Source organism: Shinella zoogloeoides (assembly GCF_003574625.1).
Lineage (GTDB): Bacteria > Pseudomonadota > Alphaproteobacteria > Rhizobiales > Rhizobiaceae > Shinella > Shinella zoogloeoides_A.
The window spans coordinates 339,390-392,454 of sequence record NZ_QNUJ01000004.1; the positions used below are offsets into that span (position 1 = coordinate 339,390).

60 protein-coding genes, 6 tRNA genes and 1 pseudogene (1 of these 67 running past the window's edge) are annotated in these 53,065 nt (G+C 63.8%); 33 read left to right on the forward strand and 34 right to left on the reverse strand.

Annotated features, from left to right (window positions below):
- Positions 1–339 carry the start of a flagellar biosynthetic protein FliO gene (locus tag DSD28_RS09965; protein ID WP_119256229.1) on the reverse strand. 639 nt of this gene lie to the left of the window's left edge, so only the first 339 of its 978 coding nucleotides appear in the window; its start codon is at positions 337–339; its stop codon lies beyond the left edge, outside the window.
- A 295-nt stretch (positions 340–634) separates the two neighbouring features.
- Here DSD28_RS09965 and cckA point away from each other — a divergent pair, with 295 nt between their 5' ends.
- Entirely contained in the window at positions 635–3,244 is a 2,610-nt protein-coding gene (gene cckA, locus DSD28_RS09970) for a cell cycle histidine kinase CckA (protein ID WP_119256230.1), read from the forward strand.
- Between the two features lie 164 nt (positions 3,245–3,408).
- Here the strand turns inward: cckA and DSD28_RS09975 are convergent, their stop codons facing one another.
- Together DSD28_RS09975 and DSD28_RS09980 are read right to left on the reverse strand one after the other, a co-directional pair.
- The gene (locus tag DSD28_RS09975) at positions 3,409–4,335 is read right to left on the reverse strand and encodes a pseudouridine-5'-phosphate glycosidase (protein WP_119256231.1); all 927 of its coding nucleotides are present in this window, start codon (positions 4,333–4,335) and stop codon (positions 3,409–3,411) included.
- A 58-nt stretch (positions 4,336–4,393) separates the two neighbouring features.
- On the reverse strand, positions 4,394–5,341 hold the full coding sequence (locus tag DSD28_RS09980; RefSeq protein ID WP_119256232.1) for a carbohydrate kinase family protein: 948 nt from the start codon (positions 5,339–5,341) through the stop codon (positions 4,394–4,396).
- 231 nt (positions 5,342–5,572) lie between these two features.
- Here DSD28_RS09980 and recA point away from each other — a divergent pair, with 231 nt between their 5' ends.
- The 3 genes from recA to DSD28_RS09995 all read left to right on the forward strand — a co-directional run bounded on the left by recA (position 5,573) and on the right by DSD28_RS09995 (position 11,017).
- Positions 5,573–6,658: a recombinase RecA gene (recA, locus tag DSD28_RS09985; RefSeq protein ID WP_119256233.1), complete on the forward strand. Its 1,086-nt coding sequence runs from the start codon at positions 5,573–5,575 to the stop codon at positions 6,656–6,658.
- Between the two features lie 359 nt (positions 6,659–7,017).
- Positions 7,018–9,678, forward strand: coding sequence for an alanine--tRNA ligase (alaS, locus tag DSD28_RS09990; RefSeq protein ID WP_119256234.1), 2,661 nt, complete (start codon positions 7,018–7,020; stop codon positions 9,676–9,678).
- 109 nt (positions 9,679–9,787) lie between these two features.
- Complete coding sequence (locus DSD28_RS09995) at positions 9,788–11,017, forward strand: GGDEF domain-containing protein (RefSeq protein ID WP_162911335.1); 1,230 nt, start codon at positions 9,788–9,790, stop codon at positions 11,015–11,017.
- 2 nt (positions 11,018–11,019) lie between these two features.
- Here DSD28_RS09995 and DSD28_RS10000 read toward each other — a convergent pair whose 3' ends face one another.
- Positions 11,020–12,693 (reverse strand): SulP family inorganic anion transporter, encoded by a 1,674-nt coding sequence (locus DSD28_RS10000; RefSeq protein WP_119256236.1) that lies wholly within the window; start codon positions 12,691–12,693, stop codon positions 11,020–11,022.
- A gap of 180 nt (positions 12,694–12,873) precedes the next feature.
- Here DSD28_RS10000 and DSD28_RS10005 point away from each other — a divergent pair, with 180 nt between their 5' ends.
- Positions 12,874–13,737 carry an AraC family transcriptional regulator gene (locus DSD28_RS10005; RefSeq protein WP_119256237.1) on the forward strand — a complete coding sequence of 288 codons (864 nt, stop codon included), beginning with the start codon at positions 12,874–12,876 and terminating at the stop codon, positions 13,735–13,737.
- Positions 13,738–13,776: 39 nt separating this feature from the next.
- On the opposite strand, the gene DSD28_RS10010 is transcribed toward DSD28_RS10005, so the two are convergent.
- The 6 genes from DSD28_RS10010 to DSD28_RS10035 all read right to left on the reverse strand — a co-directional run bounded on the left by DSD28_RS10010 (position 13,777) and on the right by DSD28_RS10035 (position 20,470).
- On the reverse strand, positions 13,777–14,580 hold the full coding sequence (locus tag DSD28_RS10010) for an endonuclease/exonuclease/phosphatase family protein (protein ID WP_119256238.1): 804 nt from the start codon (positions 14,578–14,580) through the stop codon (positions 13,777–13,779).
- A 26-nt stretch (positions 14,581–14,606) separates the two neighbouring features.
- Complete coding sequence (gene sthA, locus DSD28_RS10015) at positions 14,607–16,013, reverse strand: Si-specific NAD(P)(+) transhydrogenase (RefSeq protein WP_119256239.1); 1,407 nt, start codon at positions 16,011–16,013, stop codon at positions 14,607–14,609.
- A 160-nt stretch (positions 16,014–16,173) separates the two neighbouring features.
- Entirely contained in the window at positions 16,174–16,968 is a 795-nt protein-coding gene (radC, locus tag DSD28_RS10020) for a RadC family protein (RefSeq protein WP_432430853.1), read from the reverse strand.
- Positions 16,969–17,014: 46 nt separating this feature from the next.
- Positions 17,015–17,842, reverse strand: coding sequence for a type I methionyl aminopeptidase (gene map, locus DSD28_RS10025; protein ID WP_119256241.1), 828 nt, complete (start codon positions 17,840–17,842; stop codon positions 17,015–17,017).
- Positions 17,843–17,873: 31 nt separating this feature from the next.
- On the reverse strand, positions 17,874–18,593 hold the full coding sequence (gene sfsA, locus DSD28_RS10030) for a DNA/RNA nuclease SfsA (RefSeq protein WP_119256242.1): 720 nt from the start codon (positions 18,591–18,593) through the stop codon (positions 17,874–17,876).
- A gap of 20 nt (positions 18,594–18,613) precedes the next feature.
- The gene (locus DSD28_RS10035) at positions 18,614–20,470 is read right to left on the reverse strand and encodes a PHA/PHB synthase family protein (RefSeq protein ID WP_119256243.1); all 1,857 of its coding nucleotides are present in this window, start codon (positions 20,468–20,470) and stop codon (positions 18,614–18,616) included.
- A 125-nt stretch (positions 20,471–20,595) separates the two neighbouring features.
- Between DSD28_RS10035 and DSD28_RS10040 the strand changes: the two genes are divergently transcribed.
- The 4 genes from DSD28_RS10040 (at position 20,596) to recJ (ending at position 25,727) form a co-directional block, all read left to right on the forward strand.
- Entirely contained in the window at positions 20,596–20,934 is a 339-nt protein-coding gene (locus DSD28_RS10040; protein ID WP_119256244.1) for an SHOCT domain-containing protein, read from the forward strand.
- Positions 20,935–21,108: 174 nt separating this feature from the next.
- Complete coding sequence (locus DSD28_RS10045; protein WP_119256245.1) at positions 21,109–22,326, forward strand: LL-diaminopimelate aminotransferase; 1,218 nt, start codon at positions 21,109–21,111, stop codon at positions 22,324–22,326.
- Positions 22,327–22,383: 57 nt separating this feature from the next.
- Positions 22,384–23,706 carry a homoserine dehydrogenase gene (locus DSD28_RS10050; RefSeq protein WP_119256401.1) on the forward strand — a complete coding sequence of 441 codons (1,323 nt, stop codon included), beginning with the start codon at positions 22,384–22,386 and terminating at the stop codon, positions 23,704–23,706.
- Positions 23,707–23,924: 218 nt separating this feature from the next.
- The gene (gene recJ / locus DSD28_RS10055) at positions 23,925–25,727 is read left to right on the forward strand and encodes a single-stranded-DNA-specific exonuclease RecJ (RefSeq protein WP_162911349.1); all 1,803 of its coding nucleotides are present in this window, start codon (positions 23,925–23,927) and stop codon (positions 25,725–25,727) included.
- Positions 25,728–25,763: 36 nt separating this feature from the next.
- Here the strand turns inward: recJ and DSD28_RS10060 are convergent.
- The 5 genes from DSD28_RS10060 to DSD28_RS10080 form a co-directional block, all read right to left on the reverse strand.
- Positions 25,764–25,838: transfer RNA gene (locus DSD28_RS10060), tRNA-Glu, on the reverse strand.
- Positions 25,839–25,980: 142 nt separating this feature from the next.
- A tRNA-Glu gene (locus tag DSD28_RS10065) sits at positions 25,981–26,055 on the reverse strand.
- Positions 26,056–26,187: 132 nt separating this feature from the next.
- A tRNA-Glu gene (locus tag DSD28_RS10070) sits at positions 26,188–26,262 on the reverse strand.
- 140 nt (positions 26,263–26,402) lie between these two features.
- Positions 26,403–27,680: a YcbK family protein gene (locus tag DSD28_RS10075; RefSeq protein ID WP_119256247.1), complete on the reverse strand. Its 1,278-nt coding sequence runs from the start codon at positions 27,678–27,680 to the stop codon at positions 26,403–26,405.
- Positions 27,681–27,976: 296 nt separating this feature from the next.
- The gene (locus tag DSD28_RS10080) at positions 27,977–28,417 is read right to left on the reverse strand and encodes a VOC family protein (protein ID WP_119256248.1); all 441 of its coding nucleotides are present in this window, start codon (positions 28,415–28,417) and stop codon (positions 27,977–27,979) included.
- 193 nt (positions 28,418–28,610) lie between these two features.
- Between DSD28_RS10080 and DSD28_RS10085 the strand changes: the two genes are divergently transcribed.
- The 5 genes from DSD28_RS10085 to DSD28_RS10105 all read left to right on the forward strand — a co-directional run bounded on the left by DSD28_RS10085 (position 28,611) and on the right by DSD28_RS10105 (position 30,635).
- Complete coding sequence (locus tag DSD28_RS10085) at positions 28,611–29,189, forward strand: cold-shock protein (protein WP_119256249.1); 579 nt, start codon at positions 28,611–28,613, stop codon at positions 29,187–29,189.
- Positions 29,190–29,239: 50 nt separating this feature from the next.
- Positions 29,240–29,683, forward strand: a complete 444-nt coding sequence (locus DSD28_RS10090) for a DUF192 domain-containing protein (protein ID WP_119256250.1) — start codon at positions 29,240–29,242, stop codon at positions 29,681–29,683.
- Between the two features lie 102 nt (positions 29,684–29,785).
- A tRNA-Pro gene (locus tag DSD28_RS10095) sits at positions 29,786–29,862 on the forward strand.
- A 381-nt stretch (positions 29,863–30,243) separates the two neighbouring features.
- Positions 30,244–30,549, forward strand: a complete 306-nt coding sequence (locus DSD28_RS10100; RefSeq protein ID WP_119256251.1) for an ETC complex I subunit — start codon at positions 30,244–30,246, stop codon at positions 30,547–30,549.
- Positions 30,550–30,558: 9 nt separating this feature from the next.
- Positions 30,559–30,635, forward strand: a tRNA-Arg gene (locus DSD28_RS10105).
- A 61-nt stretch (positions 30,636–30,696) separates the two neighbouring features.
- Here DSD28_RS10105 and DSD28_RS10110 read toward each other — a convergent pair.
- From DSD28_RS10110 to DSD28_RS26235, 8 genes and pseudogenes are all read right to left on the reverse strand, one after another.
- Positions 30,697–31,731 carry a tyrosine-type recombinase/integrase gene (locus DSD28_RS10110; RefSeq protein WP_245424798.1) on the reverse strand — a complete coding sequence of 345 codons (1,035 nt, stop codon included), beginning with the start codon at positions 31,729–31,731 and terminating at the stop codon, positions 30,697–30,699.
- Positions 31,731–31,907, reverse strand: a complete 177-nt coding sequence (locus DSD28_RS25860; protein ID WP_162911337.1) for a hypothetical protein — start codon at positions 31,905–31,907, stop codon at positions 31,731–31,733. The genes DSD28_RS10110 and DSD28_RS25860 overlap by 1 nt, the downstream gene beginning before the upstream one ends.
- Positions 31,904–32,122 carry a hypothetical protein gene (locus DSD28_RS10115; RefSeq protein WP_119256252.1) on the reverse strand — a complete coding sequence of 73 codons (219 nt, stop codon included), beginning with the start codon at positions 32,120–32,122 and terminating at the stop codon, positions 31,904–31,906. Before DSD28_RS10115 ends, DSD28_RS25860 begins: the two co-directional genes overlap by 4 nt.
- Positions 32,123–32,402: 280 nt before the next feature.
- Positions 32,403–32,651 (reverse strand): MarR family winged helix-turn-helix transcriptional regulator, encoded by a 249-nt coding sequence (locus DSD28_RS10120; RefSeq protein WP_119256253.1) that lies wholly within the window; start codon positions 32,649–32,651, stop codon positions 32,403–32,405.
- On the reverse strand, positions 32,648–32,989 hold the full coding sequence (locus DSD28_RS10125) for a hypothetical protein (protein ID WP_119256254.1): 342 nt from the start codon (positions 32,987–32,989) through the stop codon (positions 32,648–32,650). The genes DSD28_RS10120 and DSD28_RS10125 overlap by 4 nt, the downstream gene beginning before the upstream one ends.
- The gene (locus DSD28_RS10130; RefSeq protein WP_119256255.1) at positions 32,976–33,449 is read right to left on the reverse strand and encodes a hypothetical protein; all 474 of its coding nucleotides are present in this window, start codon (positions 33,447–33,449) and stop codon (positions 32,976–32,978) included. Before DSD28_RS10130 ends, DSD28_RS10125 begins: the two co-directional genes overlap by 14 nt.
- Positions 33,446–33,613 carry a hypothetical protein gene (locus tag DSD28_RS25865; RefSeq protein WP_162911338.1) on the reverse strand — a complete coding sequence of 56 codons (168 nt, stop codon included), beginning with the start codon at positions 33,611–33,613 and terminating at the stop codon, positions 33,446–33,448. Before DSD28_RS25865 ends, DSD28_RS10130 begins: the two co-directional genes overlap by 4 nt.
- Positions 33,603–33,812 (reverse strand): annotated as a pseudogene (locus DSD28_RS26235) (hypothetical protein); the annotation flags it as partial. The gene DSD28_RS25865 and the pseudogene DSD28_RS26235, both read right to left, overlap by 11 nt.
- Before the next feature lie 359 nt (positions 33,813–34,171).
- On the opposite strand from DSD28_RS26235, the gene DSD28_RS25870 reads away from it, so the two are divergent.
- The 3 genes from DSD28_RS25870 to DSD28_RS10145 are packed head-to-tail and all read left to right on the forward strand — an operon-like array spanning position 34,172 to position 35,288.
- Entirely contained in the window at positions 34,172–34,372 is a 201-nt protein-coding gene (locus DSD28_RS25870; RefSeq protein ID WP_162911308.1) for a hypothetical protein, read from the forward strand.
- A complete protein-coding gene (locus tag DSD28_RS10140) occupies positions 34,369–34,632 on the forward strand; it encodes a hypothetical protein (RefSeq protein WP_162911339.1) in 264 nt (87 codons plus the stop codon). The genes DSD28_RS25870 and DSD28_RS10140 overlap by 4 nt, the downstream gene beginning before the upstream one ends.
- Positions 34,629–35,288: a methyltransferase gene (locus DSD28_RS10145; RefSeq protein WP_119256257.1), complete on the forward strand. Its 660-nt coding sequence runs from the start codon at positions 34,629–34,631 to the stop codon at positions 35,286–35,288. Before DSD28_RS10140 ends, DSD28_RS10145 begins: the two co-directional genes overlap by 4 nt.
- A 56-nt stretch (positions 35,289–35,344) precedes the next feature.
- Here DSD28_RS10145 and DSD28_RS10150 read toward each other — a convergent pair whose 3' ends face one another.
- Positions 35,345–35,647: a DUF982 domain-containing protein gene (locus DSD28_RS10150; protein ID WP_119256258.1), complete on the reverse strand. Its 303-nt coding sequence runs from the start codon at positions 35,645–35,647 to the stop codon at positions 35,345–35,347.
- A gap of 137 nt (positions 35,648–35,784) precedes the next feature.
- Between DSD28_RS10150 and DSD28_RS10155 the strand changes: the two genes are divergently transcribed.
- The 9 genes from DSD28_RS10155 to DSD28_RS10195 all read left to right on the forward strand — a co-directional run bounded on the left by DSD28_RS10155 (position 35,785) and on the right by DSD28_RS10195 (position 40,424).
- Positions 35,785–36,156 carry a DUF1064 domain-containing protein gene (locus DSD28_RS10155; RefSeq protein ID WP_119256259.1) on the forward strand — a complete coding sequence of 124 codons (372 nt, stop codon included), beginning with the start codon at positions 35,785–35,787 and terminating at the stop codon, positions 36,154–36,156.
- A complete protein-coding gene (locus DSD28_RS26240) occupies positions 36,153–37,007 on the forward strand; it encodes a YdaU family protein (RefSeq protein WP_245424799.1) in 855 nt (284 codons plus the stop codon). Before DSD28_RS10155 ends, DSD28_RS26240 begins: the two co-directional genes overlap by 4 nt.
- Positions 36,949–37,554, forward strand: coding sequence for a hypothetical protein (locus tag DSD28_RS10165; protein ID WP_162911340.1), 606 nt, complete (start codon positions 36,949–36,951; stop codon positions 37,552–37,554). The genes DSD28_RS26240 and DSD28_RS10165 overlap by 59 nt, the downstream gene beginning before the upstream one ends.
- Positions 37,551–38,021 (forward strand): helix-turn-helix domain-containing protein, encoded by a 471-nt coding sequence (locus DSD28_RS10170; protein WP_119256261.1) that lies wholly within the window; start codon positions 37,551–37,553, stop codon positions 38,019–38,021. Before DSD28_RS10165 ends, DSD28_RS10170 begins: the two co-directional genes overlap by 4 nt.
- A 176-nt stretch (positions 38,022–38,197) precedes the next feature.
- Positions 38,198–38,383 (forward strand): hypothetical protein, encoded by a 186-nt coding sequence (locus tag DSD28_RS10175; RefSeq protein WP_119256262.1) that lies wholly within the window; start codon positions 38,198–38,200, stop codon positions 38,381–38,383.
- Positions 38,384–38,406: 23 nt separating this feature from the next.
- Positions 38,407–39,054: a hypothetical protein gene (locus DSD28_RS10180; protein WP_245424800.1), complete on the forward strand. Its 648-nt coding sequence runs from the start codon at positions 38,407–38,409 to the stop codon at positions 39,052–39,054.
- Between the two features lie 125 nt (positions 39,055–39,179).
- Positions 39,180–39,257 (forward strand) — tRNA-Met (locus tag DSD28_RS10185).
- Between the two features lie 613 nt (positions 39,258–39,870).
- Positions 39,871–40,074: a hypothetical protein gene (locus DSD28_RS10190; RefSeq protein ID WP_119256264.1), complete on the forward strand. Its 204-nt coding sequence runs from the start codon at positions 39,871–39,873 to the stop codon at positions 40,072–40,074.
- Between the two features lie 29 nt (positions 40,075–40,103).
- A complete protein-coding gene (locus DSD28_RS10195) occupies positions 40,104–40,424 on the forward strand; it encodes a hypothetical protein (protein WP_119256265.1) in 321 nt (106 codons plus the stop codon).
- 53 nt (positions 40,425–40,477) lie between these two features.
- Here the strand turns inward: DSD28_RS10195 and DSD28_RS10200 are convergent, their stop codons facing one another.
- Both DSD28_RS10200 and DSD28_RS10205 read right to left on the reverse strand, forming a co-directional pair.
- A complete protein-coding gene (locus DSD28_RS10200; protein ID WP_119256266.1) occupies positions 40,478–40,681 on the reverse strand; it encodes a hypothetical protein in 204 nt (67 codons plus the stop codon).
- A gap of 227 nt (positions 40,682–40,908) precedes the next feature.
- Entirely contained in the window at positions 40,909–41,598 is a 690-nt protein-coding gene (locus DSD28_RS10205; protein ID WP_119256267.1) for a DUF4145 domain-containing protein, read from the reverse strand.
- 321 nt (positions 41,599–41,919) lie between these two features.
- Between DSD28_RS10205 and DSD28_RS10210 the strand changes: the two genes are divergently transcribed.
- The 3 genes from DSD28_RS10210 to DSD28_RS10220 all read left to right on the forward strand — a co-directional run bounded on the left by DSD28_RS10210 (position 41,920) and on the right by DSD28_RS10220 (position 42,845).
- Complete coding sequence (locus tag DSD28_RS10210) at positions 41,920–42,168, forward strand: hypothetical protein (protein ID WP_245424801.1); 249 nt, start codon at positions 41,920–41,922, stop codon at positions 42,166–42,168.
- Entirely contained in the window at positions 42,165–42,425 is a 261-nt protein-coding gene (locus tag DSD28_RS10215; protein WP_119256268.1) for a hypothetical protein, read from the forward strand. Before DSD28_RS10210 ends, DSD28_RS10215 begins: the two co-directional genes overlap by 4 nt.
- 129 nt (positions 42,426–42,554) lie before the next feature.
- A complete protein-coding gene (locus tag DSD28_RS10220) occupies positions 42,555–42,845 on the forward strand; it encodes a hypothetical protein (RefSeq protein ID WP_119256269.1) in 291 nt (96 codons plus the stop codon).
- A gap of 54 nt (positions 42,846–42,899) precedes the next feature.
- On the opposite strand, the gene DSD28_RS26485 is transcribed toward DSD28_RS10220, so the two are convergent.
- Entirely contained in the window at positions 42,900–43,151 is a 252-nt protein-coding gene (locus DSD28_RS26485) for a DUF982 domain-containing protein (RefSeq protein ID WP_119256270.1), read from the reverse strand.
- A 356-nt stretch (positions 43,152–43,507) separates the two neighbouring features.
- On the opposite strand from DSD28_RS26485, the gene DSD28_RS26490 reads away from it, so the two are divergent.
- Positions 43,508–43,738 carry a BON domain-containing protein gene (locus DSD28_RS26490; protein WP_119256271.1) on the forward strand — a complete coding sequence of 77 codons (231 nt, stop codon included), beginning with the start codon at positions 43,508–43,510 and terminating at the stop codon, positions 43,736–43,738.
- Between the two features lie 147 nt (positions 43,739–43,885).
- Here DSD28_RS26490 and DSD28_RS10235 read toward each other — a convergent pair whose 3' ends face one another.
- The 3 genes from DSD28_RS10235 to DSD28_RS10250 form a co-directional block, all read right to left on the reverse strand.
- Positions 43,886–44,068, reverse strand: a complete 183-nt coding sequence (locus DSD28_RS10235) for a hypothetical protein (RefSeq protein ID WP_119256272.1) — start codon at positions 44,066–44,068, stop codon at positions 43,886–43,888.
- A 42-nt stretch (positions 44,069–44,110) separates the two neighbouring features.
- On the reverse strand, positions 44,111–44,779 hold the full coding sequence (locus DSD28_RS10240; protein ID WP_119256273.1) for an SOS response-associated peptidase: 669 nt from the start codon (positions 44,777–44,779) through the stop codon (positions 44,111–44,113).
- A 237-nt stretch (positions 44,780–45,016) separates the two neighbouring features.
- Positions 45,017–45,418 (reverse strand): hypothetical protein, encoded by a 402-nt coding sequence (locus DSD28_RS10250; protein ID WP_119256275.1) that lies wholly within the window; start codon positions 45,416–45,418, stop codon positions 45,017–45,019.
- Positions 45,419–45,816: 398 nt separating this feature from the next.
- Here DSD28_RS10250 and DSD28_RS10255 point away from each other — a divergent pair, with 398 nt between their 5' ends.
- Entirely contained in the window at positions 45,817–46,308 is a 492-nt protein-coding gene (locus DSD28_RS10255) for a hypothetical protein (protein ID WP_119256276.1), read from the forward strand.
- A gap of 18 nt (positions 46,309–46,326) precedes the next feature.
- Here DSD28_RS10255 and DSD28_RS10260 read toward each other — a convergent pair whose 3' ends face one another.
- The 4 genes from DSD28_RS10260 to DSD28_RS10275 form a co-directional block, all read right to left on the reverse strand.
- Positions 46,327–47,478, reverse strand: a complete 1,152-nt coding sequence (locus DSD28_RS10260; protein WP_119256277.1) for a ceramide glucosyltransferase — start codon at positions 47,476–47,478, stop codon at positions 46,327–46,329.
- Positions 47,479–47,591: 113 nt separating this feature from the next.
- A complete protein-coding gene (locus DSD28_RS10265; protein WP_119256278.1) occupies positions 47,592–48,995 on the reverse strand; it encodes a bifunctional serine/threonine-protein kinase/universal stress protein in 1,404 nt (467 codons plus the stop codon).
- Positions 48,996–49,736: a metallophosphoesterase family protein gene (locus DSD28_RS10270; RefSeq protein ID WP_119256279.1), complete on the reverse strand. Its 741-nt coding sequence runs from the start codon at positions 49,734–49,736 to the stop codon at positions 48,996–48,998. It abuts the gene before it with no gap.
- A gap of 100 nt (positions 49,737–49,836) precedes the next feature.
- Positions 49,837–51,078 (reverse strand): NAD(P)/FAD-dependent oxidoreductase, encoded by a 1,242-nt coding sequence (locus DSD28_RS10275; RefSeq protein WP_119256404.1) that lies wholly within the window; start codon positions 51,076–51,078, stop codon positions 49,837–49,839.
- 143 nt (positions 51,079–51,221) lie between these two features.
- Between DSD28_RS10275 and DSD28_RS10280 the strand changes: the two genes are divergently transcribed.
- Positions 51,222–52,115, forward strand: coding sequence for a VOC family protein (locus DSD28_RS10280; RefSeq protein ID WP_119256280.1), 894 nt, complete (start codon positions 51,222–51,224; stop codon positions 52,113–52,115).
- Between the two features lies 1 nt (position 52,116).
- On the forward strand, positions 52,117–52,956 hold the full coding sequence (kdsA, locus tag DSD28_RS10285) for a 3-deoxy-8-phosphooctulonate synthase (RefSeq protein ID WP_119256281.1): 840 nt from the start codon (positions 52,117–52,119) through the stop codon (positions 52,954–52,956).
- Positions 52,957–53,065: the final 109 nt, after the last annotated feature.

Below are 53,065 nucleotides of genomic sequence, written 5' to 3' on the forward strand. Positions count from 1 at the left end.
GCGCAGGGCCTTCTCGACCGGCTTTTCAGCGGCCGGGGCCGCTTCGGCAGCGGCGGAGACGATGCGGGATTCGATGACGATATCCGTCGGGCCGCCGATCATGACGAGATGCTCGACATCGTCGCGGCGCACCAGCACGAGGCGGCGGCGCGTGTCGATCGCAGCGGCGTCCAAGACGGCAAGGCGCGGCGTCCGGTTGCGCCCGCCGCGAATGAACGGCGAGGAGGGCCGGCCGCGGATGATCCACAGCACCAGCGCGAGGCAGAGGAGGCCGAGCAGCACCACCGCCGCGGCAATGGCGAATTTCATGCCGTTCTCTGCTAGGATCTCCTGGGGCATGGCGCAGTCACTCCTCGGTGGACGGGTTGCTTCGTCAAACTGACAGCATTTGACGGCTTTTTACGGGCTCGTACAAGCGCGGCACGCCGCTTGTCCAGCACCTATTGCCGTCGTCATCGCCGCCCAACTATGGCAGCATGCGGAAATTGCGAGGGTAAGACCTCGAATATTCCCTGTGAATTCGCCGCCTTGCTTCCCTCGGGCGGCTTTTTGCGCTTCCCTCGGGCGGATAAACATGATTCTGGCATCGGGTCCGGCCACAGCGCAAGGCCGGACAGTTGCAGACGAGGGATTGATGACGACGATGAAGCGGCCGGGCGAGGACAATGTGCCGATCGTGGACCGCGGCCTGCGGCCGGCGGTGGTGCTGCGCATCGTGCTGCTCGCGGTCGTCCTGGCGGCGTCCGCCGGGGCCTTCATCCTCTTCAAGAACCAGCTCGACAACGAGATCGTGCTCGGCGTCCTCGGCGTGCTCGCCATGGCCGGCATCTTCTTCGTCGTTTCCGCGCTGATCGGCTTCATCGAGATCATGCCGCAGGCGAACGGTTCGGACGGGCTTGCGCGCGCCTTCGTCGATTCGCATCCGGACGGCACGGTCGTTACCGACCGCAAAGGCCGCATCGTCTATGCCAACGCCGCCTATGGCGCGCTGACGGGGGCGAAGGGCGAGGCGGAGGTGCAGCCGCTGGAAACGCTGCTGTCGCGCAACCGCGACGCCACCGAGGCCGTATACCGCCTGACGAACGGCCTGCACGAGGGCAAGGAAGGGGCGGAGGAATTCCGCGTCCAGAAGGCGCTCAACCCGTCTTCCGCCAACGGTTCGGGTGCCCATTGGTATCGCCTCAAGGCGCGCGTGCTGCCGAATTCCGGCAATGCCCGCCAGCCGCTCTATATCTGGCAGATTTCCGACATCACCTCCGAGCGCGACGATCAGGAGCGCTTCTTCAAGGAATTGCAGAACGCCATCGATTATCTCGACCACGCGCCGGCCGGCTTCTTCTCCGCCGGCCGCAAGGGCGAGATCGTCTATCTCAACGCCACGCTCGCCGAATGGCTCGGCATCGACCTGACGAAGTTCCATCCGGGCTCGCTTTCCATCGCCGACGTGGTGGCGGGCGAGGGGCTAGCGCTCATCCAGTCCGTGCAGGCCGAGCCGGGCCTCAAGCGCACGGAGACGCTGGACCTCGATCTGCGCAAGACCAACGGCCAGAGCCTGCCGGTGCGCATCGTGCACCGCGTCTCCTCCATGCGCGATGGCGCGCCGGGCGAGAGCCGCACCATCGTGCTGGCGCGCGAAGAGGGGAGCCAGAACGACCAGTCCGCCTCCATCGCCTCGATGCGCTTCACGCGCTTCTTCAACAACACGCCGATGGCCATCGCCTCGGTGGACGGCGACGGGCGCATCCTGCGCACCAACGCGCCGTTCCTGAAACTCTTCTCCGGCGTCGTCTCGCGCGACGATATCGACCGCGGCGCCAAGCTCGAGACCATCGTGCACGAGACGGACCGCCTGCGCCTGCAATCGGCGCTCGATGCGGCAAGGGACCGGCAGGGCGACATTCCGCCGCTCGATTCGCTGCATCCCGGCGACGACGGTCGGCATTTCCGCTTCTATGTGAACGCCGTCATCGACCAGAGCGACGAGGCGCCGGAAGAGGCCGCCATCGTCTACGCCGTCGAGATCACCGAGCAGAAGGCGCTCGAGACGCAGATGGCGCAGACGCAGAAGATGAATGCGGTCGGCACGCTTGCCGGCGGCATCGCGCACGACTTCAACAACGTGCTGACGGCGATCCTGCTGTCCTCCGACCATCTGCTTCTTTCCGCGCGCCCGTCCGATGCGAGCTTCGCCGATCTCATGGAGATCAAGCGCAACGCCAACCGCGCCGCCGTGCTGGTGCGCCAGCTTCTCGCCTTCTCGCGCAAGCAGACGATGCGGCCGACCGTCCTGAACCTCACGGACGTCATCGGCGACCTGCGCATGCTCGTCGACCGGATGACCGGCACGAACGTCAAGATCGACGTCGAATACGGCCGGGACCTGTGGCCGGTGAAGACGGATCTCGGCCAGTTCGAACAGGTATTGATCAACCTTGCCGTCAATGCGCGCGATGCCATGCCGGGAGGCGGCACGATCACCTTCCGCACGCGCAATGTCGAGGCCGAGGAGGCCGCAGCGCGGAACCTGCGCGACCTGCCGCCCGGCGATTATGTGGAAGTCGAGGTCGCCGACCAGGGCACCGGCATTCCGCCCGAGATCATCGACAAGATCTTCGAGCCCTTCTTCACCACCAAGGAAGTCGGCAAGGGCACCGGCCTCGGCCTGTCGATGGTCTATGGCATCGTCAAGCAGTCCGGCGGCTACATCTATCTCGATTCCGAAGTCGGCAAGGGCACGACCTTCCGCATCCTCATGCCGCGCCATACCGAAGAGGCCGTGCCGGCCGCCGAGACCGCCGCGACCGCGCAGGCCGGCGAGCAGCAGCCCGCGGCCGTCGCGCAGGCGCCGGAAAAGGAACCGCGCGACCTCACCGGCGGCTCGGCCGTCGTCCTTCTCGTCGAGGACGAGGAGGCGGTGCGCCGCGGCGGCAAGCGCATGCTGGAAACGCGCGGCTATACGGTGCACGAGGCCGGTTCCGGCGTCGAGGCGCTCGACATCATGGAAGAGCTGAACGGCGCGGTCGACATCGTCGTTTCCGACGTCGTCATGCCCGAGATGGACGGCCCGTCGCTGTTGCGCGAACTGCGCAAATCCTATCCGGACATGAAGTTCATCTTCGTCTCCGGCTACGCCGAGGACGCCTTCGCCCGCAACCTGCCCGCCGACGCCAAGTTCGGCTTCCTACCGAAGCCGTTCTCGCTGAAGCAGCTCGCCGAAGCTGTCAGGGAAATGCTGGACGCATAAACAAACGCCCTTCGCGGGTGGATAGGGATTCTTGCCCCACTCGTCATCCTCGGCCTCGTGCCGAGGATCTGCCAACGTATCGAAAAATGTGGCGTTGGAGATGCCCCGGACAGGGCCGAGCATGACGGAAGGAGAGGTTTCGGACCTTCCTTCCGTCTTCGTCATCAATCGACCAGCGCTACGGCGATTTCCGCCGCCAGCCGCGCATTGTTTTCCACCAGCGCGATGTTCGTCTTCAGGCTGCGGCCGTCCGTCAGGTGGAAGAGGTTGTCGAGCAGGTACGGCGTCACGGCCTTGCCGGCGATCTCGTCGCGTTCGGCATTGTCGATTGCGCGGGCGATGTAGATTTCCATTTCGTCGCGCGGGATCTCGTCGGCGGCCGGTACGGGATTGGCGATCAGCATGCCGCCGTCGATGCCGAGCTGGTCGCGCACCTTCTGGAAGTTGGCGATGGCCGCGGGGCTGTTCAGCGTCAGCGGGCTGTTGAGGCCCGAATCGCGCGACCAGAAGGCCGGGAAGGTCGGGCTGTCATAGGTCACGACCGGCACGCCGCGCGTTTCCAGAACCTCCAGCGTCTTCGGAATGTCGAGAATCGCCTTGGCGCCGGCGCAGACGACGATGACGCCGGTGCGGCCCAACTCTTCCAGGTCGGCGGAGATGTCGAAGGTTTCTTCCGCGCCGCGGTGGACGCCGCCGATGCCGCCGGTGGCGAAGACCTTGATGCCGGCGCGCGCCGCGCCGATCATGGTGGCGGCGACGGTGGTGGCGCCGGTGCGGCGCTCGGCGATCGCGAAGGCGATGTCGGCGCGCGAGACCTTCAGGGCACCCTTGGTCTGCGAGAGCGCTTCGAGTTCGGCGTCTTCGAGGCCGATATGCAGCACGCCGTCGATGACGGCGATGGTGGCGGGCACGGCGCCCTGTTCACGGATGATGCGCTCGACGCTGCGGGCCATGTCGAGATTGCCCGGATAGGGCATGCCGTGCGTGATGATCGTCGATTCGAGGGCGACGATGGGCGCGCCGCGTTCCTTCGCGGCGGCCACTTCGGCCGAGTAGCGCATGGGCAGGAGAGGGGATACGGGTCTGGTCATGCTGTTTTCCTTGAGAGTCCTGGGAGGAATCTTGCTCTGGATTTCGAGCAAAAAAGTCTCATGACAGGATTTCAGCCTCCGGCACAAGAGAAAGTGCGCCCGAAAGGGTGGCCTGCGACATTTCTTCGGCCACCGCCAGAGGCGAGCGCACGGTGATCGCCGCTGCCGCGACGCCGTGGCGCAGCGCCTCGCCGACCGTCGCGCCGCCCGTCCATGCGCTGAGGAAGCCGGAGGCGAGCGAATCGCCGGCGCCGGTCACGTCGCCGAGAGCCGGGATATCCGGCGGAATGACGAGGGCCGCGCCTTTTTCGTCGAAGGCAATCACGCCCTTGCCGCCGCGCGTGACGACGCCTGCGGAAAGCCCGGCGGCGCGCAGCGCCTTCGGCCAGTCGGCGGGGTTTTCCGGTGTCTCGCCCGTCAGCGTGCGGGCTTCCGCCTCGTTCATGAAGAGGAAGGCGAGGGCGGAAAGGCTGTCCTGGAACCGCACCACCTTGGCCGGGGAAATGGCGATGCCGGCGACCGGAACGCCCGACGCCTTGGCTGCCTCGACCATGGCGGCGAGCGTCTCGCCCGGCAGGTTGGCATCGGTGAGGATGAGCGCGGCCGTGTCGATCGCCTCGCGCATCGCGCGCTGCTGAAGGCGGCGCGGCGAGAACAGCCGGTAGAGCTCCATGTCGGCCAGCGCGATGACGAGGTTGCCGTCGCGCTCGATGATGGCGGTGTAGCTCGGCGTCGCGCGATCGAGGAAGATGAAGGGCGTATCCTCCACGCCGGCCACGGCCGCGGCGGCGGCAACGATGTCGCCGTCGGAATCGCCGCCGCGCGGCGAAACGAGCCGCACCTTGTGGCCGAGCCGGGAAAGGTTGCGCGCCGCATTGAAGGCACCGCCGCCCGCTTCCACGAACCAGGCGCCCGGATTGCTTGCGCCCGGCACCGTTTCGCCGGCGATGCGTCCGCGCCTGTCCACATGGGCGCCGCCCATCACCAGTATCGTCCTGTCCGTCATGGTCTTCCTTCGCATCCCCGCCGATTCGCCCGCATGGAGCCTGATCGGCCGTGGTATCCTGTCTCGTCTTTCGTGCCGCTCGCCCGCTGAAACGAAAATAGAACACGCTCTCGATTTCCAAAGTCATTCAATGAGATGAATGGGTCTTGCGAAATGAGAACAAAAAGTGTACATAGCTTTCATCGGCGGCTTCGTTGCCTGTCTTGCTTCAATAACCTAAAGGTGGACCAAATGGCACAGAACACTTTGCGGCTCGTAGAGGATAAAACAGTGGATAAAAGCAAGGCACTCGAAGCGGCTCTCTCTCAGATCGAGCGCTCCTTCGGCAAGGGCTCCATCATGAAGCTCGGCGGAAAGGACAGCGTCATCGAGGTCGAGACGGTTTCGACGGGCTCTCTCAGCCTCGACGTCGCGCTCGGCATCGGCGGCCTGCCGAAGGGCCGCATCATCGAGATCTACGGTCCGGAAAGCTCGGGCAAGACGACCTTGGCGCTCCAGACCATTGCCGAATCCCAGAAGAAGGGCGGCATCTGCGCCTTCGTCGATGCCGAACACGCGCTCGACCCGGTCTATGCCCGCAAGCTCGGCGTCGACCTGGAAAACCTGCTGATCTCGCAGCCCGACACCGGTGAACAGGCGCTCGAGATCACCGACACGCTGGTACGCTCCGGCGCCATCGACGTGCTGGTCGTCGACTCGGTCGCCGCGCTCACGCCACGCGCCGAAATCGAGGGCGAGATGGGCGAAAGCCTGCCGGGCCTCCAGGCCCGCCTGATGAGCCAGGCGCTGCGCAAGCTGACGGCCTCCATCTCCAAGTCCAACACGATGGTCATCTTCATCAACCAGATCCGCATGAAGATCGGCGTCGTCTACGGCTCGCCGGAAGTGACGACGGGCGGCAATGCGCTGAAGTTCTATGCTTCCGTCCGCCTCGACATCCGCCGCATCGGCGCGGTCAAGGAGCGCGACGAGGTCATCGGCAACCAGACCCGCGTCAAGGTCGTCAAGAACAAGATGGCCCCGCCCTTCAAGCAGGTCGAATTCGACATCATGTATGGCGAGGGCGTCTCCAAGACGGGCGAGCTTATCGACCTCGGCGTTAAGGCCGGCATCGTCGAGAAGTCCGGCGCCTGGTTCTCCTACAACAGCCAGCGTCTCGGCCAGGGCCGCGAGAACGCCAAGACGTTCCTGCGCGACAATCCGGATCTCGCCCGCGAGATCGAGATGACGCTGCGCCAGAATGCCGGCCTGATCGCCGACCGCTTCCTGGAAAACGGCGGTCCGGACCCGAACGACGGCGACGACGGCGAGCCCTGATCGCTCCGGCGCCGCGCGCGCCTTCGCATGAAGCGGATCGGTCTGCGATTGCGCCTCATGCGGAACGATAATCCGGAAACCGGCCTCTTCTTCGTGAAAGGCCGGTTTTTTGGTGTCTGGACAGGGAAGGGTGCGGGCGATAAAAGCCATCAATTCTCGCGCGCGCCCGCGGTTTACGGCCTTTCCCGGGAAAGGCGGCCGGCGTGTGCAGTTTCGACGGAACTGGCGGATGGAGAGCCTCGCAAGGGGCTTCCGGCGGGCACTCCGGCCGGCGGGGCGGTTTCGCGTCTGCCGAATATGACATTGGGTGGATGATGCGCAGCCTGCGGGGCAGGCGGCGCCAAGATGAAGGACGCGACATGAGCGGCGTGAATGAGATCCGGTCGACTTTCCTCGACTATTTCCGCAGGGAAGGCCACGAGGTTGTCTCGTCGAGCCCGCTCGTGCCGCGCAACGACCCGACCCTGATGTTCACCAATGCCGGCATGGTGCAGTTCAAGAACGTCTTCACCGGCCTGGAGTCGCGTCCCTATTCCACGGCGGTCACCGCGCAGAAATGCGTGCGTGCCGGCGGCAAGCACAACGACCTCGACAATGTCGGCTATACCGCGCGCCACCACACCTTCTTCGAAATGCTCGGCAACTTCTCTTTCGGCGACTACTTCAAGGAGCGCGCCATCGAGCTTGCCTGGAACCTGATCACGAAGGAATTCGGCATCGACAAGAGCCGGCTGCTCGTCACCGTCTACCACACGGACGACCAGGCCTTCGACCTGTGGAAGAAGATCGCCGGCTTTTCCGACGACCGCATCATCCGCATCCCGACCAGCGACAATTTCTGGGCGATGGGCGATACCGGCCCGTGCGGCCCCTGTTCGGAGATCTTCTACGATCATGGCGATCATATCTGGGGCGGCCCGCCCGGCTCGCCCGAAGAGGACGGCGACCGCTTCATCGAGATCTGGAATCTCGTCTTCATGCAGTTCGAGCAGATCACGAAGGACGAGCGCCTCGACCTGCCGCGTCCGTCCATCGACACCGGCATGGGCCTGGAGCGCATCGCCGCGCTGCTGCAGGGCAAGCATGACAACTACGATATCGACCTCTTCCGTGCACTGATCGACGCCTCCGTCGAGGCGACCGGCGTTCCGGCGGAAGGCGAGGCCCGCGCCAGCCACCGCGTCATCGCCGACCACCTGCGCTCCTCCGCCTTCCTGATCGCCGACGGCGTCCTGCCGGCCAAGGACGGCCGCGGCTATGTGCTGCGCCGCATCATGCGCCGCGCCATGCGTCACGCGCAGCTTCTCGGCGCGAAAGAACCGCTGATGTGGAAGCTGCTGCCGACGCTGGTCAGCGAGATGGGCCGCGCCTATCCGGAGCTGCAGCGCGCCGAAGCGCTGATCTCCGAGACGCTGAAGCTGGAGGAAACCCGTTTCCGCACCACGCTGGAGCGCGGCCTGAACCTTCTCTCCGACGCCACCAACACGCTGCACAAGGGCGATACGCTCGACGGCGAGACCGCCTTCAAGCTCTACGACACCTATGGCTTCCCGCTCGACCTGACGCAGGACGCGCTGCGCGGCCGCGGCATCGGCGTCGATCTTTCCGGCTTCACGGATGCCATGGAGCGCCAGAAGGCGGAAGCCCGCGCCCATTGGGCCGGCTCCGGCGAGGCGGCGACGGAGACCGTCTGGTTCGAGCTGCGCGAAAAGCTCGGCGCGACCGAATTCCTCGGCTACGACACGGAAACCGCCGAAGGCGTCGTCCAGGCGATCGTCAGCGAAGGCAAGACGGTCGACAGCGCCAAGGCCGGCGACACGGTCCAGCTCGTGTTCAACCAGACCCCGTTCTACGGCGAATCCGGCGGCCAGATGGGCGATACCGGCACCATCGCCACCGACAATGCGCGCCTTGCGGTTACCGATACCCAGAAGAAGGGCGACGGCGTCTTCGTCCACACCGCGACCGTCACCGAAGGCACGATCAAGGTCGGCGACGCCGTGGCGCTCACGGTCGATCACGCCCGCCGCTCGCGGCTGCGCGCCAACCATTCGGCAACGCACCTCCTGCACGAGGCGCTGCGCGAAGTGCTCGGCACCCATGTCGCCCAGAAGGGCTCGCTGGTCGCGCCCGAGCGCCTGCGCTTCGACGTCTCGCATCCCAAGCCCATGACGGCCGAGGAACTGCGCGTCATCGAGGACATGGCGAACGAGATCATCGTCCAGAATTCGCCGGTCACCACCCGTCTGATGACGGTGGACGACGCGATCGCCGAGGGCGCCATGGCGCTGTTCGGCGAGAAATACGGCGATGAGGTCCGCGTCGTCTCCATGGGCACCGGCATTCGCGGCGCCAAGGCCAACCGGCCCTATTCGGTCGAGCTGTGCGGCGGCACGCATGTCTCCTCCACGGGCGAGATTGGCCTCGTGCGCATCCTTTCCGACAGCGCCGTCGGCTCGGGCGTGCGCCGTCTCGAAGCGCTGACCGGGGAATCTGCCCGCGCCTATCTCGCCGAGCAGGACGAGCGCGTGAAGGCGCTCGCCAATGCGCTCAAGGCCCAGCCGGGCGAAGTTCTCGCCCGCGTCGAGGCACTGGTCGACGAACGCCGCAAGCTGGAGCGCGAGCTGACGGAAGCCAAGAAGAAGCTGGCGCTCTCCGGCGGCTCTGCCGGCGGCGACGACGGCGTGCGCGAGGTTTCCGGCGTAAAATATCTCGGCAAGGTGGTCACCGGCGTCGAGCCGAAGGACCTCAAGAGTCTTGCAGACGAGGGCAAGAAGAGCCTCGGCTCGGGCGTCGTCACCTTCGTCGGTGTCTCGCCCGATGGCAAGGCGAGCGCCGTGGTTGCCGTGACGGAAGACCTCACCGCCCGCTTCAGCGCCGTCGATCTCGTTCGCCGCGCCTCCGAGGCGCTCGGCGGCAAGGGCGGCGGCGGTCGTCCGGACATGGCGCAGGCCGGCGGGCCGGATGGTGCCAGGGCCGGCGATGCGGTCGAGGCCGTTGCCGCGGCGCTGGCCGGCTAAGCGTTTCTTTTTACTCCACAATTCATCGAGCGGCGGGCCCAGGCCCGCCGTTTCGTTTGCGAAGTCTTCAAGGTTTGCACCTAGCATTCCGGCGTGTGGAGTGCCCATATTGATTGAAGACGTCATCAGCATCTCGACCTTGATGATCTGCACCTTCCTGTCGACCATGGTCGTCGGGATTTTCATGCTGCAGGTCTGGCTCACCGACCGGCGCCATGCGGCGGCCGGCTACTGGTGCCTGTCCATGTGGGTGGGCTCGGCCTGCACGCTGCTTTTCGCGTTGCGGCCCATCGGCCTGCCGGTCCTGACCGTCGGCCTCGGCAATGCGTTCGCCGCCTTCGGCTACGCCTTCATGTGGGCCGGCTTCCGGGTCTTCGACCGCCGCTCCGCCAGTCTTCTGGTCGTGCTGGTGGGGCCGCTGCTCTGGAGCGTCGCCTATCTCGGCTTCGATGCGGTGGCGAGCGATGTCAACAACCGTATCATCCTGTCCTCGATCATCATCGCCGCCTATTCGGGCGCCATCGGCATCGATATCTGGCGCGGCCGCAAGGTCGAGCGACTGCCGACCCGGTCCATCGCCGCGCTTTTCTTCGTGACGCATGGCATGATCTACTTCCTGCGCGTGCCGCTGGCGATCTTCTTCCCTGCGCCACTTGCAGACGGAACGGCGCATTCGGCCTGGTTCGCCGTCTTCTCGCTGGAGCTCTTCGCCCATACGATCCTTGCAGCCGTCGCCATGCTGGTGCTGATCAAGGAGCGCGGCGAGGCGATCTATCGTCAGGCCTCGCGCACGGATGCGCTGACCGGCATCGCCAATCGCGGCTCGTTCCTCGAGGATGTGCGGGTGCACCTTTCCGGCAAGGGCGAGGGCACGCTGATGATCTTCGACCTCGACCGATTCAAGGCGATCAACGATACCTATGGCCATGTCGCGGGCGATGCGGTGCTGAAGCGCTTTTCCGCTCGGGTTTCCTCCTGTCTGGACGAGGCCATGCTGTTCTGCCGGTTCGGTGGCGAGGAATTCGCGCTCTTTGCGCCCGGGCAGGGCGCCGAACGGGTGGAACCCTTCGCCGAAACGCTCCGCCGCGAGATCGCCGCCATGTCGGTGACCTGCGAGGGGCGCGAGATCGGCGTTTCGGTCAGCATCGGCCTTGCCGACGTGGCGGCCTTCGGCGCGGATTTCGACCGCCTGCATTCGGCGGCCGACAGCGCGCTCTATGCCGCCAAGGAAGCCGGCCGCAACCGCGTGATGCTCGCCCGGCCTGGTGGAAACCTCACCGCGCTTGCGGAACGCATGCGGATTTCTCCCGAGCAGGACGGCATTTCCGTAGCCGGCTAACTTTACGCCGGCCTGCTTGCGATTTCCGCCAGAGCCGCATTGGCTGTCGCCGTATAGGCGACGCGCGGGGCGTGCAGTTTATGGGCCTCCAGCAGCCGCCGCATATCCGGTTTCAATCCGGCGATGAAGACGCGGACGCCCGCGCGGTCGGCCTTGCGCACCAGCCCTTCGATGACGCTGGCGGCGGTGGAATCGAGCAGCGGAACGTCGGTGCAGTCGAGCACGAAATTGCGCCGCTGGTCGGCGATGCGGTCGAGCACGGAGCCGACGCTGGCGGCCGCGCCGAAGAAGAACACGCCGCTGATGCGATAGACGACCGTATCCGGATCGTCCGCCACGACCGGCCGCTCGGGCAGGCCGCTGTCCTCGCCGGCCTCCTCGATGGCGCGCACGAGGCGCGGCACGGTTTCCTCCCGGATATCCACCGCCTTGCCCATGCGGTCGATGAAGAGCACGGCGCCGAGCAGGAAGCCGACGACGATGCCTTCGGTGAGATCGCGGAAGACGACGAGGAGGAAGGTCACGACGAGCACCGCCGCGTCGCCGCGCGAGGAGCGGAAGAGGGCGCCGATGGCCGGGCGCTCGATCATGTTGAAGGAGACGACCGCGAGCACGCCGGCAAGGGCGGCGAGCGGAATGTAGCTGGCGAGCGGCGCGGCGACGAGCATGAAGATCAGCAGGAAGAGGGCGTGCAGCATGCCGGAGACCGGGCTGGTGGCGCCGGAGCGGACATTCGTCGCCGTGCGGGCGATGGTGCCGGTCACGCAGATGCCGCCGAAGAGCGCCGAGCCGACATTGGCGAAGCCCTGTGCGACGAGCTCCATGCTGGAGCGATGCCGCCGGCCCGTCATGCCGTCGGCGACGACGGCGGAAAGCAGCGATTCGATCGCGCCGAGCAGGGCGAAGGCGACCGCATCGGGCAGCACGGCGACGACGAGGTCGGGCGAGAAGGAGGGCAGCGCCGGAACGGGCAGGCTGCGCGGGATGCCGCCGAAGCGGGTGCCGATGGTGTCCGCCGGCAGGGCGAGGAGCGCGGTCGCGGCCGAGGCGACGGCGACCGCGATGAGAAGGTTCGGCCAGGAGGGGCGGAAGCGGCGCAGAAGCAGGATGACCGCGATGGTAAGCCCCGCAACGCTGAAGGCAGCGGGGTTGAAGGTGGGGCGGGCGGCCCAGAGCGCGGCGAGCTTCTCGATGATCGGCCCCGGCTCGCGGCCTTCGAGCTTCAGCCCCAGGAGTTCGCCGATCTGGCTGGAGAAGATGATGATGGCGATGCCGGCCGTGAAGCCGACCGTCACCGGATAGGGGATGAACTTGATGTATTTGCCGAGCCGGAGATAGCCGGCGATGGCCAGCATGATGCCGGCGAGGAAGGTGGCGAGCAGCAGGCCCTCGACCCCGTGCCGGGCGGCGGTTGCCGAGACCAGCACGATGAAGGCGCCCGCCGGCCCGCCCACCTGGAAGCGGCTGCCGCCGAGCGCGGAGACGAGGAAGCCGCCGACGATGGCGGTGTAGAGGCCGCGGTCGGGCGTGACGCCCGAGGCGATGGCGATCGCCATGGAAAGCGGCAGGGCGACGATCGCCACGGTCAGGCCGGCAAGCGCATCTGTGCGCAGACGCGCGGGACTGTAGCCCTCCGCGAAAACGCTGGCGAGCTTCGGCATCAATGTATCGGTCATGGGAGCCTCGAAAGGCCGGTGATGGGGGGAAAGGGCCGGCGAGGGCATCTCACGCCGAGTCGCCCGATTTTGCAATGACGGAAGGCAAGGCTATGCGAAAATTGCAAGGCAGGAGAGAAGCGCAGGATTTGTGAAATTACCTCGTGCTTGGTTCAATGCGTCCCGGCGAGAGGAAAAGGCATGAGCGAGAACGAGATCTGGGCGGCCTATGAAAAACGCCTGCTGCGGGTGTCCGCCTATATCCACGAACATCTGGACGAGGCCCTGGACCTCGACCGGCTCTCCGAGATCGCCTGCCTTTCCGCCCATCACTGGCACCGCGTCTACCGCGCCGTGCACAACGAGACGCTGGTAGCGACCGTGCGCCGGCTGCGTCTCCATCGTGCGGCGGGCGATCTGGTGCGCAGTGCACGCTCCGTCCGGGACATCGCCGCGCGATGGGGCTATCCCAACCTGCAATCCTTCACGCGCACCTTCGCGGCCGCCTATGGCATGCCGCCGGCGCGCTACCGCAGGGAAGGTTCCCATCGCGCCTATGCCCCCGAAAGCAACGAGGAGTCTTCGCGCATGTTCGATGTCACCATCCGTACCCTTGCAGAGGAGCCGCTGCTCGCCGTTCCCCATACCGGATCCTATATGGGCATCGGCAAGGCCTTCGAAGCGCTTTACGGCACGCTCTTTTCCCGGAACCTCTTCCGGCCGGACATGCGCATGATCGGCCTCTTCCTCGACGACCCCGATCTGGTGGCGGAGGAGAAGTTGCGCTCCTTCGCCTGCGTCACCGCTGACGAGAATATCCCCGCCGAGCCGCCCCTGACGCGGCGCGTCCTGGCGGGCGGCGACTATGCCGTGCTGCGCCATCAGGGGCCCTATGCGAATATGGGCGCGGCCTATCGGTGGCTCTACGGCACATGGCTGCCCGCCTCCGGCCGCTCGATCCGCGACGAGGTGATGTTCGAGATCTATCTCAACAATCCCCGCGAGGTGCAGCCGAACGAGTTGCTGACGGAAATCTGCCTGCCGCTACAGCCGGTTGCCGTCTAGTTTGAGACGTGCTCGGGTCGCTCTCAAAGCGGCCCGACCTCAATCGATAGTCAGCAGCAGCGCCCTGTGGTCGGAAACCTCCGGTGTCTCCACCACGGTGAAATCCGCGACAGGCACGGCCGCATTCACCAGCATGTAGTCCGCATGGCGGCCGGGCTTGGTGTAGTGCGACGTGCGCGTGTCGGTGAAGCCGCGAGTCGTGACGAGATCGGTCAGGCCGAGGCGCGAGAGGGTCTGGAAGGTGCGGCTTTCGGGAAGCACGTTGAAATCGCCGCAGAGGACGAGGCCTTCTTCCCGCCGATGAAGGCGCTGGATGAGGGCCGTAAGGGCGTCGGCCTGCGCAGCGCGGCTCGCCGTGTCGCCCTTGCCGTCGATCTCGCGAAGCCCGTGAAACTGCACGACGGAAAGCGGGCGGTCCGCCTTGTAGTCGTAGAGCCGGAAGGCATGGGCGTTGCGGGCGCGGGGATGGGCGCCGAAGCCGTGCGGAGAGAAGGCGCCGTGCACGAAATCGAGCGCCTGGCCGATGACGGCGATGTCCTGCCGGATGAAGGTGGCGAGGCCGAATTCCTGATGGCAGGGGCGGTCGCCGTCCATCAGCTCACCGCGAGCTGTCGGGGCGAAGAAGCCGTCGTGACCGGGCAGGACGGCGGCGATCTCGCGGTAGAGATTGGCGCGCTGCTGAAGCTCCACAGCGCCGTCGCGATAGGCCAGCCATTCGGAACGGGCGGCGACGGCGCGCGGCACCTCCTGCAGGCAATAGATATCGGCGTCGACGGCGGCGAGATAGTCGAGGAGCGGCGCATGCAGCATCCCGCCCCAGACATTCAGCGACAGGATCCTCATGCGCGCCGCTCCTTCCCGGCAAGTGGTCAGCCGGTCTGGGACAGGTCGCCCATGCGGTTCCAGGCGTCGAGGCCGGCGATCTTGTAGGCTTCGGCGAGCGTCGGGTAGTTGAAGGTGTTCTCGACGAAATATTCGACGGTGCCCTTCAGGTTCAGTACGGCCTGGCCGATATGGACGAGCTCGGTGGCGTTCTCGCCGACGATATGCACGCCGAGCAGGCGGCGGGTCTTCAGCGAGAAGATCATCTTCAGCAGGCCGGAATCGAGGCCCATGATGTGGCCGCGAGAGGTCTCGCGGAAGCGCGCCATGCCGCATTCATAGGGAATGCCGCGCTCCTTCACCTCTTCCTCGGTGAGGCCGCAGGTGGAGATTTCCGGCACGGCATAGATGCCGTAGGGGAAATATTTCGGCGGCTCCTTGGCGATCGCCCCGACGGCGACGCGGGCGGCGATGCGGCCCTGTTCCATCGAGGTCGAGGCAAGGCTCGGGAAGCCGACGACGTCGCCGGCGGCGTAGATATGCGGCACTTCGGTCTGGAAGGTTTCCGGATTCACGCTGAGGCGCCCGCGCGAATCGGCCGTGAGGCCGGCGGCGGCAAGGTTCAGGCTGTCCGTCGCCCCGACGCGGCCGGCGGCATAGAGCACCATGTCGCAGGTGACGTGACGGCCGTTGTCCAGCGTGATCTCGCATTTGCCGTTGGCGAGCTTTTCCACCTTGTCGGCCTTCTGGCCGAGGATGAGCTTCATGTTGCGGTCGCGGAGCTGGTAGATGAAGTCCTCGACGATTTCCCGGTCGATGAAGTCGAGGATCGTCGGCTTCGGGTCGATCACCGTCACCTGCGTGTCGAGCGCGGAGAAGATCGTCGCATATTCGATGCCGATGACGCCCGCGCCGATGACGGCCATCGAGCGCGGCAGCTCCTTGATGTCGAGCAACTCGTCGCTGTCGAGAACGCTTTCGCTGTCGAAGGGAATGCTGTCGGGGCGGAAGGGCTTGGTACCGACGGCGAGCATGATGCTCTTGCCGCTGACATGCATGGTTTCGCCGTCGTCCTTGACGATCTCCATGGTCTCGGGCGTCAGGAACTTCGCCTTGCCGCGGATATGCTGCACGCGGTTGCGGGCGAACTGGTGCTCCAGCACCTCCACCTCGTGATCGAGCGTGATGAGCAGGCGGCGGCGCAGGTCGTCGGCGCTGATTTCCTGCTTCACGCGGTAGGCGCGGCCGTAGAAGCCGCGCTCGCGCCAGCCGGAAAGGTTGAGCGCCGTTTCGCGCAGCGTCTTCGACGGGATCGTGCCGGTATGCACCGACACGCCGCCGACGCGCTTGCCCTGTTCGATGACGAGCACCTTGCGTCCGAGCTTTGCTGCCTGGATGGCGCCGCGGCGGCCTGCGGGGCCGCTGCCCACGACGACGAGATCGTATTCCTGCATGTGTGATTGTCCCAGTCTTCTGCGGCGAAGAATCGTATTGCGTTGCAGCAATTTTCTCCGCCGAGCAATTTCCGTCAACCGAATGTGGCATCAAACCGTTTCAAACGGATGAAGGCGCGCTCACCGGTTTCCCGTATCGCGCCCCGAAGCCGTCTCGGAACTACATGAGCCGCAGCCCCTTGAGGCTGGCGTGGCCGTCCTTGCCGATGATGATGTGGTCATGCACCGTGATGCCGAGCGGCCGGGCCGTCTCCACGATGGTCTTCGTCATGTCGATATCCGCCCGCGACGGGGTCGGGTCACCGGAAGGATGGTTGTGGACCAGGATAATGGCCGTCGCCGAAAGTTCCAGGGCGCGGCGCACCACTTCGCGCGGATAGACCGGCGTATGGTCGACCGTGCCGTGGCCCTGCACCTCGTCGGCGATCAGCGTGTTGCGCTTGTCGAGGAAGAGGATGCGGAACTGCTCGCGCGGCTCGTGCGCCATGGCGGCGTGGCAATACTGGATGACCGACGACCAGGAGGCGAGCACCGTCTTGTTGCGGATCTCGCTCTTCAGCGTGCGCTGGGCGACGGCGGAGACGAGCTTGAGGTCCAGCGCCACCGCCTCGCCGATGCCCTTGACCTCCTGCAGCAGCGCGGGCGTCGCGCCAAAGACGCCGGACAGCGTGCCGAAACGGTCGAGCAGGGCTTTTGCCACCGGCTTGGTGTCGCGGCGGGGGATCAGGCGGAAGAGCAGCAGCTCGAGGATCTCGTAATCGGCGAGCGCCGTGTCGCCATTGTCGCGGAAGCGGGTGCGCAGGCGCTCGCGGTGGCCGTGATAGTGCTTGTCCTCCACGGCGGCGGGGATCGGCTTGGCGGGCGCGGCGCGGGCAGGGCGCTCGTAGAAGTGCCCGCGCTCGTCGCCGGGTCCGAAAAGATCGTCGACGCTCGCCGGATCGTCCGCCGTGAAGATGGAGGGCGAAATGTCCGTGCGGCCGCGCGATCCTGTCATGGGCGGCCTATGCGGGAAGGCCGGGGCGGTCGAGGCCGCCGGGCGACAGCGTGAAGATCTCGCAGCCGTCGGCCGTCACGCCGACCGTGTGCTCGTACTGCGCCGAGAGGGAGCGGTCGCGCGTGACCGCCGTCCAGCCGTCGGACAGCACCTTCACATGCGGGCGGCCGAGATTGATCATCGGCTCGATGGTGAAGATCATGCCTTCCTTCATTTCCGGGCCTTCATTGGCGCGGCCGTAATGCAGGATGTTCGGAGCGTCGTGGAAGAGCCGGCCGACGCCGTGGCCGCAGAAGTCGCGCACCACGGAGCAGCGCTCGGCTTCCGCATAGGTCTGGATGGCCTCGCCGATGGCGCCGGTGCGCGCGCCGGGCCTTACGGCGGCGATGCCGCGCATCAGGCATTCATGGGTAACTTCGAGCAGCCGCTCGGCGGCGCGCTTGATCTCGCCGACCGGGTACATGCGGCTCGAATCGCCGTGCCAGCCGTCGAGGATGTAGGTCACGTCGATATTGACGATGTCGCCCTCGCGCAGCGGCTTGTCGTTCGGGATGCCGTGGCAGACGACGTGGTTGATCGAGGTGCAGGTGGACCGCGTGTAGCCGCGGTAGTTGAGCGTCGCGGGCAGGGCGCCGTGATCCATGCCGAATTCGAAGACGAAGCGATCGATGACGTCGGTGGCGACGCCCGGCTTGACCAGCGGATAGAGCTCGTCGAGGCAGCGGGCCGTGAGCTGGCAGGCCTTGCGCATGCCGGCAAAGGCGTCCGCATCGTAGAGGCGGATCACGCCCGTGTTCTTCAGCGGCGCGGAGGTCGCGTCGATATAGGTCACCATGGTCGAACTTTCACTCGTCTTTGTCGTACCGTCATAAAACAGCGACACCGGGTTCGTCCATGGCGATCGATGCCACAGGCCGGATTTGCCCGGGTGTAACGGCACATTTGACCGTATAGGCCTCGACGCCGCGCGAAAGCGCGCGGCGGAAGCCGCCGGCATAGGTGGGGTCGAGGTCGGCGCAGATGCGGAAGAGATCGCAGTCCTCGCGCTGGATGAGATAGAGCATGACGGCGCGGAAGCCGGCCTCGGCCATGTCGCCCAGCTCTTCGAGATGCTTTGCGCCGCGCGCCGTCACCGTATCGGGAAACTCGGCAAGGCCGGGCGTGCGGCGGAAATGCACGTTCTTCACCTCGACATAGGCCGGCGGGCGGGCATCGCCGGAGAGCAGGATGTCGATGCGGGAATTGCGACCGTATTTCCTTTCCCGCTCCAGCACCGGATAGCTGCCGAGATCGGCGACGAGGCCGGCAAGGATGGCTTCCTCCGCCAGCCGATTCGGCAGGCCGGTATTGATGCCGACGACGGTGTCGTCCGCCTCTACCAGTTCGAGGCGGTGGCGGTGCTTGCGCGTCGGGCTGTCGCTTTCCGACATCCAGATGCGCGAACCGGGCGCCGTCAGCCCGCGCATCGAGCCGGTATTGGGGCAGGAGCCGGTGATCGCCGTCCCGTCGTCGAGGATGGCGTCGAAGAGAAAGCGCTTGTAGCGCTGCACGAGCGTGCCGGAAACGAGCGGCGGATCGAATTTCATGGGATGTACTTCACAGGGCGTCAGGCACGCACGCGCACATAGGAGCCGGGGGCCTCCTCGATGGAGTTCATGGTGCCGCCGGTCTTGCGGGCCGGCACCATGCGGTCGTCCTCGGCCTTGATCCATTCGTGCCAGTGCGGCCACCAGGAGCCGGGGGTCTCCTCGGCCTTCTTCACCCAGTCCTCGAATTCGCCCTTGACCGGGCCGCCGGTCCAGAACTGGTATTTCATCTTGTCGGGCGGATTGACGACGCCGGCGATATGGCCGGAGCCGGCCATGACATAGGTGACCTTGCCGCCGAAATACTTGCTGCCCACGAAGACCGATTTCGCCGGGGCGATATGGTCCTCCTTGGTTGCGAGGTTGTAGATCGGGATACTCACGTCCTTCAGCGAAACCTTCTCGCCGGCCAGCACCATCTCGCCCTTGGAGAGCGTATTGTTGAGATAGCAATTCCTCAGGTAGAACGAATGGTTGGCGGCAGGCATTCGCGTGGAGTCTGAATTCCAGTAGAGAAGATCGAAGGGCATCGGCTCCTGGCCCTTCAGGTAATTGTTGACGAAATAGGGCCAGATCAGCTCCGAGGCGCGCAGCATGTTGAAGGCGGTCGCCATCTTGGAGCCGTCGAGATAGCCCGTCGCCTTCATACCGCGCTCGATGGCGTCGATCTGGTCCTCGTCGGCGAAGACCTTGAGGTCGCCGGCAAAGGTGAAATCGACCTGCGTGGTGAAGAGCGTCGCGGTGCGGATGCGCCTGTCGCCTTCCCTTGCATGCAGCGCGAGCGTGGCGGCGAGCAGCGTGCCGCCGACGCAATAGCCGATGGCGTTGACCTCGTCCTCGCCGGTCGCTTGCTTGATCGTGTCCAACGCGAAGCCGACACCTTCGCGGGCATAGGCTTCCCAATCCTTGCCCGCATGACGCTCGTCCGGATTCACCCAGGAGATGACGAAGACCGTATGGCCCTGGTCGACCGCCCATTTGATGAAGGATTTCGCCGGGTTGAGGTCGAGGATGTAGAACTTGTTGATCCACGGCGGGCAGATGAGGAGCGGGCGCTTCAGCACCTTGTCCGTCGTTGCGTCGTATTGGATGACCTGGCACACGTCGCTCTGCGCCAGCACCTTGCCCGGCGTCAGCGCCATGTTCTCGCCGATGGCGAACTTGCTGGTATCCGTCTGGCGCAGCTTGAGGTCGCCCCGGCCGGCGGCGATATCCTCGGCCAGCATCTTCATGCCGCGCACGAGGTTCGCCCCGTTGGTGGCGACCGTCTCGCGATAGAGCTGCGGATTGGTGGTGATGAAGTTGGAAGGCGAGATCGCGCTCGCGATCTGCTTCACGTAGAAGCCGGCCTTGTGGCGGGTGTGCTCGTCGAGCCCCTCGGCATCGGCCACCAGCTTTTCCGCCCAGTCGGAGGTCACGAAATAGACCTGCCGCAGGAAATCGAAGAACGGGTTCTTCACCCAGTCCTCGTCGGAAAAGCGCTTGTCCTTGGCGTGCGGATCGGGCGCTTCCTCGACCTCGTTGCCGCCGAGCTTGCTGAGCGTGCGCGACCAGATGCCGAAATAGCTGCCGAGCAGCATGGTCTGGGCGTCGAGCGTGCGGCGCGGATCCGCCAGCCAGTATTCGGAGACTTTGGAGAGCGTCTTGACCATGTCGACCATCGGCTCGGCGACGGCATCGACCTTCTCGCCGGTTTCGCGCGGGGCGAGCCAGGCGGAGGCGGCCTTGCCGAGTTGCTCGACGGTGCGGGCGAAGTTGACCGTCAGCGCCTCGGGATCCTTGACGATATAGGGCTCTATCGCGGCGGGATCGAAAGGCTGGAAACCGGGCTTGTCGCCGGCCGCATCGCGCCCGCCCGCTTTGCTGTCCTCGGCCATCGCTCCCTCCCGATTTTATTGTTACTTTTGTATTTTTACATTCTCTGCGAAACAGATTACAAGGGCCTCGAAGCCTTTCGCGGCAATATCCGGAACCGGCCGTTTCGACAGGAGCATACAGCCTCATGGCGTTCGAATTCAGGCGCTTCAGCGCCGTCCTTCTCATGGCCGCCATGCCGGCCGCGCTCGCCGCCTGCGCCTCCTCGGAAGCGCCCGCGACGGTGAATGCCGGCGCGAACCGCGCGGCCGTCTATCCCGACATCACCGCCATCGTGCGCGGCGAGACGCAGCAGATGAGCGACGAGGAAGCGGCCAATTACCAGGCGAGCCTGATGGCGCTTGCGCATCGCCGCAAGGCGGGTACGATCTCGGAAGCCGAATATCGCCGGCAGCTCGCCGAATTGCAGGCGTTGCGCGACAACCACGGCAAGGCAACGCTGGCCGAAATCGAAGGCACGAAATAGCACTTGCCTTTCGTGCCGTTTGGCAGCAAAGCGAAAGACGGCCTTTTGGCCGCCGGCGCGGGCGGAGCGCCTTCATTTCGAACGCTTTCGCCCTTATCCGGTCACTTTGAATCGCGCGGAGTTTTGTGTCGTCCGGCAGGGTCCGGAGGGGCTCCGCGCTCAACGGGGTTAGAGATGGAAGAGTTTCACAAGGTCCGGCGTCTGCCGCCATATGTTTTCGAACAGGTCAACCGTTTGAAAGCAAGCGCGCGAGCGGGCGGCGCCGACATCATCGACCTTGGCATGGGCAACCCCGACCTGCCGACCCCCAAGGCCATCGTCGACAAGCTCTGCGAGGTAGTCCAGGACCCGCGCACGCACCGCTATTCCTCCTCCAAGGGCATTCCCGGCCTTCGCCGCGCGCAGGCCGCCTATTACGCCCGCCGCTTCGGCGTGAAGCTGAACCCGGAGACGCAGGTCGTCGCCACCCTCGGCTCCAAGGAAGGCTTCGCCAACATGGCGCAGGCGATCACCGCGCCGGGCGACGTCATCCTCTGCCCGAACCCGACCTATCCGATCCACGCCTTCGGCTTCCTGATGACCGGCGGGGTCATCCGCTCCATCCCGGTCGAGCCGGACGAGAGCTTCTTCCCGCCGCTCGAGCGCGCCGTGCGCCACTCGATCCCGAAGCCACTCGCGCTGATCATCAACTATCCGTCGAACCCGACGGCGCAGGTCGCCACGCTCGATTTCTACAAGGACGTCATCGCCTTTGCGAAGAAGCATGACATCATCGTGCTCTCCGACCTTGCCTATTCGGAAATCTACTTCGACGACACGCCGCCGCCGTCCGTGCTGGAAGTGCCAGGCGCGATGGACATCACCGTCGAATTCACCTCCATGTCGAAGACCTTCTCCATGCCCGGCTGGCGCATGGGCTTTGCTGTCGGCAACGAGCGCCTGATCGCCGCGCTGACCCGCGTGAAGTCCTATCTCGACTACGGCGCCTTCACGCCGATCCAGGTGGCCGCGACCCATGCGCTGAACGGCGACGGCTCAGACATCGCGGAAGTGCGCAACGTCTACAAGCGCCGCCGCGACGTGATGGTCGAGACCTTCGGCAAGGCCGGCTTCGAAGTGCCGCCGCCGGCCGCGACCATGTTCGCCTGGGCGAAGATCCCGGAAAAGTTCCGCCATCTCGGCTCGCTGGAATTCTCCAAGCTGCTCGTCGAGAAGGCGGATGTCGCCGTCGCTCCCGGCGTCGGCTTCGGGGAGCTCGGCGACGATTACGTCCGTCTCGCGCTGGTCGAGAACGAGCACCGCATCCGCCAGGCTGCGCGCAATATCAAGAAGTTCCTTTCCACGGCCGACGAGACGATGCACAACGTCATCTCGCTCAACGCCCATCGCTAATGAAATCCGCCCTCCGCGTTCAGCGGAGGGCTTTTCCAGAACTCATAGGACATGACCATGGCTGATGCCCTGAAGATCGGCATTGCGGGCTTGGGGACCGTTGGTGCCTCGCTCGCGAAGATTCTCGTCGAACGCAGGGACATGCTTGAGACGACATGCGGCCGGCCGATCGAGATCGACGCCGTCACGGCGCGCAGCAAGGGCCGCGATCGCGGCGTCGATCTCTCCGTTGCCGAATGGTTCGACGATCCGGTGGCGCTCGCCCGCGAGGCGAAGATCGACGTCTTCGTGGAACTGATGGGCGGGGCGGGTGATCCGGCCCTTGCCGCCGTCAAGGCGGCGCTGTCGCGCGGCGTCCATGTCGTGACGGCCAACAAGGCGCTGCTCGCCGCGCATGGCGTCGAGCTTGCCGGCATCGCCGAGAAGCACGGCTCGCTCCTCAACTACGAGGCGGCGGTCGCCGGCGGCATCCCGGTCATCAAGGCGCTGCGCGAATCCCTGACCGGTAACACGATTTCCCGCGTCTACGGGATCATGAACGGCACCTGCAACTACATCCTGACCAAGATGGAGAAGGAGGGGCTTTCCTTCGAGGCATGCCTCAAGGAAGCCCAGCGTCTCGGCTATGCCGAAGCCGACCCCGCCTTCGACATCGAGGGCAACGACACGGCGCACAAGCTGTCGATCCTGACGACGCTCGCCTTCGGTACGAGGATTTCGGCCGACGACATCTATCTCGAAGGCATCACCAACATCTCCATCGACGATATCCGCGCCGCAGCCGATCTCGGCTACCGCATCAAGCTGCTGGGCGTCGCGCAGAAGACCGATACGGGGGTCGAACAGCGCGTGCATCCGACCATGGTGCCGCTCGACAGCGTCATCGCGCAGGTCGACGGCGTGACGAACGCCGTAGCCATCGAATCGGACATTCTCGGCGAGCTGCTGATGGTCGGCCCCGGCGCAGGCGGCAATGCCACGGCTTCGGCCGTGCTCGGCGATATCGCCGACATCGCCAAGAGCCGCCCCGGCGCACAGACCGTCCCGGCGCTCGGTCGCCCGGCCGCCGCGCTCGCCCCCTACAAGCGCGCGCAGATCCGCAAGCACCACGGCGGCTACTTCATCCGCCTCTCGGTGGAAGACCGCACGGGTGTCTTCGCCAGCATCGCGCGGCACATGGCGGAGAACGGCATCTCGCTGGAATCCATCGTGCAGCGCGCGCAGTCGACGGCCGAATCGACCGATCCGAAGACGATCATCCTCGTCACCCACGCGACGATGGAGGATTCCGTCCGCAAGGCCGTCGCTTCCATCAAGAGCGAGGGCTATCTTGTCGGCGAGCCGCAGGTGATCCGCATCGAGCGGCCGAAGACGGCTTGATTTTCGCTGCCCGCATCTCGGTGCGGATCAGCCCTTCACCCTAACCCTCTCCCCGCAAGCGGGGAGAGGGGCCTTGCCCCACGCAACGTTGGAGAGTTGAGGAAAACGGTGCGGCACTTTTCCTTCTCCCCGCAGCCAAGGAGAAGATGGCCGGCAGGCCGGATGAGGGGCCGGCCTTCCGATGCAGGAGGGGTAACACGACCGGAGCCGCCATGAGCATGTTGGAAAACGCAGATCCCGTCAGCCGGGCCTTTCTCGGCGTCGAGCGCTCGGCGACCGGGCAGCGCTGGGTGGCGCGGCTCGACCAGGCGGGGGAGAACCGCGCGCTGGCGATGAGCCAGACCCATGGCCTGCCGGACCTCATCTCCCGCGTCCTGTCCGGACGGGGCATTCCCTTCGAGAATGCGCTGGAATTCCTCGACCCGACGCTGCGACGGCTTATGCCCGAGCCCTATAGCCTGATGGACTGCGAGGCCGCGACGGAGCGGCTGGCGCGCGCCATCGAGCGCGGCGAGCGCGTCGCGATCTTCGGCGACTACGATGTCGACGGGGCCTCCTCCTCGGCATTGCTCTACCGCTTCCTGACGCATTTCGGCGTGCCGGCGGAAATCTACATTCCCGACCGCATCTTCGAGGGCTACGGCCCGAACCCGAACGCCATCGGCCAGCTCATCGACCGGGGCGCGCAGTTGATCGTCACGGTCGACTGCGGCTCGACGAGCCACGAATCGCTCGCCGTCGCGCGCGAACGCGGCATCGACGTCGTCGTCATCGACCACCATCAGGTCGGCGAGACGCTGCCGCCGGCCCTGGCGCTCGTCAATCCGAACCGCGAGGACGATCTGTCGGGGCAGGGGCATCTTTCCGCCGCCGGCGTCGTCTTCCTCGTTCTGGTGGCCCTGCAGCGGCTGCTGCGCCAGCGCGGCGATGTGCGGGCGGGGAGCTTCGACCTTCTCTCCATGCTCGATCTGGTGGCGCTTTCCACGGTCTGCGACGTCGTTCCGCTGAAGGGGCTGAACCGCGCCTATGTGGTCAAGGGCCTCGTCGCCGCGCGCCATCTCGGCAATGCCGGCCTGACGGCGTTGCTCAAGCAGGCGGGCATCGGCGGGCCGGTGACGCCCTATCATCTCGGCTTCCTCGTCGGCCCGCGCATCAATGCCGGCGGGCGCATCGGCGATGCCGCCCTCGGCAGCCGCCTCCTGACCATCGACGAGCCGGGCGAGGCGGAGCGCATCGCAAAACAGCTCGACGAGCTCAACCGCGAACGCCAGGCCATGGAAGCCGCCATGCTGGCAGAGGCCGAGGCCGAGGCGCAGGCGGAATACGGCACGGGCGAAAACGCTTCGGTGATCCTGACGGCCCGCGAGGGCTGGCATCCCGGCGTCGTCGGCCTGCTCGCCTCGCGGCTGAAGGACCGCTTCCGCCGCCCGGCATTCGCCATCGCCTTCGACCCTTCGGGCAAGGGCACCGGCTCCGGCCGCTCGATCAGCGGCTTCGATCTCGGGCGTATGGTGCGCGCCGCCGTCGACGAAGGCATCCTCGTCAAGGGCGGCGGCCATGCCATGGCGGCGGGCCTGACGGTGGAGCGGGAAAAACTCGGCCGGCTGCGCAGCTTCTTCGAGGAGCGCGCGGAACGCACCGTGCGCGACCTCGTCGCCGTGGAGACGCTGAAGATCGATGGTGCGCTCAGCGCCAGCGGCGCTACGCTGGCGCTTGCCGACCAGCTGGAACAGGCCGGCCCCTACGGCTCCGGCCATCCGCAGCCGATCTTCGCGCTGCCGGCGCATCGCGTGCGCGACGTGCGCCCCGTCGGCGTCAACCACCTGCGCATCAGCCTGGAAGGCCCCGACGGCGGTAGGCTGGATGCCATGGCCTTCCGTGCGGCGGAAGCCGATCTCGGGCTTTTCCTGATGAAGGAGCGCGGGCAGGCGGTGCATTTCGCCGGCACGCTTTCCGCCGATAGCTGGCAGGGCAGCCGGCGCATCCAGTTCCGCGTGATCGACGCGGCAAAGGCGTTCTGACGGACGCGGTTTTCATGGCGGTGTCGGGGAGGACCGTGGCACGCCCTAGGGGAGTCGAACCCCTCTTTCCAGAATGAAAATCTGGCGTCCTAACCGATAGACGAAGGGCGCGTGCGGTGGGCGTCTTCTAGTCGGGGGTGCGGATTCGCGCAAGCCCTAAATGCAGGAAATCTCAGTTTTTTCCCAGTCGTGAAAGCAGGTGCGGGGGAACGCTCGAAGGCATGATTTCAACGATGATGGGAGGGGGGACCCGTGGCACGCCCTAGGGGAGTCGAACCCCTCTTTCCAGAATGAAAATCTGGCGTCCTAACCGATAGACGAAGGGCGCGTGCGGTGGGCGTCTTCTAGTCGGGACGGGGCGGATGCGCAAGACGAAAAATCGCGTTCGGCGCAACTTTTTCAACAGCCAGGCGAAGGGCTCCGGCGCGCGAAAAACAGGCGATTTCAAGGGGAGGGACCGTGGCACGCCCTAGGGGAGTCGAACCCCTCTTTCCAGAATGAAAATCTGGCGTCCTAACCGATAGACGAAGGGCGCGTGCGGTGGGCGTCTTATAGAAGGGCGTTTTTTATTCCGCAAGCGGGAAAAAGCGCTCGTGACAAAAAAATGAAAAGCCGCCCGGAAGGCGGCTTTGCGGAGGAAAAAGGACTTTGATCCCGGGGACTTAGCCCCATGTTCTATTTCCGGGCGCGGCAGCGCCAGTTCCAGTCGCGCTCGGGGCCGATGTCGATATGCACGGATTCGGTGTGGCAATAGGTGCCGACGCCGCCGCGGCCGGGCATGCTGCGGAGATATTCCGCAAGCTCCCACTTGCTGACACCCGAAATCTGGATGTCGGCCGCCTCGCAGCGCGTGTGCAGCGACTGCTTCTCCCGATTGGGCTTCACGTCGCGAAGTCCGGAGGTGACGATGATCGGCTTGTCGTAGTGCTTTTCGATCGTCTTCAGCACCTGCAGCAGTTCCGGCTTGAAGCAGCCGGTCTTCACCTTCTCGGTCTGCAGCCACAGGCCGTTCGGCGCAAGGCGCGCAAGGCCGGCGATGGAGGCCACTTCCTTGAACTGCGGCGCGTCGTCGTCGCCCTCGTCCGATTCGGAGTGATCCGTGGAGAACATGGAATTCGCCGTGGCGACACCGGGCAGGACGCCGAGGGACGCCTTCTGGGTGGCGCCCGCGCTGTCGCGATTGAGCACGCGGCGCTGCTGCGTTGCAAGGCCGTCGCCGCCGTCGTTCGCCGTTGCCTTGTCGGCAAAGAGGGAGGCGACCGTCACCCGCTTGTTCTGGCCGTTCTGGGCGTCATCCGGCAGCGCGGCAAGCGCCTTTTCGGCGGCATTCGCCCTTGCCGGCTCCTCGACGAGTGCGGCGCGGGCCGAAGTCGGGATCGGGACGTTCTCCGGCATGGCGTCGCTATCGCCGAGCATCGCGACTTCCTCGCCGCTGGCGGTATTGAGCTGCGGCATGTCCTCGACGGGCAGGCGCCCTGTCTTGCCAGCGCCCTGCGCCGCACCGGCGCTTGCAAAGAGGCCGCCGTTGGAGGTGTTCGCGGCCTGCGCCGCATAGGCCGTGCCGACCGGCGCCTGGCCGCCATTGGAATAGATGCTGGCCTTGCCCGCATCCAGATTGGCCGGCTGCATGACGGCGCCCGCCATGTCGCGGCCGGCTTCGCCCTGGCCCTGCTGATCGAGGGCAGCGGTGGCATCCGCGGTGGCCTGGGACCCCTGCGCCGCGCCTTCGGCGGCGATGACCGGCGTGGTGGTCTCTTCACCGCCTGCTGCGGCCGTTTCTTCCTTGTCCTGCGCGGCCGTGCTGTCGGCGCGCAGATCGGTGGAGACTGCGGATACGCAGCCCGAGAGCGTGGCAACCGAGACGGCCAGCAGCAATCCATACCGCAGCGTCTTCAGGCTCGGCCACTTTCCTTGCACGATCTGCAAAGGCTTTCCCCCGCTTTCGACGTTCATGCCCCGGTCTTGCCGACGGTGGGGCCATTTCTTCAGACAGTCGCAACCGCAATCGAAAAGGCCAGGGGCCATGCTGCGGCTGCCGCGATGTATCGCCCGGCCATTGCAGGAAAGACCGAAACGATGAAGCCGTGAACGCAGAACGGGAGCAATCCGGCCCGAAAACGGCCACACGCCCCCTCACGCTGGCGATCGACCGGAACGGCAAGAATCTTCCGGTCAAATACGGCAAAACGATGGTTCGTCGCTGAAGGTCTAGGACGCAAGCTTTGCCCGGAGCTTGCGTCCGGGACGAATTACCAGGCGCCGGTATTGCCCATCGAGGCCCAGGGCTCTGCCGGGGCGAGGCTTGCGCCCTTCTGCAGGATCTCGATGGAAATGCCGTCCGGCGAGCGCACGAAGGCCATGTGGCCGTCGCGGGGCGGGCGGTTGATGGTGACGCCGTTGTCCATAAGTTTCTGGCAGAGGGCGTAGATATCGTCGACCTCGTAGGCGAGGTGGCCGAAATTGCGGCCGCCCGTATAATCCTCGCTGTCCCAGTTATAGGTCAGCTCCAGGCAGGGCGCGGCGTTCTCGCGTGCCGTGGCGAGATCGCCGGACGCCGCCAGGAAGATCAGCGTGAAGCGGCCCTTCTCGTTCTCGATCCGGCGCACTTCCTCAAGGCCGAAGAGCGTGCAGTAGAAGTGCAGGGACTTGTCGACGTCTTTGACGCGGACCATCGTGTGAAGATAACGCATTGCAATGTCCTTCAAATTGGAATCGCTGAAAGGTTAGGCTTTTGTCAGCCTCGGGCAAGCCTTGCGGCCTATCAAGGGAGCCGGCAAAACTTTCAAAGGGGCTTGCGCATTCGCATCGGGACAATGTTATTCTGGTTCTCAAGAATCAGTTAACCGTAACTCATGTGACGCGTAAACGAGGGGCTGGCAGGTCATGGCGGACAGGGTGTCTTCAAAGGAAATCACGATGCGTGATGACCAGGGCAGCGACGCCGTCGAGCTGATCGAGATCACCGGCGTCATCAAGTGGTTCGACGTCGCCAAGGGCTTCGGCTTCATCGTGCCCGACAACGGCATGCAGGACGTGCTGCTGCACGTCACATGCCTGCGCCGTGACGGCTACCAGACGGTTCTCGAAGGCACGCGCGTCGTGGCGCTCATCCACAAGCGCGACCGCGGCTACCAGGCCTTCCGCATCCTTTCCATGGACCAGACCACCGCCGTGCACCCCTCGCAGCTGCCGCCGGTGAAGACCCATGTTCAGGTCACGCCTTCGAGCGGGCTGGAGCGCGTGCTGGTCAAGTGGTTCAACCGCACCAAAGGCTTCGGCTTCCTGACGCGCGGCGAAGGCACGGAAGACATCTTCATCCACATGGAGACCCTGCGCCGCTTCGGCCTGACCGAGCTGCGCCCCGGCCAGGTCGTGCTGGTGCGTTTTGGCGACGGCGAGAAGGGCCTGATGGCCGCGGAGATCCATCCCGACATTCCGGTTCCGGGCAACAGGGCACATTGATGGCTGTCTTTTCACGGATTTTGGGCGTCACACGTCTGGCAAGCGCCTTCATGGCGCTTTTTCTTTGCCTGGCATCCGTCGCGGGCGCGGGCGAGAAATTCGATACCCAGCCGCTGACCATCGTCACGAAGAACGGCAAGAGCCATGCCTTCACGGTGGAACTGGCCGTGACGCCCCGCCAGCGCGAGCAGGGATTGATGAACCGCCGCGAAATGGCGCCCGACCACGGCATGCTCTTCGCCTTCGGCGAGACACGCCAGGTCTTCATGTGGATGAAGAACACCTACCTGCCGCTCGACATGCTGTTCATCGGCAAGGACGGCAAGGTCCGCTCCATCAAGGAGAACGCCAGGCCGCTCGACGAATCGATCATCGATTCGAAGGGCCCGATCGATTATGTGCTGGAACTGAACGGCGGCACCGTCAAACGCCTCGGCATCCGCACCGGCAACCGCGTGCAGAACGCGCTGATGGAAAAGCTGCGCAAGGGATAAGGCCCGCAGCCAAAACGGACTTCCCCGATCAGGGCTGAAAAACTCGCCCTTTGCTGTTGCGGCGGCGGCGCGATCCGTGTATCTCCCCATCGCCGGAACGGACGGAGTGTAGCGCAGTCTGGTAGCGCATCTGGTTTGGGACCAGAGGGTCGGGAGTTCGAATCTCTCCACTCCGACCACCGGCAAAAGCCAAGGAAACAGGCGTTTCTCCGAGGCTTATCCATTCCCCGTATTATATCCTGTGAAAGTTCCGTGATTTGCGAATGGGTCGCCGTGATGGCGGTGCCGGGAGTTGTGCGCGCAACCCGGCAAAGGCCCTTGACTCTCCACGGACCTGCGGCCATTGCTCGGACGCTTCGTCGGCGGGTGCCGCAGGTGGAGCGCAGGAGTTTAACGAGAATGAACGGGCGCCACCGGGTTCGGGCTCTTCGAGCCGGTGCGTGGCGGGCGTTTCGGTGGTAAATGCATGTCCAGTCATTTCCCCTTTACGGAATCTGGGCTATGCATGGCCGGGCGCACGTCGGAGCGTGCCCTTATGCGAGAATTCTGGAGCCGTTTCGATGACCGCGAAGATCTATCGTCCCGCCAAGACCGCCATGCAGTCGGGCAAGGCCAAGACTAATCTCTGGGTTCTGGAGTTCGATGCCGAAAAGCCGCGGACGATCGATCCGATCATGGGTTATACGAGCTCTGGCGACATGTACCAGCAGGTCAAGCTGACATTCGAAACCTGTGAGGAAGCGATTGCCTATGCCACGCGCAACGGCATCGAATACCGCGTGATCGAGCCGAAGGAAGCGACCCGCAAGCGCGTTGCCTATCCGGACAACTTCCGCTTCAACCGCATGCAGCCCTGGACCCACTGAGGTCCCGACGGCCCCTTAGCTCAACTGGATAGAGCAACTGCCTTCTAAGCAGTAGGTCGCAGGTTCGAGTCCTGCAGGGGTCGCCAACCCTACCGATAAGTAATTGATTTTTATAATGGTGCGACCAAGCAGGGATTAGGGTGCGACCTAAAGTCTGTTCGACAAGCGTTCCGATGCGCCCCTTGCCAGCCGCTTCTTGTCGGCTTCCTTCGTATAAGTCTCAGCCATGCCAAGACGTGTCCATCCGTACATCGCCATAAGCTCGTGAGGCGTCGCGCCTTCATCCGCGGCGATTGTAGCGCCGGCTTTCCGCAGCCCGTGCGCCCGGCATTCGTCAGGAAGCCCCGCGGCCTTGCACTGCGCTGCAAACCAGTTCCCGAATGACGCCCCCGAGCTGAATGGCTTGCCTGTCTGGGTCGTTAGGAATGCCAGATCGCCAGTTGGCGTAGCATCAATCGACTCCTGAAGTTGCTTGAAGACTGGCAGGTAAACCCATGCGCCGGTCTTTTGTGTCCGGAGGGAGACCATGCCGTCCTTCATATGCTGACGGCCGACGACAACAGCGTCGGATCTGCGAAGGCCCAGGAAAAGCAGGATGTCAATTGCCAGGCGTTGCTTCGTCCCGATCCCGTGGTGGGCGCGGTACCGTTCAACCTCCTCGACGGTCCATGTGTGGAATCCATCGGTCTTTACGTTTACTTTCGAAACGCCGGTGCAGGGATTGATTTCGACGTGCTCGGCTTCGACGGCCCACTTAAATAGGTGGCTCATCGTCTTCAGGAAGTTGTTGGCAGCGTTCGGCGTGGCCGCACGTTTGTCCATGCCCTTCTTGATAACGGCCTTCGTCACAGCCGCAAATGGCCCGTCCGCATTCTTCGGCTCAGCCAAAGCCTGCTTCAGGATGTTATCCCGAGCTCGTCTCGTCGCTGGAGCCAGTTCCGCAAATGCCGCGGATTGCTTGTATTGTCCAACAAGCCATTTCAGCGATCCGCTTTTGGACTTCGGCTTGTCGGGAATTGCGGTGGATCCGGTGAGGGCTTTCTCATACGCCGCGTTGAACTCGTCGCTGCCGTATAGTTCTGGCAGTCGCACGCGCTTACCCTTCCGTTTGAAGTACCAAACGAATTTTCCGTGGCGCGTCATTTCGCGCGAGAGGTAGGGTTTGCGAGGCATCTCCTCCATCAGAGATCGAAGTCCTCGTATTTTGCAATAGGCGTTTGCTTGTGCGTATCGGGGATATCTGGGGCTACTCTGAATATTTTGCCGTTCACTTCCACCTCAACGCGCACGCCTTCCTTCTTGGCGATGGTAGCCATTCGCCTAAGCTCAGCTTGCTTGATGAGTGCCGGCGCCGTCATCCCCGCTCCTTATCTGCGAGCGCGACCCGGCCTTCCTTGATGCCCAGCGCCTGTCTCCTAGTGATCCCAAGCGCTGCCGCCGCCATGTCGATAATGGCGTTGTTCCAATCGCTTATGGCGCTCGTCTCGGACTGGAATGGGCGGATGGAAAACCACTGGCCGAGGCATTGGTTGGGAAGTTCGTCTTCGGAGCGCTGGCACGAAATCGAGTACACTAGGCCGTTACTCCCGAACGAGTGCAAGGTCGTTCGCCTAACGTAGACGTGCGCCTCACGATCACATCCAGGACAACGATAAGGGCGAGCCTTCATTCTCCCCGCTCCTTATCCAGTGCGTTGCGGCAAGATGGGCAGGTGGGCCGGCGGCGCGAAATGCCGTGCGGAAGCACAATGAATTCGCCGCAACGAGTTTCAACGTTCGATGCTGTCTCGCTGGGTTCTCCCACTGCAGCGCACCAGATGCCGTGACGATCTTTCGCGCATAGTGTCTTTGCCGTCATGGGGCGTTCTCCTTATCCAGTGCGTTGCGGCCGGCGGGGGTGATGCGGTAGCAGTTCCCCCCGAAAAATGAAGTGCCGAGGCGCTCGACGAGCCCGCGCCTTTCGAGAGATGAAAGTTTCCCCGCGGCCCAATACGACGGGTGACCGAGGGCTTTCGATATCTCTGGGCCGGATGGCGGTCCATCGTCTTCCTTGCGGCGAGCGAGATAGCTTAAGACACGGGCCTGGGGTTCGGTCAGCTTCATTCGCTTTCTCCTCCAGAAAGTGCGTTGCGGGAGGAGGGGGCGGTTCCAGTTGGTTCTGTGTTGGCAATGACGAGCTGCCGCGCCTCGTGCAGGACCTCGTCCAACGGCGCGGGGCCAAATTCGTGCTCGCCGAAGCCATGGCGGTAGCCGTCGATGACAACGCGATGCTGACCGCGATCCATTCCGGTGGCCTCGAAAACCTGCCAATACAGGTTCTTTGCTCGCCGGCTGACGAACTTGCGAAAGGCTTCGATCTTGGCTTGCTGATCGGCCCGTTCCTCGGCGGATGGGCCTTTCAGGGCGGCCGAGATCACCGCCATCGTCTCAGCGCTCAGCATGGTCGCCTCCGGTCGATACGTTGGCGGCAATATCGTTGAGCCGGGCGGCGATGATCTTTTGAGCCTCGTCCGGCGAGTACGGGACGTCATCAGGGACGCCGATTTTCTCGATGAGGAGCCATGCCAAGACCTCCTCGGCGGCAGTCATAGGCGTGTCGCCGCCGTCTGCCATTGGCGCTGCGGCATCATACAGGCGATTGTCAGGATGGAGTGGCGCCCATCCGATAACGCGCCCCCGACCTTCGCAGAAGCAATCCTGAGACCATGACCAGCCGGCGAACCTCCACTCGTCGATCTCGCTGTCCTCGAAGTTGTTGAGGCCGATCGTCCACGCCTGTTCTGCATCCTCAAGCGGATGGTCGCCGTCTTCGCCGGAATAATCGACCAGTAGGCGGACAAGTGTGTTGTTCTTCGGGGCGGTATCCATCGGCAGCGCCGACGCAGGGGCCTGATTGCTCATTCGGAAACTCCCTTCACTGTCAGGGACGCAATGATTTGCTTTGCCGTCTCAGCAACTTGGACAGGCGTGAATTTCCAACCCATCTTCACAAGATGGCGCTCGGCAATCCGCAGTGCTTCGGCGTGGGTTTCGTCGCCGATGACCGGTTTCGGTTTATCGGTCATGGTCGCCTCCGGAAGATGTGGTGGCGGAACCGCTGCGCGTGGCGGCGAGGGCGCTCTCGGGGTAGATTTGCACGGAGCCGGGCTCACGTTCGCTTTCGACTGCGTAGCCGACGGGCGTCATGGCCGTGCTGTAGAAGCCGACGATGCGACCGTTCCACGATGAGTCCTTCGTCTTGGTCACGCGGTCGCCAAGCTTGAACTTCCGGTCCAACTCCGCGCTGTCCTCTCCTTCTCTATGGGGAGGGCAGCGCAGAGCACGCCATGCCGCTGCTGCACCGCGATCCGCAAATGATTTTGCAAGCTGAAACTGTTCGTATGTATCCTTGGTCTCGGTCACATTCTGGACGCAGGAAATCCGGTCCAGCTCTTGCGCTGCTGCGGTGAGCGCTTCTTTCCAGCTTCCCACCGGCTCTACCGGCACATCGACAAGGGCGGAGCGGAGCTTGGCGGCGTCGGCGCGCTCTTGATCGGGTAGGGCGGAGCGACGGTTCGCCGCGTTGCGCGCAAGGGCTTGGAGTGGCTTGGCAGCATAGAGGCGGAATATGGGGTGGCGCACTGATGACCGACCCCGCCGAGATGATCGCATGGCTTGATCGCCGTATCGCCAGTGCAAAAACATGGCTCGAAGACCATGGCCGAGGCTCCAAGAAGCCACGCCCCGAAATGGAAATCGAGACCAAGGAATACGACATCGCCCGGTTCGAAGAGATCCGCGTCGCCTATTGCCGCGCCCTTGAGAACAGGAGGGCGAGCGCATGACGTGGATGGACGAAGCCCGCGCCGTCATCAGCCGCTACGACAGCGAGATGCCCGGCACGATATCGCTTGAGGACCGCAAGCGGCATCTGCGCCAACTCTGCCCGGCGCACTTCCGCTCGACGAGTTGGGGCCGGAAGGTCTGGCCGAAGGCCTGCAAAGAGTATCTGAAGCGGTTCGAGCCGGTGGCGAAGTCCGATGCCGCGATCCCGGCCAGCCACCTTTCGCCGCTTGAGCGCTTGATGCGGAGGGCAGGGGCATGAGCCAGAACACCTCTTCCGCCGTGATGCAGCAGCGCACCGAGGCACACGACAGCCTCAACGACTTCCCGACCCAGCCCTGGGGAACGCGGGCACTCTGCAAGCATGTGCTCTCCGGCTGCTACCTCAAGAACAAGACGGTCTGGGAACCAACCTGCAATCGCGGGCACATGGTCGACCCTCTCGGCGAGTTTTTTTCCGAGGTATGGGCGTCCGATATCCATGACTACGGCCTTGAAGGCGCGTTCCAGCATGATTTCCTGATGCCTTTCGTGCCGCCTGTCTTCCAGCGGCCCGGCCATAGTCCCGACTGGGTTGTCGCCAACCCGCCGTTCCGCCTTGCCGAGCAGTTCATCGCCCGCGCGCTTGAGGTTGCCACCGAAGGTGTAGCGATGATCGTCCGCACCTCGTTTCTTGAGGGCGTTGGCCGCTTCGAAAACCTCTACAGCAAGCGACCGCCGAACATCGTTGCACAGTTCTCTGAGCGCATCCCTATGGTCAAAGGCCGTCTGACCGCGAGGGGATCAACCGCGACCTCCTATTGCTGGCTGGTCTGGCTCACCGGCGTGACCGGCACTAAGCTGGTGTGGATCCCGCCTTGCCGTAAGCAGCTTGAGCGTACTGAGGACTACGCGGCCTATCGCGAGGTAGCGGCATGATCCAGCCATTTGGAAAGAGAGGCCGCATTGGCAGCCTCTCCAGATCGCTACATTCCTTACGCGGAAACACGTCCGCCGCCGGAGCGCGAACGGATCATCCACGGCATGACGCCGGGGGATTTCACCAGTATGCCCTTTTTCTCTCCAAAGGAGCGGATGGCATCGCGCCCGACCTTCAACGGCTTGTGCCCGTCAAAGGCCATGTAGCAGGTCTTAAGGGCCGCCTCGTGCACGATGTCACGATCTCTTTGCGGCCATTCTTCAAGGAAGTCGATGGCGTCTTCCAAGCACGTTATCTCTCGGATCAGCTCTCTGCGTTCCTTCAGATAGACGGGCTTATCAAATACCTTCGAGTTCATTTCTACCTCACTGAAAACGTTGGTGATCAACAAGGGTGGCGTCGGAATCGAACGCCGTCCGGGAATCTATTTTCGAGGCATGTCCGGTTCAAGATCGGGCAGCCGATCACCGTCGGAAAATTTAGCGGGGTGGCGGCATGACCCTCCACCTCACCAGAGAGCAGGGCCAAGCCCTCCTGTCATCGAAGCCGAAGCGCAGCAAGTACGGCGCCAAGCGGACACTGCTCGACGGCATCTGCTTCGATAGCAAAGCCGAAGCCAACTTCTACGCCGAACTCAAGCAGCGGGAGAAGGCCGGCGAGGTAACCGACATCGACCGCCAGCGCGAGTACGACCTGATGGTCAACGGCGTGCTAGTCGCTCGGTACAGGGCCGATTTCGTATTCTTCGACCGAATCCTCCGCTCGCGCCGCGTCGTGGACGTAAAGGGCGTTGCCACCAGAGATTTTCGTCTCAAGGCCAAGCTCATGAAGGCGTGCTTCGGCATAGAGGTCGAGGTGGTCAAATGAGCAACCGCGCCTGGATGCCGCTCCACATCGCTGACTATCTCGCTGACACAGGCCACCTGACGGCAACCGAGCACGGCGCCTACCTGCTGATGATCATGCACTATTGGCAGAACGGGAGCTTGCCGGCGAACGAGCGCGTTATCGCTCGCATCGCCAAGCTGACCGTCGAGCAGTGGGAGGATAGCCGCGACATCCTGGTGATGCTTTTTGGCCCCGGCTGGACGCACAAACGCATCGATGCGGAATTGTCGAAGGCCGACGAGATCATCGAGAAGCGTCGCTCGGCCGCAGAGGCGCGGCACGGAAAGGGGAAGAAGCAAACCCAAGATGCAAATGCAATGCATGTGCAAAGCAATTGCAGTGATACGGGCGTGCCACCTTTAACCGATAACCTATCTGCTCCTGCTTCTGACGAAGCAGCAGCAGCCTGCGCGGGGCCTGACCTCGATCCGCAGGTGCTCGAAAGCAAATTGCGGGATGCGGCTGGCGACAAGATGCAGCCGCACGGCGGATTCGTCGTCGGCCCCGTGATGGAGCTCATCCGCCAGGGCGCTGACATCGATCTCGACGTGCTGCCGACGGTCCGCTCCGTCGCGGCGCGGCTCGGTCGCCCGGCCAGATCCTGGGATTATTTCGTCCCGGCCATCCAGGAAGCCTTCGACAAACGGAAGGCTGCCGGCTCGTGGGAGCACCGCAGCGGAGCGCCCCCGCCGGTGAAGCCGGCCAGCCCGGCCATGCAGCGCCACGAGCGCATCCGCCAGAACCTCAAACGCGAAATCTACGGTGATGAAAATGCAGACAATGCCGGCCCTGTCATCGACCTTGCAGAGCGAGATTACCGCCCTCACTGAAAAGCTTTCGGCCGCTGGCTCCGACGAGGTGGCGAAGTGCATCAATGCCCTGCTTGAGGCTGGGCTTATGATCCCGTCGGCCGTGAGCGAGAACGAGGCTATCGACCTTTACCGCGAAGCTCTCTCCGCAACCCCGATCGAGGGGCTTCGCAAGGCCTTCATCAAGCTTAAGCGCGGCGGCTACGCGAAGCACGTCACGTTCCTGCCGAACCCGTCCGAGCTGGCGGCACTCGCCAATGCCGAAGCGGAATCGCTGCGCGCCGACCGCGCTCGGATTTCTGAGCGCGCCAGGATGGTCCGCGAGAATGCTGCCCTAGGCGTAAAGGCCGGCAAGCACGTCATGCTCAAGAACATCACGACCGACGCTCGGCTGCGCGCCGAAGAGCTTTCGCTTCTCGGCTGGTATCTCGTGGACAACTGCCCATCGCAAGAAAGCTGGGTCGGGCGCGTGAAGAAAGGCCTTCCGGTCGGCGCTGTATTTCTGTGGGCCATAGGTGAAATCTGGGCTCCTCCGGCGGCGCAGGAATCAGGTAGGGCAGCAGCATGAACATCCAGTTCACAGCGAAGACGTTCACCAGCGCCGCGGCGCTGATAGCCGATCATGCAGCGGTTCGCCGCCGGCTGTTCAACCCGCCAAAGCCGAAGCCGGTTATTGCTCCTCCGGTCTCTGTTGTGGTCAAGCGTCAGACCTCACGGGACGACCTGCAGCAACACGACGCGCACGTCATGGCCTATCGGCGCTGGCAGATGGTTTCCGCCAACGGACCTTGCTCTGCCCATATCCTTGAGCGCTGCGAGCAGGAGGGGATGCCATACGGACTTGTGACAGGCCCATGCCGCCAGAAGCATATTGCCCGGTTCCGGCAGAAGCTGATGTGGGAGATCAAGACGATGATCAAACCCTCGGCGAGCCTGCCGGAAATTGGCCGACTGTTCGGCGGCCGGGATCATACGACCGTTCTGCACGGCGTTCGCCAGCACGCGAAGAGGATCAGCCATGAGCCACAAGCCTGACCTCCAAGCCATCAAGAGAGAGCGAACGGAGAGCGCAAGCGCCGTGAGACGGCAATCCATAGGGTTATCGACGCCTATGTACGTGGGAAGAGCCCGGATTACTGCATGCGGGAGATCTGCCAGATCATCGGACGGATTCCCCGAGGCTCGATCCTCAACGGCAAGGAGGGGTGAGGATGACGGATGGGAAGCCTGAGAGATGGCTTGAACTCATGGGACCGCATATCAGGCGTTTCGAGGTGGCGGCGAAGTTCGGACAAAGCGCTACCTACAACGCGACTGGCAGCGCAGCGATGGCCCAACTCATCAAGAAAATGGCGACGATCATCGACGAAGAGATCGACCGTCGTCGCAAACAATGAACGGCGGAACACGAGGAAAAACCATGAAATCTTACTGGTACGCGGTACGAGCAAAGCCCGGCACACAGCGGATGGCAAGGCCGCTCCCGATTCCGGCGAACATCACCGAGAAGGAGAAGATCGAGGCCGAGCGTCGCAAGGGCGAAAGCATCCTTGAGCGCCAGCTTCGCCAGGAGGGCATCGACGTCTTCATGCCGTCCTACTGGATCCGGACCAAGCACCACCGGACGAACAAGCTCATCGAGCGCCGGCAGCCTTTTCTCGTCGGCTACGCCTTCGTGCATCTGCCGCGGCTTGAGTTCGAGCGGGTGAGGGCGGTCGATGCCGTCATGTGCATGCTGGCGCCGACCAGAAGCGCCGGCCCGGTGCGCTTCCCCGAGAACATGATCGCTCAGTTCATGATGGACGAGTTCGAGGCGGACCAGGCGCACAAGCTGCAGGAATGGTCCGACATGGAGCGCCAGCGCTTCAACAAGCAGAACCATCTTCGCGGCCAGTTGAAGAAGGTGTTGCCGAAGGGCCGGAACCCGAAGACATCCCTGCGCGAACACGCGGATATGGCGATCGACCGGCTGAGCGAGGTGGTCCGTGCCCGAGTTCTGGCGATTACTGCACAACTTGATGCGCTGGAAGCCGCTGAGACGCTTGCGGAAATTGATCAGGTCGCTTAGAATCACCGAAACCTTTGGTGATTTGTGGCTGTTCTGATCGCGGACCTCGATTAACGAGGGAACACTCGCCGGGCCACGGGGCGGATTTCACCGCGCCCCGCTGTTGAAGAATATTGTCATTTTTCTGTCGGTGTAGAGCAGCCCGGTAGCTCGCCAGCCTCATAAGCTGGAGGCCGCAGGTTCGAATCCTGCCACCGCAACCAGTTTGGAATGGCGGCGCTGAAGGAAGCGCGGACGTGATGAGCAATCCCCCTGCCTGCGGGTAGCCTTCTGAAAACAGGGAGCCGGTATCAAGCCCGGCCCATTCCAAAGCTATTTGGACGATGATGTTCGGTGCTGTGCTGGGTTAGCAGCTTGCCCCTTTGGGTACAACGACCGAACATCTACAAGCGGCCCAGCGGTCGTCCAAAGCCCATCGGGAAGGCGGGCACGGCGCGGAGCCGGTTCGCACAGGCAGACGGAGAATGGTCCCTGCCGTTCCTTCCCGACCTTGGAGAGCCGCGAAGACGCACATATGGGGAGTGACCCGTACTCGGCGTTGAAGCCATGGCCCGCACATGACGCGGGTGAAACAGCGGCACTGAATTCGCCGAAAGGCAAAGAAATCGGGAATGCCTCAGCCTAAAGGCTCAGGCTGGAACAAGAGCGAGGCGCTGCCGTCCCTTCGCATTCCCGACCCCATACGGCATAGCCGACAATCATGCGGATACGGCCACCCGTCACAATGCCGCAGAGCCGGAGTGATTGATGTGATGCCGGCATCCATTCTGCCCGTCGCCTTCACTGGTGGCGGGTTTCTCATTTCAGGAGAGAGCGATGACTGAGCCCGCCACGCTGTTCAAGCTCGCAGAGGACATGCGCCGCGAGACCGAGAATGTGGTCAACCGCCTCCATCGCCGTTGCCGGATCGGCCGCGTCACCAGAAAGGTGATGATCCACGGCGGCAAGATGGTGCTCCCCAAGAGCTGGACGCCCGATCCGATGAAGCCGGCGCCGACGCCGTTCTACACTTCCGCCTAACCCCTCCACCCCAGCAGAAAGGAACCAGCATGCGCAGTATCCGAAGTCTGATCTGTGCCGGCCTCGCCCTTGCGGCCATGGCCTTCACCATCGCAGCGCCCGCCGTCGCGGCCACGCCCACCGATCCCGGCATTTACGAGGCCGTGAAGGCCAGCGTCGAGAAGCCGATGATCCACCAGGTCTATGCCGACGTCGTCTGCCTCAGCGTCATCGCCCCGTCGGTCGAGCCGCAGAGCGCAGCCACCCGAAGTTCTGTCGGCCCGTCCATCCTGAACGTTGCCAGCACGCCCGTCGCCGTCGAAGCCTACAGCCGCATCGACCCTGACATCGGCGCCCGAAGTATCTCCTAACCCCCGCATCCCCAAAACGAGAGCCGGGCTTAGGTCCGGCTGCTCAGGAACCGTCAATCGCCGCTCTTGCCGAGCCCGGAAGGGCCATCCAGCCGACCCGCGGTCGCGGCAAGTGCTCGGATCGCTTCCATCGCGGTCGCTAGGCCCTGCATGAGCATTGCGGTGTCGCTCGCGCCACTAGCCTTATCGATCTCGATCGCTCGGGTGCGCAGGCTGGTGCTTTCCGACTGCAGGCGGGCTAGAAGGTCATCGTTCATTGCTTCTCTCCATTTTCGGGAGAACGCTGTTGCGGCTGAGCCAGTTCCGCTCGCGATGGCCCTTGTGTCAGAACCACCGCAACGCCAACCAGAAGCAGGCATAGGCGAAAAGACCAATAACGATGAGCAAGGCAATCTGCCGAGCCATGTGGAAGTGCCTCCTCTTGTTCGAACTAGGGCTGGATTTCCCTCTCTGTATCCTCGATGGAGGAAAGAGAAAGGTGGCTTCACTCACCGTTCCCGGATGACGGCCTTTTCAGAGCCTTCAGGCGTGCTACCAGAGAACTGTACTGGTAAACCGCCTTGAGCAATTCCTTCGCTAGATCTACCGCTAGTGCCGCTTCCGCCTCTCCAATCTTGTCGTAGTCTTTTGCTTCAACGTGAGCGGCATCGTTTCCTAGAATGCGCAGCTCATCAGCGGCGGCAAGCAGTTCATCAGGGATAACAGCTACCCCCTTTAGCGCAGCGATACGCGCTTTCAGATTTGCGCCATTGGCTGCTTTATCTTCGCAAAGCTCCTCAAGTACGCGGCGGACCATCAGAGCACAGGCTTTGAAAGCACCAGCTGCATGACAAGCTACAGCCTCCTGGAGGGACGACAGAATTTTGTCTGGAAGGGCAGTTGCATCAAAATCGATCAACTCAGGAGGGTAGCAGGCTCTGTTGCCGGTACGAGAATCTGAGGCGACAAATACCAAGGCGCCGCATTCAAAGTTAGGGCACCTTCGAAGGCCGGCGAGGCTGCGAACCTGTTGCACGCTTCCGGTGCCTGGAATCTGCTTGTTATGAACGTCCCACAGAATATCAGTGTTGTTCGGATATCCACCAAACGCGCCTGCGTGACGACAAAATGGACAACGAAGATTGATCGTCTCAGGTGGGCCTTGGTGCACAGTCCCCTTTACAACTAGCTTCATTACTTGCCTCCAAAGTTGTTTTCAGCAGCACAAGATCAAACTGAGCGCGAGATTTCAATAGGGCGCGATAGCCGCCGCTGATTGAATAACAATCAAGGAAATCAAGATGGCCCACGGCGGCAAGCGTGAAGGCGCCGGACGGAAGAAGGGTGCGGTAACGCAGGCGAAGAAAGACCTTGCCCAGATGGCAAAGGAACATGCCAAAAAGGCGCTCGGCGTCTTAGTGCAAGTCGCCCAAAGCGGCATGAGTGAGGCGGCGCGGGTTCTCTCTCCGGCCGGCCGACGCCTGAGAAGCCGTCGATCATCGAGAAGACGGTTGAGGTGCCGGTCGAAAAGCCCGTCGTCCCCGAGAAGGTCGAGCAGAGGGTCAAGGAGAAGTCCAACTGGCTGACCTGGCTGACGGGCGGCGGCGGTCTCGGCACGATCGGACTCGGCTGGCTCTCCGGCATGGACTGGCAGGCCATCGTTGCAGGCGGCGTCGTGCTCGTCGTTGTCCTGCTGGTCCTCGTTCTCCTGCGCAGCCAGATCATCGCGGCGGTTCGCGAGATCAAGGCGGAGGTGGCGGAGTGATCGACAAGCTCTCCCTCATAGGTGGCGCGCTGATCGGCGGCTTCATCGTGTTCCTCGGCTTCGGGGCCGTGAATGACCTCTGGCTTCTCCCGCGCGCCGAGGAGCAGGGCAGGGCGCTGGAGCGTGCCGACTCGCTCAAGAAAGCCATCGAACTCGTTCAGAAAAGGAGCCGCACCAATGCGGATGTTTCGAAGCTTGATGATGCTGGCATTTGCCGGGAGCTTGGCGGCGTGTTCGCAGACGGCATCTGTCAGTGATGGCTCAGGCTTCGAAGCCCTGACCCCATCGGCCGGTACCCGCGCCTATATCGTCGCCAATGACCGGCCTTTTGCCGAGCAGGTCATCGCCCACAATCGCACATGCCAGACGCAGCCAGGATGCCGGAAATGAGCCCACCCGAAACTGACACCGATCTCAGGAGCCGCATGGTGAGCGCCGAGCACACCATCCAAGGCAACACACAACGCATCGCCGCCCTTGAGGCATGGCAGAGGCAAAGCGATCTGGCTGACGCTCGTAAGGAAGGCGAGTGGAAAGCCATGAACGACAAAATCGACTCTGTCGGATCGAAGGTCGACAAGATATCCGATAGCCTTCAGTGGGTGGTGCGGCTGCTCATCGGGGGCATTATCATGGCTGTTCTCGCCTTCATGGTGAGAGGCGGTTTTGCGCCGTAGTGTCAATAAGAATTATATGAAATATGATTCCCTTAGAAGATGTACTCGACGCTTCTAACTATCGCGAACGAACACGCCAGCCTCTTCCGCGGCAGCGAGGAATGCCTCTCTTGCCGCTTCCGGCGCCTCGCGTCCCTCCAACACCGCTAAGCACGCCTTCTGCGCCTTCATGAACGCATGGCCTGAATGAACTGGCCAATCCATGAGTAGGGCCCGCGCAGCCTCGTCGGCGCTTGCGATCGTGCGATATTGACCGAGCCGCTGGGTTTCGAATGTGACCGGCTCATTCCATCTGCCAGAGTCCATCTCACACCTCACGCTATACAAAGCGCCCCGCGCGAGGCGGGGCAAAAGGCTGAACTAAGTAGAGTGGCGTTTCAGAACGAGCGCGAGAGAGAATTGTTCCGACAGGTGGCGGCGCAACGGGGGCTGCGCCGCCAAACAGGCCCCCGGACCTGCGCCTTTGGGTTGGCTTCCCAAGGCTCCCGCGCCTGTGCAGGCTGCTGAGGATGACATGATCTCATGTTCGGAGGAAGCCACAGTTAGTTTGCACCCAAGAATGGCCGGTAATCCGTTCTGTAGCGAACGGAACATACGCATTCTATTTTCGTTGCTCCTAAACAAGGGCTGCCGACTTTTCGGCGCCAAGGAGTTTCAGGGATATGGCAAGCGATTTCAGCTCCGGTGCAGCCGGTGCGGGGCTTCGCGCGTCCTTGGTATCGGCGATTGCATATGACGAGATTTGCAATAGTTGCCGGATCGAGGTCACAATCACGGCTCAGTCTGTCATTCTAAGTGGGACAGTCACACCCGAGGCTGCACAAAGAGCGCTGCAAATCGTGCGTGAAATCGCTGGCAGCGCACCCATTTGGGACAGGATGATTTGGCTCTAAAGCAGGATTTTCGTAGATCTTGGCGAAAAAAGAGACGAACCTCCTGGTTTTCAAGAAGGTTCGTCTCTCGAACAAATCCCGCTTGGGGACATCAGCGGGCGCGTCTACAACTCCGGAATATTCGCATTGTTCCGTGGCCATTGCGCATCAGGCCCGGAGTTCGGCGGAAAGCAAGACTTCCTCGTCTGCTGCGCCCTCCTCGGCCGTTAGATAACCCGCTCCGATCAACCAGTCTTGGGCGATGACCGCAAGCGCTTCCTCGCGCGTTATGTCCTGCTCCAAAGCAAAGCGGTCTAAGGCGTCTTCAATCTCTGGCGCCAGCTTCATCATTCCACCTCCGCTAGATGCTCCTTTGTTCGCAGGCATGCCCGATCACAGCGAGTTGATGACCGGCTCGGGCTTGCCGGCAAACGTCGCCTTGTTCACCTCGCGACTGACGCGACGTATCCGCATCTGCCCGTTGAGGTGATGCGCCAGAATGCCCTTGAGATTTTCCTTCGGTGTGCTTTGGTTTAGCCAGCCCTCGAAGACCTCGGGCTGGAGGATGACGGGCATGCGGGCGTGAATCCGGCTTATGGGGGTGATCGAGGGGGCGGTGATAATTGTGCAACTCGTCACATCGAGCGTCGTGTTGTGCGCCCATAGGCCGGCGAAGGCGTAGGGGGCACCCCCAGGCATCTGGATCAGCCAAGGATCCTTGCCGCCGTCATCCCCTTTGGTCCACTCATAGAAGCCATCCGCCGGGATTAGGCAGCGCCTCATCCTGAACGCGTCGCGAAATGCTGGCGACCTGTCTACGGTTTCGATGCGGGCATTGAACATGGCCGCCTTCGGCATTTCCTTCGCCCAGTGTGGCACCAGCCACCACCGGCCGTCCTCGACGATCTGGCTACCTTCGTCATCGACCCGGATGAACGGGATTGTCTGCGTCGGCGCGATATTGTAGCGCGCTTCGGTGTTTCTGATCAGGTATTTGTCGGTCAGGCGGTAGAGCGCGACAAGCTCGCGCCAGGACATCATCTGTGTGAAGCGGCCGCACATGCCTTTCAGCTCCTTAGGTCTACCGACAGAGGATAGGGCGCGGTGTTCAGGCCGACAAGGGACCCGAATTTCGAGTGGAGCCCGGCTCCTTAAATGGATAATGCTCCCAGCACCACCAGCGCATCGGTTCGGCCTTGGATCGAGCCAGCCCGAATCCTCCCCATTTGTTGCAGCTGGGATGCTCGCAATAGTGCTCTTCTGGCGCATGAGGATGGGTATCGGTGCGGTCGTTGAGGCTCATGCTTCTTCATCTTTCCCCTGCTGCTTCATCACTCTGATGCCGTTGCGAAGCCGTAAACCAGACGAATAATGAGGCCTGAGGTAGTTGTATATCTCGATAGCCGCCCCTGCATTGTGCGCGCCACCCAGCCGTTCAATGGGCACGTCGTTGGAATCGACGCGATCAACCATAAAGGGGAAGGGGCCGGCGAAGAACTTGTCTTTTTCCGGGAGTATGATGATTTCGCTCTGCTCCCCGACGCGGCAAAAGAAGATGCTGTCAGGTCCATAGACCCACGCTGTCACTCGTTCGTAGTTGATGGTGCCTCGCGCCTGATAGCAGACCTGCCATGATCCTTTGTAGTTGATCAGCATCGGCTCGGTCAGCGGCGTTCGTCTCGTTTTCGATTTCTCCGTCATGCGGTTCTCCACCCGAAGGACCGCATTCCTTCGTTCTCTATGTGTTCACGTTCCGCCAGAGCGGTAAATGATCCAGGAAGAGGGAAGAGTCAAGGTGAGACCTAGGAGCGGAAATTCCTATTTGTTTTCAATGGGGCGGTGCATGGTCCCACCTTACAAGAACCAATTGATTTTACGTCATTTTTGCAGAACTGCAGGGGTCGCCAAATATGCAAGTAAAATCAACGCTTTCCGACATCCGTTGATGCTCATCTTGGCGAGATCCACCGATAGGCGGGTTTCGTGATATACCCTGCATAACCTACCCCTAATTTTCTTTTCCGCCCTCGCCTTTATCGCTACAGTTGCGTTCTGGCCCGAAGCATCGGGCCGTCGCGAGGGAGGGAAAGTGAATGCGAATGGGTCGATTTCTTGGCATGCTGGCATTGGGACTGCTGGGATCGGCAGGCCTTTGCATCGCGGATGAAATGCCCGCTTTCTGGGCGAAGTCGATGACGAACGATCCGGCGACCAATTCCTATCTCGCCCGGACCTCCAAGCCCCTGCCGGACCATGACGCCGAGACGATGCGGGTCGTCACGCTCGTGAAAGTGCTCGGAAAGGAATGCCGGGGCGCTTCGGTCAACAAGAAGGCGTTGAAGGCCTTCATGAAGAGCGCGAACTACGCCGGTATCAAAGGGAAATCCTACGATAACGCGGTCTTTCTCACGCAGCACAGCCTGAAATATTTCGACTACCGGATGCTCGCGCATCTGTGCGCGGGGAGCGACTATCTTTTCGGCCCACAGGGGCACCTTGCCGCCGGTTTGATCAAGACGGGCAAGGGAAAACCCCGCGCCAGCTATGATCCGAGGAATCCCTATCTGCGCATTCAGGTCGGCAAGTCGTAGCGGCGCTCCGTTCGGGGACTATGGCCCTGCCGGCGCTTCCTTGAGTTCGCAGGCGGCGGTGCCGATCGTCATCGTGTTGCCGCGCCAGTCGATGTTTCCGCCGAGCCAGGCGCGCAGCCAGATGGCGGGCATCATCATGTCGCGCAGCATCATCGCGGGTAGCGACCAGAGCGAGAGGCGCCAGCCCTTGGCGAGCGCGAGACCGGCTTCCGGCAGGTAGATGCCGGCGAGCACCAGCAGAAGGGCGGGCGTCAGCGGGGTTCCGGCAAGGAGGGCGGCGGCGAGTGCGAGAAGGAGCGGCGGCAGGATGCCGAGCAGGATCTCCGGCGCGAAGAAGCCGGGGAAGGTGACACGGCGAAGGCGCGACCAGCGGCTCTGTCGCGACCAGATCTCGCGGCCGGTGCGGCGCCCCAGCGGCTGCTCGAAGGGCGAGGAGACGAGGTGCACCTTGAAACCGAGCCGGTTCACCAGCTTCGTCGAGGCGGCATCTTCGGCGATCTCGGCATTCAGCGCGTGGATGCCGCCGTTCTCGTCCAGCATCGGCTTGTACCAGAGCATGCTTTTTCCCTGGGCGAAGCCGAAGCCGAGCGCCTCGCCGGCATATTGCCAGCGCGCCTGCTGGGTGTTGAGGAACATGCATTCCACCTCGGCCCAGAAGCCGTCCGGGCGCGAGCCGAGCGGCGTCGAGCAGACGACGCCCGTGTCGCCGCGCCAGGCGGCCATGAGGTGCTGGATATAGTCCGGCGGCATCAGCACGTTCGAATCGGCAAGGATGACCCAGTCGTGACGCGCGGCCTGCCAGCCCTTGACGCAATTGTTGAGCTTGGGATTGGCGCCGATGCGGTCGTCGCCGACGAGGATGCGGGCCTCGACATGCGGGTGGGCGGCTGCCGTCCGTTCGATTTCCGGCACGATCGGATCGTTGCCGTGGGCGACGCAGAAGAGAAGCTCGTATTTCGGCCAGGTGAGGCGGAAGGCGCGGTCCAGCGTCTCCGCCGAGAAATTCTCGATGCCGCGCACGGGAACGACGATGGAGACCGGCGGTTTCTTGCGAACCTCGGGCGGCGGCGCGCCGGCCGGGTCAAGCCGTCTTCCGGCGACGAGGATGCTCGCAAGGTTGGTCGCAACGAGGGCGCCCGAGGCAAGGGCGAGGGCCTGAGCCATGTCCATTCACGCAAACTCCGATGGGCGCCGGCCCTCAACGGGCGGCTGCCGGGGTGCATTCACGCGGGAAGAGACAGCACTGTCACATGACAGGGGAATGACGGGGCGTCCGGCCCCGTCTATTCCGGCGGCAGGCGGTTGCGCACGACGGTCACCGTGCAGGGCGCATGGGCGGCGACGCCGCCGGAAACGCTGCCGAGCATGGAGCGCATGGCCGATTCGGCGCGCGCGCCCATGACGATATGGTCGACATAGTTTTCGCGGGCATATTCCAGGATGGCGTCGGCGGGCGAGACGGCCTCCAGCACATGGAAGGTGATTCCCCCTCCGGGGGCCGGCAGGTCGGTCGACCAGTTGCGAAGCTGCACGAGGCGCAGGACATGCTTGTTACGGCCTTCCTCGTCCAGCGAGGTGTCTATGGCGATGCGGTTGATCTTCAGCACGTTGATGAAGGCGATGCGGGCATCCGGCGTGTTCTCGATGATGCGGGCGACGGTCTTGCGGATGGCGTCGGCAAGGTCCGGTGTCTCGCCTGCAAGGTCGATGGCGACGGCGACGATGGGGGCACCCGCAAGCTGGGCTTCCGCCGTCCGGGGCCTCGCGGCCTCGATGGGCACGGGATTGAAGCGGCGGCGCAGCACCATGCCGAGCGGGTCGCGCTTCATCTTCTCCGCCCGCGCCGTCAGCTTGACGGAAGAAAGATCCTGAAGGTCGAGGGCGAGCTGGGCGGCGCTCGGATAGCGCCAGGCGGGGTTCACCTCCAGGCATCGCAGGATGATTTCCTGCAAGGCGGGCGGGATCGCGGCGTTGCGGACGCGCGGCGGCAGCGGATCGCGCCAGAGCCGGCGCTTCAGGCCTTTCAGTCGCTGCGGATCGCCGAAGGGGCGCTCGCCGGTCGCGAAGAAATAGAGCATGACGCCAAGCGCGAAGAGATCGCTGCGGAAATCGCTGCGCGTGCCGAGCACCTGTTCGGGCGCCATGTAGGGCGCGGTGCCGTAGGGCAGGCGGAACTGTTCGTCCATGAGGTCCGGCAGGTGGATATGGCGGGCGAGGCCGTAGTCGATCAGCACGGCCTCGCCGGTCTCGCGGAACATGACGTTGGAGGGTTTCAGGTCAAGATGGACGACATGCTGGCGATGCAGCGAATCGAGCGCCACCGCCACCTTGGCGCCGATGGCGGCCACCTCTTCCGGCGGCAGCGGCAGGCGCTCGAGCAGCGGATAGAGCGAGGTGCCGGGCAGGCGCTCCATGACGATATAGGGGAGCGTCGCGAAATCGCCGTTTGCGACGAAGCGCGGCACATGCGGGCCGGAAAGGCGCGGCAGGATCATCTGCTCCATCTCGAAGCCGACGATCGCTGCCGGATCGTCGCCCTCGCCGATGACCGGCACCTTCATCAGGATCGGGAAGTCGATATCCGGCCGACTGACCTTCCAGATGCGCGCCATGCCGCCATTGTGGGCGATATCCTCGATGACGAAGCCGTCGATCACGTCGCCGGGTTTCAGCCTCGCCTTGACCATCTAGCGTCCCCGCAGCAGGCGGTCGGCGAGCGAGGCCGGAAGGCCCGCCGCGCGGATATTGCCGGCCGCCTTCTCCACGTCGTAGGCGGCGCGCATGAAGCGGAGTTCCGCGCTCTCGGTATCGTAGAGCGCGAAGGCCGCGGCCGGGTTGCCGTCGCGCGGCTGGCCGACCGAGCCCATGACGGCAAGCCAGCGACGCTGCGGCAGGAGCGGCACCGGCGTCGCGGCGACCGGGGCAAAATGCGTGATCTTGCCGCCCGGCGCGGTGCAGTAGAGCGCCGGCTTGTGCACATGGCCGCAGAAGCTGACGCGCGCCTCGCAGGCGGCGAGATGCTGGCCGGCATCGCTGGCGTCGAGCACATAGTTCCAGTCGGCCGGCGCGCTGGCATCGGCATGGACGAAGAGACAGTCGCCCTCGCGTGCCTTGAAGGGCAGGGCGGCGAGAAAGGCGCGGGTGGCGCCGCCAAGCTGGCGGCGCGTCCATTCGAGCGCCAGCGTCGCCGTAGCATTCATCGAGACGGAAGGATTGCCGACCGCGTCGTCGTGGTTGCCGCGCAGCACGATGGCGCCGCCCGCGGCAAGCCACATCGCCTGTTCCGCGCACCATTCGGGATCCGCGCCATAGCCGACGATATCGCCGAGCAGCACGAAGCGCTCCGCCCCGGCCGCTTCCGCGGCCGCCAGCACGGCCTCGAAGGCCTCGCGGTTGGCGTGGATATCGGAAAGGATAGCGAGCAGCATGGCGATCCGGTCTTTCAAGGTCGATGACGAGCATAACGCGCCTTGCCGGCCGCAACCATTCGACGGAAGGGGAATATCGCCCGCGCGGACTGGCGTTTCGTCAGGAATCGCGGGCGCGGAAGGCGAAAAGATCGGCATCCGCATCGCCATGGCCGGCAATATCGGCGGCGACGATCTCGGCCGCGATCTGGCTGAAGGTGATGCCGTTGCCGCCGAAACCCATCACGGCGAAGACGTTCGGCAGGCCGGGAACGCGGCCGATGAGCGGCAGGCCGGTGCGGGTGGTGCCGAAGGGGGCGGCCCAGACATGGGCCGGCTGCGGCAGGGAAAGGCCGAGCAGGGCCTCGACCTTGCGGTGGATCGTCTTCGCCTTCTGCCGAAGCTTTTGCGGCGAGGCATAGGCGTCCTCGCTCTCCTCGTCCTCGCCGCCCGCGATCAGTCGGCCGTCGCGGGAGCTGCGCAGGTAGAGATAAGGATCGGCGCCCTCCCAGACGATGCAGTCCTTCAGCCAGTCCGGCAGCGCCGTGCCGGGCGGCGTCGAGAGCGCCCAGGTGGAGACGATGGCGTGATCCCGGTCGGCGACCGCTTCGAGGAATTCGTAACCGGAGCAGAAGACGGCGTGCCGCGCCGAGAGGATCCTGCCTTCTTCCGTGGCGAGGAACACGCCGTCCGCTGTGGCGCGCATGTCGGTGATCTCCAGCGGGCTGACGATCTCCACGCCGCGCGCGGCGGCGGCCCGCAGGATGCCGGCCGCCATCTGCGCCGGATTGGCGGAGGCCGAGATGTCGCTGAGAAGCGCGCCGGTGCGCTGGATGGAGAAGCGCTCGGCGAGGGTGGCGGCATCGAGGAAGTCCGCCGCGATGCCTGCCGCGTTGCGGGCGTCCAGTTCGTTTTGCAAGGCCCGCCGGCCATAGGCATCGCCGGCAAGGAAGAGTGTCTTCTCGCGCTCGAAGCCGCAGGATATGCCGGTATCCGCGACGATCCGCGTCAACTGTTCCACGGCGCGGGCGGAGCGCTGCCAGGCGCGCCGGGCCTTTTCCTCGCCGATCATGCCGGCGAGCCTGTGCAGGGGAACGTCGATTTCGTGCTGGATCATCGCCGTGCTGGCGAGCGTGCTGCCATGGACGGGCTGCCGGCGGTCGACGACGAGCACGGACCGCTTGCCGTCGGCGAGCGCATGGGCTGCGAGGGCGCCCGAAATGCCGGCGCCGACGACGATGCAGTCGTAGTCCGTCCGCGACGGCCTGCCGCGCACGCGCAGGGTAATGCGCGGCGAGTCGGCCCAGAGGGGATGGGATTCATGCAGGTCGCGCTGGCGCGTGATGTCGCGGGATTTCGGAATGGTGCCCCTCCATGCGAAAAGTCTTCCCAAACGGGCAAGGGGCGGAAAAGTTCCGGCCGGCCGCGGCGCAGGGCGCTGGTGCTTGCATTGCGGGCCGAAAGCATGCAAAGCACGGGGCGCCTGAAACACGACCGGATTTTGCCATGACCGTGAGTTCGAGAACGCCCCGCCCGATCGACCATCTGGTGCTGCCGGTGTCCGAGCTTGGAATTGCCCGCGAGCGCCTGACGCAGCTCGGCTTCACCGTCGCCAAGGACGCGCGCCATCCGTTCGGCACGGAAAACTGTTGCGTCTTCCTTTCCGACGGCAGCTATCTGGAGCCGCTCGGCATCGCCAACCGCGAGGAATGCGAGGAAGCGGCGCGCAGCGGCAATACGTTCATCGCCCGCGACCAGGCGTTCCGCTTCCGCCGCGGGCAGGAGGGCTTTTCCGGCATCGCCATGGCGACAGGCGACGCTTGGGACGATGACCGGCGCTACCGGTCGGCGGGGATTTCCGGCGGCGAGATCCTGGAATTTTCCCGTGACATGCTGCTGCCGGACGGCACGTCCGCGACCGGCAGCTTCCGCCTTGCCTTCGCCGCCGACCTGCGCAGCCCCGATTTCTTCTTCTTCGCCTCCCAGCGCATCCTGCCGCTGCCCTCCGACCGCAAGGCGCTGGAAACGCACGGCAACGGCGTCGTGGCGCTCGCCGAGGTCGTGCTCTCCGAACAGAACCCGACGGACTTCCAGTATCTCGTGCAGGAAGCCGCCGACGAGCGCGAGATCGAGGCCATGTCCTTCGGCATGTCGGTCGAGACGCCGCGCGGCCGCATCACCGTGCTGAACGATGCCGGCCTCGAAGGCTTCTACGGCATTGCGCCGGTCGCCGGCGCGGACCGTGGCCTCAAGGGGCAGGCGGTCGTCTTCAGGGTTTCCAGCCTGTCCGATTGTCGCCGCCTGCTGGCGCAGCGCGGCGTCGCCTTCCGCGAGCGGGACAACCGCCTTCTGGTGCCGCCGGCACCGGGTCAGGGCGTCCTCTTCGTCTTTGGAGAATGAGATGAAAACCAATTCCACCGTCATCGTCGGCGAAGGCACCAGGAAGGTCACCTTCGCCCAGGACAAGCGCTTCTCGCTGATCGCCGGCCCCTGCCAGATGGAAAGCCGCGACCACGCCTACATGATCGCCGGCACGCTCGTCGAGCTTTGCGACAAGCTCGGCATCGGCCTTGTCTACAAGTCGTCCTTCGACAAGGCGAACCGCACCTCGCTCTCCGGCAAGCGCGGCATCGGGCTTGACAAGGCGATGGAGATCTTCGCCGACCTCAAGAAGGATTTCGGCTTCCCGGTCCTGACCGATATCCACACGGAAGAGCAATGCGCCGTCGTCGCCGAGACGGTCGATATCCTTCAGATCCCCGCCTTCCTGTCGCGCCAGACGGACCTTCTCGTCGCCGCCGCCAGGACCGGCCGCACGATCAACGTCAAGAAGGGCCAGTTCCTTGCGCCTTGGGACATGAAGAACGTGCTGGCGAAATTCACCGAGAGCGGCAATCCGAATGTGCTGCTCTGCGAGCGCGGCGCGTCCTTCGGCTATAACACGCTGGTTTCCGACATGCGCTCGCTGCCGATCATGGCCGCCCTCGGCGCGCCGGTCGTCTTCGACGCCACCCATTCGGTGCAGCAGCCGGGCGGGCAGGGCGGTTCGACCGGCGGCCAGCGCGAATTCGTCGAGACGCTGGCGCGCGCCGCCGTCGCCGTCGGCATTGCCGGCCTCTTCGTCGAGACCCACGAGGACCCGGACAATGCGCCTTCCGACGGGCCGAACATGGTGCACCTCAAGGACATGCCGCGGCTGCTGGAAAAGCTGCTCGCCTTCGACGCCATCGCCAAGGCCTGAGATTTCAAACGGATGACACGAAGAGGTGCCATCCGTTTTTCGGCGCCATCGTGCCATTGTAATTTCCGAATGGTCGATTAAAAGTGGATTTTAATCGATTTACGAACCC

What these genes read in the sequence shown, in the direction of transcription:
- DSD28_RS10195 (WP_119256265.1), top strand. Translation starts at nt 40,104, where the DNA reads ATGCGCAGTATCCGAAGTCTGATCTGTGCCGGCCTCGCCCTTGCGGCC.
- DSD28_RS10145 (WP_119256257.1), top strand. Translation starts at nt 34,629, where the DNA reads ATGAGCCAGAACACCTCTTCCGCCGTGATGCAGCAGCGCACCGAGGCA.
- DSD28_RS10200 (WP_119256266.1), bottom strand. Translation starts at nt 40,681, where the DNA reads ATGAACGATGACCTTCTAGCCCGCCTGCAGTCGGAAAGCACCAGCCTG.
- DSD28_RS10205 (WP_119256267.1), bottom strand. Translation starts at nt 41,598, where the DNA reads ATGAAGCTAGTTGTAAAGGGGACTGTGCACCAAGGCCCACCTGAGACG.
- DSD28_RS10250 (WP_119256275.1), bottom strand. Translation starts at nt 45,418, where the DNA reads ATGACGGAGAAATCGAAAACGAGACGAACGCCGCTGACCGAGCCGATG.
- map (WP_119256241.1), bottom strand. Translation starts at nt 17,842, where the DNA reads ATGGTGACCTATATCGACGCGACCTCCGCGCCGCTGAAGAACACGGGC.
- DSD28_RS10080 (WP_119256248.1), bottom strand. Translation starts at nt 28,417, where the DNA reads ATGCGTTATCTTCACACGATGGTCCGCGTCAAAGACGTCGACAAGTCC.
- DSD28_RS09975 (WP_119256231.1), bottom strand. Translation starts at nt 4,335, where the DNA reads ATGACCAGACCCGTATCCCCTCTCCTGCCCATGCGCTACTCGGCCGAA.
- DSD28_RS10235 (WP_119256272.1), bottom strand. Translation starts at nt 44,068, where the DNA reads ATGATGAAGCTGGCGCCAGAGATTGAAGACGCCTTAGACCGCTTTGCT.
- DSD28_RS10255 (WP_119256276.1), top strand. Translation starts at nt 45,817, where the DNA reads ATGGGTCGATTTCTTGGCATGCTGGCATTGGGACTGCTGGGATCGGCA.
- DSD28_RS10075 (WP_119256247.1), bottom strand. Translation starts at nt 27,680, where the DNA reads ATGAACGTCGAAAGCGGGGGAAAGCCTTTGCAGATCGTGCAAGGAAAG.
- DSD28_RS10260 (WP_119256277.1), bottom strand. Translation starts at nt 47,478, where the DNA reads ATGGACATGGCTCAGGCCCTCGCCCTTGCCTCGGGCGCCCTCGTTGCG.
- sfsA (WP_119256242.1), bottom strand. Translation starts at nt 18,593, where the DNA reads ATGAAATTCGATCCGCCGCTCGTTTCCGGCACGCTCGTGCAGCGCTAC.
- DSD28_RS25865 (WP_162911338.1), bottom strand. Translation starts at nt 33,613, where the DNA reads ATGACCGATAAACCGAAACCGGTCATCGGCGACGAAACCCACGCCGAA.
- DSD28_RS10005 (WP_119256237.1), top strand. Translation starts at nt 12,874, where the DNA reads ATGAGCGAGAACGAGATCTGGGCGGCCTATGAAAAACGCCTGCTGCGG.
- DSD28_RS10035 (WP_119256243.1), bottom strand. Translation starts at nt 20,470, where the DNA reads ATGGCCGAGGACAGCAAAGCGGGCGGGCGCGATGCGGCCGGCGACAAG.
- DSD28_RS10165 (WP_162911340.1), top strand. Translation starts at nt 36,949, where the DNA reads ATGCAGACAATGCCGGCCCTGTCATCGACCTTGCAGAGCGAGATTACC.
- DSD28_RS26490 (WP_119256271.1), top strand. Translation starts at nt 43,508, where the DNA reads ATGGCAAGCGATTTCAGCTCCGGTGCAGCCGGTGCGGGGCTTCGCGCG.
- alaS (WP_119256234.1), top strand. Translation starts at nt 7,018, where the DNA reads ATGAGCGGCGTGAATGAGATCCGGTCGACTTTCCTCGACTATTTCCGC.
- DSD28_RS10100 (WP_119256251.1), top strand. Translation starts at nt 30,244, where the DNA reads ATGACCGCGAAGATCTATCGTCCCGCCAAGACCGCCATGCAGTCGGGC.
- DSD28_RS10110 (WP_245424798.1), bottom strand. Translation starts at nt 31,731, where the DNA reads ATGGAGGAGATGCCTCGCAAACCCTACCTCTCGCGCGAAATGACGCGC.
- DSD28_RS10240 (WP_119256273.1), bottom strand. Translation starts at nt 44,779, where the DNA reads ATGTGCGGCCGCTTCACACAGATGATGTCCTGGCGCGAGCTTGTCGCG.
- DSD28_RS10280 (WP_119256280.1), top strand. Translation starts at nt 51,222, where the DNA reads ATGACCGTGAGTTCGAGAACGCCCCGCCCGATCGACCATCTGGTGCTG.
- DSD28_RS10040 (WP_119256244.1), top strand. Translation starts at nt 20,596, where the DNA reads ATGGCGTTCGAATTCAGGCGCTTCAGCGCCGTCCTTCTCATGGCCGCC.
- DSD28_RS10090 (WP_119256250.1), top strand. Translation starts at nt 29,240, where the DNA reads ATGGCGCTTTTTCTTTGCCTGGCATCCGTCGCGGGCGCGGGCGAGAAA.
- DSD28_RS26240 (WP_245424799.1), top strand. Translation starts at nt 36,153, where the DNA reads ATGAGCAACCGCGCCTGGATGCCGCTCCACATCGCTGACTATCTCGCT.
- DSD28_RS26485 (WP_119256270.1), bottom strand. Translation starts at nt 43,151, where the DNA reads ATGGACTCTGGCAGATGGAATGAGCCGGTCACATTCGAAACCCAGCGG.
- DSD28_RS10155 (WP_119256259.1), top strand. Translation starts at nt 35,785, where the DNA reads ATGACCCTCCACCTCACCAGAGAGCAGGGCCAAGCCCTCCTGTCATCG.
- DSD28_RS10265 (WP_119256278.1), bottom strand. Translation starts at nt 48,995, where the DNA reads ATGGTCAAGGCGAGGCTGAAACCCGGCGACGTGATCGACGGCTTCGTC.
- DSD28_RS09980 (WP_119256232.1), bottom strand. Translation starts at nt 5,341, where the DNA reads ATGACGGACAGGACGATACTGGTGATGGGCGGCGCCCATGTGGACAGG.
- DSD28_RS10180 (WP_245424800.1), top strand. Translation starts at nt 38,407, where the DNA reads ATGAAATCTTACTGGTACGCGGTACGAGCAAAGCCCGGCACACAGCGG.
- DSD28_RS10170 (WP_119256261.1), top strand. Translation starts at nt 37,551, where the DNA reads ATGAACATCCAGTTCACAGCGAAGACGTTCACCAGCGCCGCGGCGCTG.
- DSD28_RS10120 (WP_119256253.1), bottom strand. Translation starts at nt 32,651, where the DNA reads ATGAAGCTGACCGAACCCCAGGCCCGTGTCTTAAGCTATCTCGCTCGC.
- DSD28_RS10190 (WP_119256264.1), top strand. Translation starts at nt 39,871, where the DNA reads ATGACTGAGCCCGCCACGCTGTTCAAGCTCGCAGAGGACATGCGCCGC.
- DSD28_RS10125 (WP_119256254.1), bottom strand. Translation starts at nt 32,989, where the DNA reads ATGCTGAGCGCTGAGACGATGGCGGTGATCTCGGCCGCCCTGAAAGGC.
- DSD28_RS10045 (WP_119256245.1), top strand. Translation starts at nt 21,109, where the DNA reads ATGGAAGAGTTTCACAAGGTCCGGCGTCTGCCGCCATATGTTTTCGAA.
- DSD28_RS10000 (WP_119256236.1), bottom strand. Translation starts at nt 12,693, where the DNA reads ATGACCGATACATTGATGCCGAAGCTCGCCAGCGTTTTCGCGGAGGGC.
- DSD28_RS25870 (WP_162911308.1), top strand. Translation starts at nt 34,172, where the DNA reads ATGACCGACCCCGCCGAGATGATCGCATGGCTTGATCGCCGTATCGCC.
- DSD28_RS10010 (WP_119256238.1), bottom strand. Translation starts at nt 14,580, where the DNA reads ATGAGGATCCTGTCGCTGAATGTCTGGGGCGGGATGCTGCATGCGCCG.
- DSD28_RS10220 (WP_119256269.1), top strand. Translation starts at nt 42,555, where the DNA reads ATGAGCCCACCCGAAACTGACACCGATCTCAGGAGCCGCATGGTGAGC.
- sthA (WP_119256239.1), bottom strand. Translation starts at nt 16,013, where the DNA reads ATGCAGGAATACGATCTCGTCGTCGTGGGCAGCGGCCCCGCAGGCCGC.
- DSD28_RS10175 (WP_119256262.1), top strand. Translation starts at nt 38,198, where the DNA reads ATGACGGATGGGAAGCCTGAGAGATGGCTTGAACTCATGGGACCGCAT.
- recA (WP_119256233.1), top strand. Translation starts at nt 5,573, where the DNA reads ATGGCACAGAACACTTTGCGGCTCGTAGAGGATAAAACAGTGGATAAA.
- DSD28_RS10130 (WP_119256255.1), bottom strand. Translation starts at nt 33,449, where the DNA reads ATGAGCAATCAGGCCCCTGCGTCGGCGCTGCCGATGGATACCGCCCCG.
- DSD28_RS10085 (WP_119256249.1), top strand. Translation starts at nt 28,611, where the DNA reads ATGGCGGACAGGGTGTCTTCAAAGGAAATCACGATGCGTGATGACCAG.
- cckA (WP_119256230.1), top strand. Translation starts at nt 635, where the DNA reads ATGACGACGATGAAGCGGCCGGGCGAGGACAATGTGCCGATCGTGGAC.
- DSD28_RS25860 (WP_162911337.1), bottom strand. Translation starts at nt 31,907, where the DNA reads ATGACGGCGCCGGCACTCATCAAGCAAGCTGAGCTTAGGCGAATGGCT.
- DSD28_RS10050 (WP_119256401.1), top strand. Translation starts at nt 22,384, where the DNA reads ATGGCTGATGCCCTGAAGATCGGCATTGCGGGCTTGGGGACCGTTGGT.
- recJ (WP_162911349.1), top strand. Translation starts at nt 23,925, where the DNA reads ATGTTGGAAAACGCAGATCCCGTCAGCCGGGCCTTTCTCGGCGTCGAG.
- kdsA (WP_119256281.1), top strand. Translation starts at nt 52,117, where the DNA reads ATGAAAACCAATTCCACCGTCATCGTCGGCGAAGGCACCAGGAAGGTC.
- DSD28_RS10150 (WP_119256258.1), bottom strand. Translation starts at nt 35,647, where the DNA reads ATGAACTCGAAGGTATTTGATAAGCCCGTCTATCTGAAGGAACGCAGA.
- DSD28_RS10270 (WP_119256279.1), bottom strand. Translation starts at nt 49,736, where the DNA reads ATGCTGCTCGCTATCCTTTCCGATATCCACGCCAACCGCGAGGCCTTC.
- DSD28_RS10140 (WP_162911339.1), top strand. Translation starts at nt 34,369, where the DNA reads ATGACGTGGATGGACGAAGCCCGCGCCGTCATCAGCCGCTACGACAGC.